The following is a 57,671-nucleotide window of genomic DNA, read 5'->3' as shown; positions in this document are numbered from 1 at the left end:
TACTTTGAAATATTTTAGTATTTAGAATGGTTTGGGTAACTTTGAAAGAGGTTGCTAATGAAAAATAGTTTGTAAGAAATGAAAGTATGAGAATGGAATCGTAAATTCTAGAAAGGGTACGTAGCGACGAATCTAGCAAAAGAACCAGAAGAAACAGGAAAAAGATATTGATTTTGGAACGATAGGCTTTTGGGGTTGTATGACTATTATTGCACTTGGATGGTTTTGGGGAAAGTAGTTAATAACTAGGGGATGAGAAGAACGATGGAGAAAGTGAATCTTTTAGAACTTACCAAAGATATTACAGAGCAGCACAAAAATTTTGTTGTCTCAAATATTAATAATCATTGTTTACGAATTGCTGTGTTTACGGGGGAATATGATTGGCACTTTCACTCGAATTCAGATGAGCTATTTATTGTGTTAGAGGGAGAGCTACTAATTGATTTTCAAGATAAGGATACCGTTATACTAAAACCGAACGATTCTATTTTAATTCCAGCAGGTACTGTTCACCGCACAAGGGCACTTAATCGCACTGTTAATCTTTGCTTCGAAAACTTAGATGCGGATACGGTTATTGTGGAGAATGTATGAGAAAGTTAGCTTTAACAGAATATCATAAGGTTCTTTCAGTTTTAGAAGAGAATAAACAGACAGCTACTTTTGCTTATGCAGTATGCACTCGAATAATAGATGGTGAAATTTTTGTAAATGAGAGATTAACAGCAGGATTGATTATGACTGCTAATGGTATTTACTATCTGTTTGGGGATACATATGATCAGGAATTTCAATGTACTTTGATTTCTTACATTGAAAATAATGTTTTAACAACAGAGAAACGATTCACATTATTTGTGTCCAGCATAGATTGGGAGACTATTATTGAAAATCATTTCAATGATTCTTTTCGGAAAATTCCTCGGAAAAAATTTCTATTTCAGAGGGATATCTTTGAAGATAGAAAAAGCGAATTAGATGATTCTACATACAAGGTTATGCGGATTGATAGAAACATAATCGGAAAAAGTACTGAGTTTACGGAGCAATATTTTAAAGAGTATTGGGGATTTACAGAAGCGTTTTTGAACCATGGTTTTGGATTTTGTATTCTGCAAGATCAAAAGGTAGTTGCTGAATGTGTTTCAATTTTTAGAAGTAATAGTTTTGCTGAAATTGATATTGCAACTCACCCAGACCATCAAGGAAAGGGACTAGCAAGATTAGTCGCAACTTATTTTATAGAACATTGCATACAAAATGGTATTACGCCGTGCTGGGATTGTAATATAGATAACATTCCTTCACAAAAATTAGCTAATAAACTAGGTTTTGATCATCCGGTGGAATACGTTTTATATGTACGTAAGAAGGTAGAGGGATAAACGATGAACGTCGAATTAACAAGATTCAAAGTGAAGCCAGGAAAAAGTCAACGCGTTGATGAATGGATGAAGCTTTTAAATGATCATATGAAAGAGGTACTTTTGACATTAGACGACGAGAAAATGTATGTCGAGACAATTTTCCGGGAAATAAGAGATGGAGAAGAATATTTGTATTGGTATTCTGTCCAAGGAGAAGGTGGGATAGCTGTCGAAGCTTCTCGCCATGAAATTGATAAAAAACATCTAGAATTTTGGTATGAATGTATTGATGAGGAAGCGCCTGCTATCGATATGAAAACGGAAGTCGTTATGATTCAAGATGTTGTCAAAGAGGCCATGAAATAATAGAATAGTATTCTTTGTATGTAATGGAAGAAGCGCATCAAAATAGGTGTGCTTTTTTATTTGCAGGAATTTTTTTGTAATTACTGTATACATTTCAAGCTCTCAAACGTTGAGTGTGTAGAAGGGAGAGCAAAATGAGCCATGATACGTTTGAATCATTATTAATAGAAAAATCCAAAGCTAAGAGTGGTGCGGTATTAAATGCTGTAATGGTTATAAATGTATTTGGTTTTGAAGGGGGTTATGCAAAAGCTCAAGAAAATATTAAAAATGATTTAACGAGGAACTCAACAGAGTTTCTGGATAAAATGAAGTATTTAGCAGAGAATAGTGAGGGTATACCAAACGATTATTTTAATCAATATTATAAAAAAATTAAAAATACACCACCAAAAGACCTACCAATCTACGGCGTAGTCGTTACAGGGAAGACAGAAGAATTACAACAGTTACAAGGAGCTTCTTATATAAAAGTAACTGTAAGAGGTGTAACAGTTGAGAAACAATAGTTAATACAGATTAATAGGAATAGTTAGAAAATTTATGTTATAATATGGGAAAAGGGGGCTTATATGAAGCAAATACATGGAGCAATCTACATTTATATAACACTGTTTTTCGTTGGAGCGTCTTATTATTTAGAGCATTCATACTCGCACCCAATTTTAACTTTTTTTAGCGGGACTTGTATGGCTATCTCGATTTTTGTACACCTTTTCTCGGTTTGGATTGTGAATTTTCAAGTGAATATTAGTGAGATGAAAGAAGGCACTTTTTGAGTGGCCTTCTTTTTAGTAGTATCTGTTTAGCTCTTTTAATAACATTTCAATTTGTTTCTCCGCTTCTTTACATATGGATAAGGCCCTTAATCTAAAGAATAAGCTTCGAAAGAATGATTTTACATTTCCATACAACGTTTCATAAGGTACGATAGATAGTTCTGTTTTTTGAGCTTGCATTTGATGTACTAAAGAATGTAAGGCTACAATGAGTTCTTTTTCATCTAAACCATTTTGCAGCATAGCGACGATAGGGTAGATAATTCGTTCATCTTCTTCGTACTTATAATACATTGTATGGACACTGACTTTTTCTAACAAGGTTTGTAGTATTTCTGGATAATGTTCAGCACTAAGCTTCGGGTTTTTAATGAGCTCATCGAATGTATCGGAAACATGGGCGATACTATGAGCCCAGCCTCGATCATTTACGTAACCGCGAAAATCATGCTCTTTTTTCATATATAAAATTAATTTGTCTTTTATCTCTAGTATGTCAGGTTGTGATAAGAAATTATGTTTTATATCGGAACTTAAAATTAAAGCGATTAATAATGTTGTAAACGCCCGAGTAAATACAGCGTCCTTATCGTCTGTAGCAATTTTGTAAAATAGATATTGTTCGCCTATGCTTTGGGACAATAATTGTTGTAATTGTGTGTTTGGGATATGGTCATTCTTAATGAGCTGGAAAAAGGTCGTGTAGATTAATTTATCCCGTAAGTAGCCATCGGGTGCGCCGATATGTTGGAGCATTTTTGAACTTAAATTATCAATATCTATAGTGGAATCTATGACGTAATGATTAGCTTTTATTTCTTCTAATTGTTTTTGAAGTTGTTGCATGCAATCTCTCCTTTATCATTCGGAAAATTCTGTATTTAAATATTATGATAGAAACAGAGAATATACAAGTAATACATACTTTGTATTAAGGATTTCAAAAAATATTAAAAATGGGATTAATTATTACAATTTCTAGAATGGGGGCATGGGATGAAGAGAAACACATTGATGTTGTGTATATATGTTTTACTTGTCGTTTCTTTCGTAATGTTACCAGCATGTACGCGTAATGAGCAAATTGAAAATGAACCAGCGAATGTACATCAACAAACAGAAAAAGGTGCTATGGAAGGATACGTTATGGTGAAAAATAAGACTGTATATTTCATCATGAATAAAAAATTCGAAACGATAGAAGAGTTACAGAGTTATATAGATCAACACCTACATATGGACATCCCAGCAGATACGATTCTAAATTTTAACGATGAAATTGCATATGGAAAGTTAAAATCAGGATATAAAATAAAAGTATGGTCTTCTCAGATACTTGAAAGTTATCCGGCAAAAATGATTGTTAATAAGTTTGAGATAGTAGAGAAAAATGAGATTTAAAAAAGGTAGCGCAGTCGCTACCTTCTTTCTTATTTCACAAACTGTAATTCTTTTGGGAATTTCGTTAAAATTTCTGATCCATCTTTTGTAATATAAATATCATCTTCAATACGAACGCCACCTACGTTTGGTACGTAAATACCTGGTTCAATTGTGAAGACCATACCTTCTTTTAATGATGATTCGTTGCCTTCTTTTACATCTGGATATTCGTGTACGCTAATTCCAAGCCCGTGACCAAGGCGATGCGGGAAGAATTCTCCGTAACCTGCATCTGCGATAACAGAGCGAGCAGCATTGTCGATTTCGCCAAGTGTAACACCTGGTTTGCATGATTCGACAGCTTGTAATTGGCCAGCTAATACAGTGTTGTAAATGCGTGTTTGTTCTTCTGAAATATCGCCAAATGCGACTGTACGTGTAATGTCAGAGCAATAACCGTCAATGATTACGCCTAAGTCAAACAGTACGAAGTCACCGCGCTTCATTTTGTTTGCTCCTGGAATACCGTGTGGCAAGGCAGAATTTGCGCCTGCTAATACCATTGTGTCAAAGGACATTTTATGTATGCCTTTTTTCTTTAATTCATGCTCGATGATTGCTAATACTTCTAATTCACTGCGATCTTCTTTAATTGCTTCTACACCAATTCCAACAGCGTAGTCTGCCATGTAAGCTGCTTGGCGTAAAATAGAAAGTTCTTTTTCGTCTTTAATTAAACGAAGTTCGCGTACTTTTTCTTCCGCAGATTTGAAAGAAGCTTTTGGGAATAATTTTGTTAATTCTTCATAGCGCTCTACATTTAAGTGTTCTTTTTCAATTGCTACTGCACTTGCATCGATACCGCGATCTTGAATTGCTTTTGCAATCATATCCCATGGTTTGTCTGTATCGGTGAATCCGATAATTTCGTGCGCCCAGCCAGCGTTTCTAGCTTGGCCTTCTTCCATTTTAGGACAGATTAAAATTGGTTCTTTTTCTTGGAATACAAATAGACCGAGTAGTCTTTCGTGTGGTTCGCAATGGAAGTTTGTCATATAGAAGACGTTTGGTGTAGAAGTTAAAAATGCAGCTTCCACGTTTTGTTCTTGTAGCCATTGCATTAAGTTTTCTAATCTAGTATTCATAGATTGGCACCTCCGAGATTTCAGTTACATGTATTACTTTACATCGGATGAAAGCGTTATGACAAGCAAATCGCTGTTTGAAAAGACAGGAAATTGTGAAATCATGTAGAATAAAAGGTGTGAATGTGAATAAGGGAGGAATGTAACAATGGAAGTATCTTATCACGGGCATTCAGTTGTAAAGATTGAAACGAATGGGAAGGTTATCTTAATTGATCCATTTTTAACAGGTAATCCGAAAACAGATTTAAAGGCTGAAGAAGTCAAGGTAGACGTAATTATTTTATCGCACGGTCATGGTGATCATGTTGACGATACAGTAGCGCTTGCGAAGAAAAATAATGCAGTTGTTGTGGCACCGTTTGAACTGGCAACATTTTTAGGATGGCAAGGTGTGAATACGCATCCGATGCATATCGGTGGATCACATGTATTTGATTTTGGAAAAGTAAAATTTACACAAGCATTCCATGGGTCTAGTTATATTGATGAAGAAAATCAGATGATTACATATACAGGAATGCCAGCTGGAATTTTATTTACGGCAGAAGAAAAAACAGTGTATCATGCGGGAGATACCGCTTTATTTTCTGATATGAAGTTAATCGGTTCTCTTAACGATATCGATTTAGCATTTTTACCAATTGGTGATAATTTTACAATGGGACCAGAGGATGCGGTGTTAGCTGCGGAATGGATTGGAGCAAAAACAGTTGTGCCAATGCACTATAATACGTTTCCAGTGATTGAACAAGATCCGCACATTTTTGTCCAAAAACTAACAAGTAGTATAGGTAAGGTATTAGAAGCTGGAGAAAGTATTACACTGTAAGATAAAAACCCTTCATTTGAAAAGACAAGTGAAGGTTTTTTTACGTGTGTAATACAGGCTTGAAAGTATGTGCATGTTTTGGTGTTTCTTTTGTCTTTGGCAATGTTTGTTCTGGTGCCTCATTTAATTCTATTGCAACCTTTTTTCCATCAACGAAAGCTAAAAATACAGCACCTACAACTTCTAGAAATTTTTTCATTTTCATTCGCTCCTTTGTTTGATTTCTTGTCTTTATTGTACATTTGAAATGATGGACAAACTATCGAATGAGATGACAATAGCATTACACTGTTGTAAGAATGTGACCGATGGAATGTAAGGGTCATTTTGTTATAAAGAAAATAGTACAGATATATAAAGAGACAGTGTAACAGTTTCGGAAATATAGTATACTAAAAATACAACACATGAAGAATTTAGGGAAAAGAAAGTATGGTGAAACCATTTGGCTACCAAACATAATCAAATTTTAGAACATATTAATAACCTGCCGGTAGGGCATAAAATCTCTGTGCGCCAAATTGCAAAAGATTTGGGTGTAAGTGAAGGAACAGCATATCGGGCGATTAAAGATGCAGAAAATAAAGGGTATGTTAGTACGATTGAACGTGTCGGAACGATTCGAATTGAACAAAAGAAAAAAGAAAACATTGAAAAACTAACATATGCAGAAGTAGTCAATATCGTTGATGGCCAAGTACTTGGGGGGAGAGAAGGGTTACATAAAACATTAAATAAATTCGTGATTGGGGCCATGAAATTAGAAGCGATGATGCGTTATACAGAGGCGGGGAACTTGCTGATTATCGGCAACCGTACGAATGCACACCAACTAGCTCTAGAGGCAGGCGCGGCAGTATTGATTACAGGTGGGTTCGATACAGAAGAGCATGTGAAAAAATTAGCAGATGAATTAAAGTTGCCGATTATTTCAAGTAGCTATGATACGTTCACTGTGGCAACGCTTATTAACCGTGCTATTTATGATCAGCTTATCAAAAAGGAAATTGTACTCGTTGAAGATATTTTAACGCCAATTGAAGAAACGTTATATTTAAAACCTAGTGATAGAGTAGCACAATGGCATGCGTATAATGAAGAAACGATGCATGGACGTTATCCAATTGTAGATGAAAATAAAAAGGTATTAGGGATTGTTACTTCAAAAGATATGATTGGCATTGCAAAAGAAACACCAATTGAAAAGGTTATGACAAAGCAGCCAATTACAGTGAATGGGAAAATGTCTGTTGCAGCGGCAGCGCGCATGATGGTATGGGAAGGGATTGAGCTTCTTCCTGTTGTCGATGAAAGCAACCATCTACAAGGGATTATTAGCCGTCAGGATGTACTACAGGCGCTGCAAATGATTCAACGTCAACCGCAAGTTGGGGAGACAATTGAGGATATCGTCACAAATCAATTTGTGACTCCGAAAGAAGCAAAGAACGAACACAGTTATCAATTTTCTGTGACGCCACAAATGACGAGTTCATTTGGAACATTATCATATGGTGTATTTACAACCGTCGTCACAGAAGCAACGAATCGTGCCATCCGCGCGCAGAAAAAAAGTGATTCGATTGTCGAGAATTTAACAATTTATTTTGTAAAGCCGGTTCAAATCGATAATGTTGTTTCTGTACATCCTAAGGTGTTAGAAATCGGTCGTAAATTTGGAAAGGTAGATGTGGAAGTGCGTCACGGAGGAGAAGTTGTTGGGAAAGCACTATTAATGGTGCAGTTGATTGATCGATAAGTATGGAAAAGAGCTGAATGGAGAACCCTTTTTTAGAGGGAGATTCATTCAGCTCTTTTGTATAAATATAATAATAATGAGATAGGGATAATCAATTTAATAGTAATTCCCTTCATTTGGTAATTGAATCGTGGTATAATTAAGTTATCAGATAATTTGTATATAAAAAGAAAAAAGGATGGTGTTCCATATGTCATCAGAGTTACTCTTTTTTGGCGGTGTTGCATTGTTTTATTTTCTTGTCATGATACCTATTCAGTATCTTTACATTGAAGGATTAAATGAACAAAGACAAAGAACGAGACGTTCACAACAAGAGTTGTATAAAAATATGTCTTTTGAAGAAGAGCAATTACATTTTCATGTGCAAGGAAATCCTTTTAACATCCCACCTGCACTTGTTGCATATATGATTTTAAAAATAAAGAATCGTAAAAAAGCATCAGCGTAAATGCTGATGCTTTTTTGTACGTGTCACATCATTTTGTATACTTCTGCTTCTTCGACTGCAAGAGGCGAGAAATGTTTATACTGACGAAATCCATTGAAAATACTTACGCTGCCAAATAAGATAAATAAAATGCCGACAACGATACGTGCGGTGGAGAGATCTAAGAAAAATTGGTTTGCACCAAATAACGCAACGAATACGCCAAGTGCCACCCCGGATTTTCCAGCAAGCCATCCTTTTTCCATTGGACGATTTGTACGAAAATATTTTGTTTTATAGAAAAGATACAACATAAACGAGATGATAATACAAAAGACTAATACTGGCATAATACAATCCCCCATCATTTTGTATGTAATGTTTCTCCACGCATTAAAGGTTAGTGAAGAAAATAAAAAAACGTTATCGGAACTTTCTTACTATTATTATAAAGCAATTGTCCACATGGATAAAATATTTTCAGTTATAATGGAGAATAAAGTGAGAAAATTGATTACAGGGGTAGAAATCAATAAAAAGGAGACTATACATATGCATGAGCAAATTTTAGCAGCGATTAAAGAGTTTGATACGATTATTATTCACCGCCATGTGCGTCCAGATCCAGATGCATTAGGTTCTCAGTGTGGCCTTGGAACAATTCTTCAAGAATCATTTCCAGAGAAAAAGATTTATATGGTCGGATACAATGAACCTTCATTATCTTATTTACGAGTAATGGATGAAATTGATGATGAGACTTATGAAAATGCGCTTGTTATCGTTTGTGATACAGCGAACCAAGAGCGCGTTTGTGATCAGCGTTATACGAAAGGGAAGATGCTCATTAAAATCGATCATCATCCAAATGAAGATCCATACGGAGACATTACCTGGGTGGATACGACAGCAAGTTCTACAAGTGAGCTCATCTATGAGTTTTATTCTTATGGAAAAGATAAAGGTTTAACAATTACAAAAGAAGCGGCGCGACTCATTTTAGCTGGGATTGTTGGAGATACAGGGCGCTTCTTATTCCCGAATACGTCTGCAAGAACACTTCGTTATGCAGGTGAGCTTGTAGAAATGGGCGTTGAGTTTCCGGCATTATATAATGAAATGTATAAAACGAAAGAAAAAATCGCTCGTTTAAATGGATTCATTTTACAAAACTTTACGATGACGGAAGAAGGAGCAGCTTATATTAAGCTGACAAAAGAAGTGCTAGAAGAGTTTGAGGTACTTCCTTCAGAGGCATCTGGTGTTGTTGGAGCGCTTGGTAATATTGATGGATTAAAAGCATGGGTTCTATTTTTAGAGGAGGAAGACGTTATTCGCGTTCGTCTTCGTTCAAAAGGGCCTGTAATTAATAAATTAGCGATGCAATATAATGGCGGGGGTCATCCGATGGCTTCTGGAGCGAAAGCATCTTCTTGGGAAGAAGCAGATCGTCTATTTGCAGATTTACGTGAGATTTGTAAGTAAATATAGCTGTATTAAAAAATAAGAAAAGTAGAGCTTAAGCTCTACTTTTTTCAGCATGTTGACAAATGTTGAGTTAAATTAAGCTCGATTTAAACAAAATAATCCTTTTATACATCATAAGTACAATGTGAAATGAGTAAAATAACGTATTGATTGGATATCACATGTACAGGCAAACAAAGAATAGTGTATTGCTTATGTAGATATGTAACCATTCATCTGAAAGAGTTATATTACGATACATTGGTGTGAACCAGGATGCGATAGGTAAAAAGATGACTAAATCTTAAATTTAGTCATCTTTTTGTATTTAGACAGATAGGCAGGAAGAATTCAAAAAATATCGAATGAGTATAGTTAATAGTGCTGTTTGCTTTAGGTATGAATATTAGTTAAAGATACGTTAATTACATTCCAGTCAGTAACAAAAAAGGCCATCAAATAACAGAGGGAGCAACAACTTATATGGAAAATATATTAAAGGTATCGTCAAAATCAAGTCCCAATTCAGTTGCCGGTGCAATTGCAGGGGTATTAAGAGCAAACGGTAATGTAGAAATTCAAGTGATTGGAGCTGGTGCTTTAAATCAAGCAATTAAAGCCATTGCCATTGCAAGAGGGTTTGTAGCTCCTAGTGGTATTGACTTAGTTCTCGTTCCAGCGTTTCATGATATTTCTATCGATAATCAAGAAAGAACAGCAATCAAATTAATTGTAGGTCCTAGAAAATTTAGATCTTAGCAGCTTGCCAAAATATGAAAAAGTAGCCCTTCATCTGAGCAAAAAGGGTCAGGAGAAGGGCTACTTTTCTTGTTTTATATTGATACTGATTTCAAGCACGGTATCAAAGGAAATGGTATCAACTTTAAAGTGGTATATTCGGTCATAATGCTTGTATATCTTATTCTCAATTGCTTTTTTTAGTAGCTCTTTATTTTGCGCAATGCTTTGTATGTTTTTGGTTAAGAGATGCTGCAAGTCATTATGAATGGAAGTTGTAATGTTTTCTAAAGTCAGGTTGTCTAAATCATATTTATCCCCATTTACAATTTTAATTTTAATTTCTTGAATTGTTAATAGCTGTTTGTTTTCTTTATTTAATTTGTCTTGATCTTCAAGAAGAACACGAAGCTTTTCTTCTTGTTTCCTAATGATTTGCTTTTGTTCCTCTATCTTACTGGTTTGTTCTTGTTGAAAAACCCCATATATGTACAAAAAAATAAACCAGCTTAAAACCCCTCCAACAGCGGCGCCACCTAAAAATAAATACCATCGTTTGGAAGTGGAAGCGTTTGGGACCCTCATACATGCTCCTGTGTAATCCATTTAATAATAATAAGGCCAGTTTGCATGCCACCTGTGGCAAAAAATATGAGTAAAATTTGTTTCACAATATCTTTCATATCTCCTTCAAAAAAACTTCTTTCAAAGCTATAAAATGTATCAAAAGTTCCACCAATTGCTGCAACAAGTGCCCAAATTCTTAAATTTTGTGCGAATTGATTAATTGAAGTAAGGGCGGGCTGTCCAATAAGAAATGCCCCAATGCCCCCAATTAAAGAACCACCAAGTATGACCCCAAAAGCAATAAAGTAACTAATGATAAGAAGAGAGAAAAAAGTGTATTGTCTTACATCCATCGTCATTCCCCTTTCACTTTCATGTATATGGACAAAGTATAAGAAGTATGTTTTGATTTCCGCTTTCTTCTTCACCTATAATGAAAGTAGTCAAATAGATAAAGAGAGGGTACAACAGTGAAGTTTGTGCATTTACAATGTCAAACCGTTTATAGTTTGTTAAAAAGTGCTTGTAAAATTGATGAACTTGTCGTTCGGGCGAAAGAGCTTGGATTTTCATCTCTCGCGATCACAGATGAAAATGTTATGTATGGAGTCATTCCGTTTTATAAGGCCTGTAAGAAAAATGGAATTCAGCCCATTATTGGATTAACAGCCTCTATTTTTAGTGAGGAAGAAGAGAAGGCATATCCGCTCGTATTACTGGCAGAAAATGAAATAGGTTATCAAAACTTATTGAAAATTTCTAGCACCATCATGACGAAGTCAAAGGAAGGCATTCCTAAAAAGTGGCTTGCTCATTATGCAAAAGGGTTGATTGCGATTTCTCCAGGAAAAGATGGGGAAATTGAACAGTTATTGTTACAAGGAAAAGATGAGTTTGCTGAAGAAGTAGCTAGGGCGTATCAAAATATGTTTGGCAGCTTTTATATGAGTTTGCAGCATCATGCCATTCAAGATGAGTTGTTTCTACAAGAAAAGCTACCGGAATTTATAAGTAGGTTGAATATACCACTCGTCGCAACCAATGATGTTCGTTATGTGAACCAAAGCGATGCGCTTGTGCACGAGTGCTTATTATCTGTTCAGAGCGGAACGAAGATGACTGATCCAGATAGACCAAGGCTCAAAACAGATCAATATTATTTAAAATCACTGGCTGAAATGGAAGCTTTATTTTCTCATGTGGAAGAGGCTCTTCATAATACAGCTTTAATTGCGGAGCGTTGCCGTGTAGAAATTCCATTTCATGTGAATCAATTACCGAAGTTTCCTGTGCCATCTAATGAGACGAGTGATGCTTATTTACGTGGCATTTGTGAAGATGGATTAAAAAAGCGCTACGGTGTGCCAAAAGAGATACATAATCAGCGCTTAAATCACGAACTCGATGTTATTTCTCGCATGGGATTTAGCGATTATTTCCTTATTGTTTGGGATTTTATGAAATACGCACATGAACATGATATTTTAACAGGACCAGGCCGTGGTTCAGCAGCAGGTTCGCTTGTTTCTTATGTGTTAGAAATTACAGATATCGATCCAATTGAGTACGACTTGCTGTTTGAACGATTTCTAAATCCAGAACGTGTTACGCTTCCAGATATTGATATTGATTTTCCGGACATTAGACGTGATGAGATGATTCGTTATGTAAAAGATAAATATGGTCAGCTTCGCGTTGCTCAAATTGTTACGTTCGGAACGCTAGCGGCAAAAGCAGCGATTCGGGATATCGCTCGCGTAATGGGACTTCCGCCGAGGGACATTGACATATTTTCAAAACTTATTCCATCAAGACTTGGGATAACGCTAAAAGAAGCGTATGAAGAATCCGGGTCTCTTCGTGAATTTATACAAGGCAATCTCTTGCATGAACGCGTTTTTGAAATTGCGAAGCGCGTCGAAGGATTACCACGTCATACGTCTATTCATGCGGCGGGAGTCATTATGAGTCAGGAGCCGTTAACGGGAAGCGTTGCGATTCAAGAAGGGCATAATGATGTATATGTAACGCAATATCCAGCAGAAGTGTTAGAAGAACTTGGTCTGTTAAAAATGGACTTCTTAGGTTTACGTAATTTAACGTTACTTGAGAATATTCTTTCGTTTATTGTGACCAAAACTGGTAAACAAATTGATATACGAAATTTACCTCTTCAAGATGAAAAGACATTCCAGTTACTCGGAAGAGGAGATACAACAGGTGTATTCCAGCTCGAGTCTGGGGGAATGCGGAATGTATTACGTAATTTAAAACCAAATGAGTTTGAAGATATTGTTGCAGTTAACTCTTTATATCGTCCAGGACCGATGGAGCAAATTCCAACCTTTATTGAATCGAAACATGAAAAGCGCCAAATTCAATATTTACACCCTGATTTGAAACCGATTTTAGAGAGCACATATGGTGTAATTGTCTACCAAGAGCAAATTATGCAAATCGCCTCGAAATTAGCCGGTTTTTCACTTGGGGAAGCTGACTTGCTCCGCCGTGCAGTAAGTAAGAAAAACCGTGAGATTTTAGATCAGGAACGAAAGCATTTTGTACAAGGGTGTTTACGAAATGGATACGATGAAACATCTGCAGAGCAAATATATGATTTAATTGTTAGATTTGCGAATTACGGTTTTAACCGAAGTCATGCGGTAGCGTATAGTATGATCGGATATCAACTGGCTTATTTAAAGGCAAATTACCCGTTAGAGTTTATGACAGCACTGTTATCAAGTGCGATTGGGAACGAAGATAAGATTGTGCAATATATACGCGAAACAAAGCGCAAAGGTTTTCGTGTTTTACCGCCGTCTCTTCATAGAAGTAGTTACAATTTCCAAATAGAAGGGAATGCAATTCGCTATAGTTTGCTTTCGATTCGAAATATCGGGATGGCTACAGTGAATGCGGTGATTGAGGAAAGAGAAAGAAATCCATTCCAAGATTTATTTGAATTTTGTCTTCGTATGCCAGCAAAGTTTGTTACAGAACGCAATTTAGAGGCGTTTGTTTGGGCTGGCTGTTTCGATGATTTTCAAGTTTCGCGAACAACTTTGTTTAACAGCATTAAGGGTGCTCTAGAGTATGCAAGCCTTGCGCGTGAATTAGGGGAAGAAAGTGTCCCAAAATCAGTATATGTACAAGGAGAAGAGCTATCATTTATTGAACAATTAAATAATGAGAAAGAAGCGCTTGGCTTTTATTTATCCAGTTATCCAACGGCGCAGTACGCAAAGCTTGTAAAAGAACTGGAAATTCCGTCGCTTGCGCAAGCGATGAGGCAAAAGCGAAAAGTACAGCGTGCCATTGTTTATATAACAGGTGTAAAAGTCATTCGGACGAAAAAATTGCAAAAAATGGCGTTCGTCACGTTTTGTGATCACAATGATGAAATGGAAGCGGTTGTTTTTCCGGAAACATATATTCATTTTTCTGAAAGGTTGCAAGAAGGTGAAATCGTTTTAGTTGAAGGGACGATTGAACAACGAAACCACAAATTGCAATGGATTGTGAATGGGGTGTATCCGTTAGAACAAATGGATATTTACAATGGAATGAGAGAGGCGTCTATTTATGTGAAATTGCCATCGCAGTATGAAAAAAAGTTGTTAAATCAGGTTACAAAAATATTGTTTCACTATTCAGGTTTTGCGAAAGTACTAATTTATTATGAAAAGGAACATAAAATGGTACAATTATCTCGTAGTTTGTCAATTCATCCAAGTGAGGAATGTTTAGGAACGCTTCGCGAAATAGTCGGTGAGGAAAATGTCGTAGTGAAAATATAATGGACAATTTCCCTCTAGTTCGATTATTATAGTAATAGTGTTCGTGGTCAGACCACTTGGAGAGAATGATATCAGCAAGAATAATTTGAGGAGAGTGGATAGTTTGTCAACACTTCGTGAAGAAGCACTTCACATGCATAAAGTGCATCAAGGAAAATTAGAAACTGTATCAAAAGTAAAAGTAGAAAATGCTAAAGATTTAAGTCTTGCATATTCTCCAGGGGTTGCAGAACCTTGTAAAGAAATTTATGACGATAAAAGTAAGGTATATGAATATACAATGAAGGGAAACATGGTAGCAGTTGTGACGGACGGAACAGCTGTGCTTGGTCTTGGTAACATTGGACCAGAAGCATCTCTTCCAGTAATGGAAGGTAAAGCGGTCTTATTCAAAAGCTTTGCTGGCGTAGATGCATTCCCAATTGCCTTAAATACAAACGATGTAGATAAAATTATTGAAACTGTAAAATTAATGGAGCCAACATTTGGCGGTGTAAACTTAGAGGATATTGCAGCGCCAAACTGCTTTATCATTGAAGAACGTTTGAAAAAAGAAACAAATATTCCTGTATTCCATGATGATCAACACGGAACAGCTATCGTAACAGTAGCAGGACTTGTAAACGCACTTAAGCTAGTTGGAAAGAAAATGTCTGACATTAAAGTTGTAGCAAATGGTGCAGGTGCAGCGGGTATTGCAATTATTAAACTTTTATATCGCTATGGTGTACGTGACATTATTATGTGTGACCGAAAAGGCGCAATTTATGAAGGTCGCTCTGTTGGTATGAACCCGGTGAAAGATGAAGTTGCAAAATATACGAATAAAAATCGTATAGAAGGTTCATTAGCAGATGTTGTACAAGGTGCGGATGTATTTATCGGTGTATCTGTAGAGGGTGCATTAACGGAAGAAATGGTTCGTACAATGAATGATGATGCAATTATTTTTGCGATGGCAAATCCGGTTCCAGAAATTATGCCAGAAATTGCGAAAGCAGCAGGCGCAGCTGTAGTTGGGACTGGGCGCTCTGACTTCCCGAACCAAGTAAATAATGTACTAGCGTTCCCTGGTATTTTCCGTGGTGCACTTGATGTACATGCTACGCAAATTAATGAAGAAATGAAAATGGCAGCTGTAGAGGCCATTGCAGAGCTTGTAGCGGCAGATGAGCTGAATTCAGACTATATCATTCCAGCGCCGTTTGACGCGCGTGTAGCGCCTCAGGTGGCGGCTTACGTTGCAAAAGCTGCGATGGAGACAGGAGTAGCTCGCCGTCAAGTAGATCCAAATGAAGTCGCTGAGAAAACAAAACAATTAGCGCTGATTGGTAAAGAGTAAGCGAGGAGTTTCTATTGACATCATCAAATACAAAAGTATATCTCGAAATTGTAAAGAAAATCCGTTCCATTATGGAAGAGGATGGTTTAGTAGCAGGTGATCGCTTACCATCTGAGCGTGAGCTGAGCGCACGTTTGAACGTTGGGCGTTCATCTGTACGTGAAGCATTGCGAGCATTAGAACTTGTAGGATTAATTGAAACGAGACGCGGCGAAGGGACGTTTATTCGAAACTTCTATGACAATGGTCTTGTCAAATTAATCGCACCATTTTTACTACAAGATGAGAAAACAATTCGTGATTTGTTACAGACGAAACGATTGCTTGAAAAAGATGTTCTTCGAATCGTATGTGAGTTATCGGAAGAAACGTTCTCTAGTGTGTTAGGTATGTTACAACAAGTTCTGAAAAAGGACGAGAGCTCAATTCAGGAGTTTCATCAAACGTTTTTCAAAACACTTATTGAACAGGTAGACAATTATTTACTATATCGAATTTGGAGAATTGTAAATGATTATGTTGCGACTCTTTCTTGTGAAAACTCGCTAGGATCTATAGAAATCTATAGAAAACTTTATGAAGCGCTATACGCGAAAAAAGAAGAGGAAGCGCTAAAAATTTATGATGAATTAATGGAAAACATACAGTTTCACTCGTAATGTATAAAATTTGTCGAAATGACCATGACACGTTATGACAAACAATCTATCGCGCAGCGGTTAAAGTTAAACGTAAAGAGAGAGGTTATTAGTGAGAGTTCAAAAAGGAGAATAAAGAGAGCAGAGCAGGTCGAGGCGCGGAAGCCAGGAGGATACGGAGTGTAGATGGAACTACATGAGTACCGGACTGGCGACGTAACGAAGAAATGTGAGAGCTATCTTTACCGGACTTTTTTGAACATCCTCTATTAGACAGATTGAGAAGATAAGGCTAACATCGCTCCTTGGTGTTAGCCCCGTTTTCTTCCTACCCTAACCTTAGCTCTCATCAAAGGGGGTCAAATTGTGCTAAGAGATTTATTCGTAAAAAAGAAAAAGTATGCTGCAATTCCTTCAGAACAAGTACGAAAAGATGTACCGGACGGTGTAATGACAAAATGTCCGAAATGTAAGAAAATCATGTATACAAAAGAGCTTCTTAAAAATTTAAAAGTATGTGTGAATTGTGGTTATCATCACCCTATGAATGCATGGGAACGCCTTAATAGTGTATTGGACGAAGGGACATTCCGTGAGTATGACAAAGAGATGGTTTCGTTAAATCCACTTGAGTTTCCAAACTATGAAGAAAAATTAGAGAGTGATCGCAAGAAAACAGAATTAAATGAAGCGGTTGTGACAGGTGAAGGAACAATTGATGAAATGCTTGTTGTCGTTGCAGTAATGGATTCTCGCTTTCGAATGGGCAGCATGGGCTCTGTTGTAGGTGAAAAAATTGCACGTGCAGTTGAAAAAGCATACGAATTACAAGTGCCATTTATTATCTTTACTGCATCGGGCGGTGCGCGCATGCAAGAAGGTATTTTAAGCTTGATGCAAATGGCAAAAACGAGCGTAGCTTTGAAAAAGCATAGCAATGCTGGAGGATTATTTATTTCTGTTATGACGCATCCAACGACAGGTGGTGTTTCAGCGAGTTTTGCTTCACTTGGTGATTATAATCTTGCAGAACCAGGTGCACTTATCGGCTTTGCTGGTAGACGTGTAATTGAACAAACGGTGCGTGAGAAACTGCCAGAAGATTTTCAAACGGCAGAGTTTTTACTAGATCATGGTCAATTGGATGCGGTTGTGCATCGTAATGATATGAAAGATTCGCTCCGTAAGATTTTAGAAGTTCATCAAGGAGGGGAAACGGCTGTATGGCAGAGCTAGAATTTGAAAAACCAGTTGTTGAGCTAAGAAATAAGATTCGTGAACTGAAAGACTATACGAAAAACAGCCAGATGGACTTCAGTGAGGAGATTCGTATCTTGGAACACAAGCTAGAAAATTTAGAGGAAGAAATATACGGCAATATGAAAGTATGGGACCGCGTTCAAATTGCTCGTCATGCAGAGAGGCCGACAACGCTCGATTATATTAAGCACTTATTTACTGATTTTTTCGAATGTCATGGAGATCGTCTATATGGCGATGATGCAGCGATTGTCAGCGGCATAGCGAAATATGATGGAATGCCTGTAACAGTAATTGGGCACCAGCGCGGGAAAGATACGAAAGAGAATATTCGTCGTAATTTTGGAATGCCTCATCCAGAAGGATATCGAAAGGCACTACGTTTAATGAAGCAAGCGGAGAAATTTAATCGTCCAATCATCTGTTTCATTGATACAAAAGGTGCTTACCCTGGTAAAGCAGCTGAAGAACGTGGCCAAAGTGAAGCCATTGCCCGTAATTTATTTGAAATGGCAGGGCTTACTGTACCTGTTATTTGTATTGTTATCGGTGAAGGTGGCAGTGGGGGTGCGTTAGGTCTTGGAGTAGGAGATTACATTTACATGCTAGAAAATTCCACTTATTCTGTTATTAGTCCAGAAGGAGCAGCGACAATTCTTTGGAAGGATGCTACAAAAGCAAAAGATGCTGCTGAAGCTCTAAAAATTACAGCAGCAGATTTAAAAGAATTAGGTGTAATTGACGAAATTATTCCAGAAGCGCGCGGCGGTGCCCATCGTAATATTTTAAAGCAATCAGAAAATATTGACCTGATGCTCAAAAAAACATTTGGGCAATTAAACGGTATTTCGAAAGATGAATTAATCGAAAAACGTTATGAAAAATATATGAAAATTGGGCAAGTTTCGTTTTCAAACGCTTCCATTTGGATAAAATAAGAAAAGCGTGCGTTCCATTTCGCGAATGCACGTTTTTATTGTGAAAAGACACATCTTCTCCATTGTATTTTTATATTTCTTCATGTTATTTTATTATAAGGCAAATAATCTTTTTGAGGTGAGTACAAATGAAACGTATTGGTGTATTAACAAGTGGTGGAGATTCACCTGGTATGAATGCTGCCATTCGTGCAGTTGTTCGTAAAGCGATTTTCCATGATATAGAAGTATATGGTATTTACCATGGATACGCTGGATTAATTTCTGGTCACATTGAAAAATTAGAACTTGGTTCTGTTGGCGATATTATCCACCGCGGTGGTACGAAATTATATACAGCAAGATGTCCTGAGTTTAAAGACCCAGAAGTACGACTGAAAGGTATCGAGCAATTAAAGAAATTTGGTATTGAAGGACTTGTTGTTATTGGTGGAGACGGTTCTTACCAAGGTGCTAAAAAATTAACAGAGCAAGGATTCCCTTGTGTCGGTGTACCGGGTACAATTGATAATGATATCCCTGGTACAGATTTCACAATCGGTTTCGATACAGCGTTAAACACTGTTATTGATGCGATCGATAAAATTCGTGATACAGCTACATCTCATGAACGTACATATGTTATCGAAGTAATGGGACGTCATGCTGGAGATATCGCATTATGGGCTGGTTTAGCTGATGGTGCAGAAACAATCTTAATTCCAGAAGAAGAGCATGATATGGAAGATGTGATTGCTCGTTTAAAACGCGGTAGTGAGCGTGGTAAAAAGCATAGTATTATCGTTGTAGCTGAAGGTGTTGGAAGTGCAATTGACATCGGTAAGCATATCGAAGAAGCAACAAACTTTGATACTCGTGTAACTGTATTAGGTCACGTACAACGTGGTGGATCACCAAGTGCACAAGACCGTGTATTAGCAAGTCGTCTTGGCGCAAGAGCAGTTGAACTGTTGATTGCGGGTAAAGGTGGACGTTGCGTTGGTATCCAAAACAATCAACTTGTTGATCATGACATTATCGAAGCGTTAGCTCAAAAGCATACAATTGATAAAGATATGTATCAATTATCTAAAGAATTATCCATCTAATCGGCGTAATGTCTGATATTTGGGAACGGTTTCATAATTTTCGGAGGTGCAATATGCGTAAAACAAAAATTGTATGTACTATAGGTCCTGCTAGTGAAAGTATTGAAAAATTAGAGCAATTAATCGAAGCGGGTATGAACGTTGCTCGTTTAAACTTCTCTCATGGTAGCCATGAAGAGCACGGAGCACGTATTAAAAACATTCGTGAAGCTTCAAAGAAAACTGGTAAAACAGTTGCAATCTTACTTGATACAAAAGGTCCAGAAATCCGTACGCATGACTTTGTAGACGGACAAGCTGAATTAGTAACAGGTGCAGAAGTTGTAATTTCTACAGAGCAAGTATTAGGAACTGCAGAGAAGTTCTCTGTATCTTATGCTGGTCTTTATGACGATGTAGACCCAGGTTCTCGCATTCTAATCGATGACGGTCTTATCGAACTAGAAGTAATCGAGAAAGCTGACGGAAACATCCGTACAAAAGTATTAAACAGCGGAACTGTAAAAAATAAAAAAGGTGTTAACGTACCAAACGTAAGCATTAAGCTTCCTGGTATCACTGAAAAAGACGTAAAAGATATCGTCTTCGGTATCGAGCAAAAAGTTGATTTCATCGCAGCATCTTTCGTACGTAAAGCAGCTGACGTATTAGAAATCCGTGAATTATTAGAAGAGCACAATGCTCAGTTTATCCAAATCGTACCAAAAATCGAGAACCAAGAGGGTATCGATAACATCGATTCAATCTTAGAAGTTTCTGACGGTCTAATGGTAGCTCGTGGTGATATGGGTGTGGAAATTCCACCAGAAGAAGTGCCATTAGTACAAAAACGTCTAATCAAAAAATGTAACGTGTTAGGCAAACCGGTTATTACTGCAACGCAAATGTTAGATTCTATGCAACGTAACCCACGTCCAACTCGTGCGGAAGCAAGTGATGTAGCGAACGCAATCTTCGATGGTACAGATGCAATCATGCTTTCTGGTGAAACTGCAGCGGGTCAATATCCAGTAGAAGCAGTAACAATGATGGCAAATATTGCGACACGCGTTGAAAAATCATTACAATATGAAGATATGTTCAAAAAACGTATTAAAGAGTTCACTCCAACAATTACAGATGCGATTAGCCAATCTGTTGCGCACACAGCACTTGCTCTTGATGTAGCTGCAATCGTAGCTCCGACAGAAAGTGGATATACTGCAAAAATGATCTCTAAATATCGTCCGAAATCTCCAATCGTAGCTGTAACATCTGACGAGCAAGTAGGCCGTCGTCTTGCGCTTGTTTGGGGTGTACAAGCATTTATGGCTGGAAAACGTGCGGTATCTACTGATGAAATGTTAGATACTGCAATTCAAACAGGTATGGATGCGGGTCTAATCGGACTTGGAGATACTGTTGTAATTACTGCTGGTGTTCCAGTTGCTGAAACTGGTACAACAAACTTAATGAAAATTCATGTTGTTGGCGAAGAAATCGCTAAAGGACAAGGGATTGGTCGCAAAGCTGCAAAAGGTAAAGTAGTTGTAGCGAAAACAGCTGAGGAAGCAGTAGCGAACGTAACAGAAGGAGATATCCTAGTTACAACAAGCACTGATAAAGATATGATTCCTGCAATTGAAAAAGCTGCAGCTCTAGTTGTAGAAGAGGGTGGCTTAACAAGCCATGCGGCTGTTGTAGGTGTATCAATCGGTATTCCGGTTATCGTTGGTGTAAATGGTGTAACAGCAACTTTAAAAAATGGCCAAGAAGTAACAGTTGATGCAGCGCGCGGAATTGTTTATAATGGACATGCGGAAGTGCTATAAGAAGTAATGTGAAGAGAAGGATGGGAGTCCTTCTCTTTTTTTTACATCCAGAATATTGAAGATATATGAGGTTTGCTAGTGATAGAGGTTCTATTATTAGCCTCTAAGAGGCTCTTAGAGGTGTTTTTATGCCTGATAAGGCTTTTGGTTATTGTTTTATATAAAAGGGCAGTAAAGCGTTGTTTTGAGAGGATAAGGACGTATGAGGAAATATGAAGGAGTTAGATCGATTCTAGGGTTGTTAGCCCGAGGTGAAGGAGTGGGAGAATGAAGTGGATGTTGTTTCTTTTTATTTTGATTCCGGCAGTTGAAATAACTGTGCTGATTGGTTCTAGTCATTTAATTGGTCTTTGGTCAACATTTGCTATGATTGTGTTTACTGGCGTGCTTGGCGCTTATTTAGCGAAAAAACAAGGATTTAAGGTGTTGAGAGAAATTCAATCGAGATTGAATAATGGTGAGATGCCAGCTGATGCAGTACTAGATGGAATCTTTGTTTTTGTAGGTGGGGTGCTTTTAATACTTCCTGGGTATGTAACAGATGTGATAGGGTTTGTTTTCATCTTCCCGATGACAAGAAAGTTGTTTAAGCCTTTTATAATGAAATGGTTAGAATGGAAATTGAGAAGAAATACAACCGTTATAGTACAAAAATAACACTTAGAACATGAAGCGTTCTAAGTGTTATTTTTTGTCGAATTATAAAATGTATATTTATTCATTTGTAGAAAAAGGAAGAAAAGGGAATAATAAAAATGTAGAAAATAGAATAAAAATGTAAAAACAACCTTGGGAGTGTCATTTTACGCAAAAAACAAGGGAATTATCCATTTATTATGGGTAATTCCCTTGTTTTATTTTTAAAAGAAAATTTGAATGTAAGACTTGGATGAGAGTGAAAAATATTATTGTAATGGTGGGCCTTTAATAAACTTCCATAAATCATGAAATACATGGGCTTTGTGCAATGTGTTTAATAGCACCAATGTGACTGGACCAATGATTAATCCTAAAAAACCATATAGCTTAAACCCAACGAATAATGCGATAAGTGTTGGTAATGGATCGAGTCCAATATTGGATGATAACACTTTTGGTTCCATGATTTGCCTTTGAACAATGACAACAATATATAAAATGAGTAGACCAATTGCGAATGCTGTATCCCCTGTGAAAAATACATATATCACCCAAGGGACAAAAACTGCTCCCGTTCCTAAATAAGGAAGTAAGTCTACAATTCCTGTAATGATTGCGATTGTGATAGCATACGGTACGCGCAAAATTAATAGTCCGATTAGTACGATGACAGTTGTCATAGATACAAGTGTGAGCTGTGCTTTTACAAATCCGAATAATGCTTTTCGTAAATCGACAAAAATAGTTTTTCCGTATCCGTGTACGCGGTTTGGAAGCAATCGTTTTACTTTGTAAGCAAGTGTATGCCAATCAAAACTAATAAAGAAAGTCGCTAATAAGATGAAGACAAGAACTGTTAAGGTTGTTGGAAGTGCACTGATGAAGTTTGTTAATCCACTTATAATAGCGGTCAACAATTCTTTCATCTGCTTTGTTGCTTCCGTTCCTAGGTTTTGGAAGTTTTGTGTAATTGTATATTGCTGTGATTCGCCGAGATGATTAAATTTAGAAATTAAATCATCATATAAAGGCATAATATTATTGAGTGCAAATTGCTGTGCATACTGTACGATAGCCGGAAACTTCTCTGTGACAATTTGTAGTAAGTAAGTTGTGGCGGAAATTGCTTCTGTCACAAGGTATGTAACGAGTCCGACGATGGCACCGAACACAAGAATTAAGCTGACAAGTACCGCTAAGGCACGAGGAAATTGAAGTTTTTGGTTGAGAAAATTTACGACTGGATTGATCAAATAAGCAAAAGCTAATGCGATGATAAAAGGGTATATAAGGCCTGAAACATATAAAAGCGCATAAAACCCAATTGTTGTTGCTAAAATGACAAATATAAGTCGCAATACGATATACAGCGAGTTTCGATTCAAAGGTGCTTACCTCCCATTCCAAATTGTATTTATGTTATAGTGGAATGATGGATTTATCCTGCTATTTGCGAGCGGTATGAATCACCTCAAAGTGTGAAGCGATCTGCTCGTAAAATCTTGATGGCGATTGCTAATCAGCAGTAAAAATTTTCTTTGTACTGATTGACGAGAGCCTCACTTTATCTATTTTTTATTTTACCTGTTTCTTATAAGAAAAGAAAGGAGAGTGATTTTCTTTCTTAGTAAATATAAACGTCTCATTTAAAGCGTTGAAGGTCTGTATGTATCATCTGTATTAATTGATGAATCCTTCCATCTATAGCGTGTATAACGATATGTTTAACAGTAATTTATTTTGTAAACAGGTTCATTATTTTCAGAAAGGAAGTGTAGTCATGATTAGTCAATCAACGTTATTTTTATTCATACTACTCATTATTGGACTTATTGCTAAAAATCAATCGCTTACTGTAGCAGTTGGTGTTTTATTTTTATTAAAGTGGACGTTTTTAGGAGATAAAATCCTTCCGTATCTACAAACAAAAGGAATTAACCTAGGTGTAACGGTCATTACGATTGCAGTTCTTGTTCCAATCGCTACGGGTGAAATCGGATTTAAGCAGCTTGGTGAAGCGACTAAATCTTATTATGCATGGATTGCTTTAGCTTCAGGGATAGCAGTTGCTTTGCTAGCGAAGGGTGGTTTGCAATTATTAACAAACGATCCTCATATTACAACTGCGCTTGTATTTGGGACAATTATCGCAGTTGCATTATTTAATGGAGTTGCTGTAGGACCGTTAATTGGTGCTGGAATTGCCTATGCTGTGATGAACATTATACAGATGTTTAAGTGAAAAATTTTATAGTAATATAAATTTTTTGAATTCTTTCCATTCACAAAAGTCAGATAATTGTATATAATAGGGTTAGAAACTTTTAAAAGGTTACATAACAGCGAAGACTTACACCTGATAAAATAAAAATAACATAAAACAATTTTTTACTGATATTGTTTTATGTTGTTTTTATCATAAACTCTTCGAAACTAGTTTTCCTCACCATCTGTTGTTCTGAGCGTGAGGATTCGGGGAGGAACTCACGCTCATGCTTTATAAGAATCAATGGAACTACCACAACAAATTTGCATGATCGTGCATTTTGCTTGCCTAAAGAGTGAACGGGCGTTCATAATTTAGAAGGGAAGCAATCAGATACAAGGGAGCAAGGTTGGGAGAATTTACAGGAAAAGGAGAGAATGTCATGACTGTTATTCGAGGTTTAGAAGGGGTAGTAGCAACAACATCATCTGTGAGCTCAATTATTGATGATACATTAACTTATGTTGGGTATAATATTGATGATTTAGCGGAAAATGCTACGTTTGAAGAAGTGGTATACTTATTATGGCACCGCAAGCTTCCTAACGAACAGGAGCTAACGGAGTTAAAAGAAATGTTATCTGAAAATTCTAAAGTTCCTGATGAGATTTTAACATATTTAAAACAAGTAGATTTAAAGATTGCACATCCGATGTCTGTTTTACGAACTGCGATTTCCATGTTATCATTATACGATGAGAGCGCTGAATTAATGGATGAAAAGTCCAATTATTTGAAAGCGGTTAAATTACAGGCTCAAGTAGGGACTCTTGTTGCAGCGTATGCAAGAATTCGTAAAGGTTTAGAAGTTGTTGAGCCACGAAAAGATTTATCATTAGCTGCAAACTTTATCTATATGTTAAATAATCGTGAACCAAATGAAGTGGAAATTGAAGCTTTCGATAAAGCGCTTGTGCTTCATGCGGATCATGAATTAAATGCTTCTACATTTACAGCGCGTGTCTGCGTTGCAACACTTTCAGATGTATATTCTGGTATTACAGCAGCGATTGGTGCTTTAAAAGGACCTCTTCATGGCGGTGCAAATGAAAATGTAATGAAGATGTTAAAAGAAATTGGCGAAGAAGAAAATGTAGAATCCTATATTCATAACGCACTTCAAAATAAAGTGAAGATTATGGGATTTGGTCATCGCGTATATGAGCATGGTGATCCTCGTGCGAAACATTTACGTGAAATGTCTAAGAAATTATGCGTGCTTTTAGGGGAAGAAAAATGGTATAATATGTCTATCAAAATCGAAGACATTGTCACAAAAGAAAAAGGTCTTCCACCAAATGTCGATTTCTATTCTGCTTCTGTTTACCATTGTTTAGGAATTGATCATGATTTATTTACACCAATCTTTGCGATTAGCCGTATGTCAGGATGGTTAGCTCATATTCTAGAACAATATGAAAATAACCGTTTAATCCGTCCGCGTGCTGATTATAATGGACCAACGCATCAACGTTATGTACCACTGGCACAACGATAAGCTAAAAACACTATTTAGATAGTGTAAATACGCTTTCAAAAGTCAGATTTTTTGGGAAAGATGTAATGATTGGAATATTTTAATTTGACTAACGGTTTGAACTGAGGGTCTTATTCCCTCAGTTTCATACATATGAAATTTCAAACATGGGGGTTATCACAGTGACGACAGGAGAAAAAATAACTGTAACGAATGGTGTTATGAATGTACCAAACAATCCTATTATTCCTTTTATTGAGGGAGATGGAATTGGACCAGATATTTGGGCAGCAGCATCTCGTGTATTAGAAGCAGCTGTTGAAAAAGCTTATGACGGTGAGAAGAAAATCGTTTGGAAAGAAGTGCTTGCAGGGGAAAAAGCATTCAACCAAACAGGCGAATGGTTACCAGAAGAGACGTTAAATATGATTCGTGAATATTTAATCGCAATTAAAGGCCCGCTTACAACTCCTGTTGGTGGCGGTATTCGTTCTCTAAACGTAGCGCTTCGTCAAGAATTAGACTTATACGTATGTTTACGTCCAGTTCGTTATTTTGAAGGTGTTCCTTCACCAGTAAAACGTCCGGAAGATACTGATATGGTGATTTTCCGTGAAAATACAGAAGACATTTATGCTGGTATTGAATATGCACAAGGATCTCCAGAAGCGCAAAAAGTGCTTGAGTTCTTGAAAGAAACAATGGGTGTAAATAAAATTCGCTTCCCAGAAACATCAGGAATTGGTATTAAACCAATTTCCGAAGAAGGGACAAAGCGTCTTGTTCGTGCTGCAATTCAATATGCAATTAACGAAAAACGCTCTTCTGTTACATTAGTTCATAAAGGAAACATTATGAAATTTACAGAAGGTGCTTTCAAAAATTGGGGTTATGAAGTTGCGGAACAAGAATTCGGCGATAAAGTATTTACTTGGTCTGAATATGACCGCATTGTTGAAAAAGATGGTAAAGATGCAGCAAATAAAGCGATGACAGAGGCTGAAGCAGCTGGTAAAATCATTGTGAAAGATTCTATTGCAGATATCTTCTTACAACAAATTTTAACACGTCCACGTGAGTTCGATGTTGTTGCAACAATGAACTTAAATGGCGACTATATTTCTGATGCACTTGCAGCACAAGTAGGCGGCATTGGTATTGCACCTGGTGCAAACATTAACTATGTTACTGGACATGCTATTTTTGAAGCTACACATGGTACAGCTCCAAAATATGCAGGTTTAGATAAAGTAAATCCATCTTCTGTTCTTCTTTCAGGAGTATTATTATTAGAACATTTAGGATGGAATGAAGCTGCGAAATTAGTAACTGCTTCAGTAGAAAAAACAATTGCCTCAAAAGTGGTAACATATGACTTCGCACGCCTTATGGATGGTGCAACTGAAGTGAAATGTTCTGAATTTGCTGATGCCCTTATTAACAATATGGATTTAGCAGTAATCAAAAACGCATAATTTAAAGTGGGGGAGAAATTATGACAATCAAACGCAAAAAAGTTTCAGTCATCGGTGCAGGATTTACAGGAGCAACAACAGCATTCTTATTAGCTCAAAAAGAACTTGCAGATGTTGTATTAGTGGACATTCCACAACTGGAAAATCCAACAAAAGGGAAAGCGTTAGATATGTTAGAAGCAAGCCCTGTACAAGGTTTTGATGCTAACATTATCGGCACATCTGATTACGCAGATACTGCTGATTCTGACGTTGTTGTTATTACAGCAGGAATCGCACGTAAACCAGGAATGAGCCGTGATGATTTAGTAGCGACAAACTCTAAAATTATGAAAAGTATTACACAAGATATCGCAAAACACTCACCAAACGCAATTATTCTTGTATTAACAAATCCAGTTGATGCAATGACATATTCTGTATTTAAAGAAGCTGGATTCCCGAAAGAACGCGTTATCGGTCAATCTGGTGTATTAGATACAGCTCGTTTCCGTACATTCATCGCACAAGAATTAAATCTTTCTGTAAAAGACATTACAGGATTCGTTCTTGGTGGCCATGGTGATGATATGGTACCTCTTGTACGTTACTCTTATGCAGGTGGTATTCCGTTAGAAACATTAATTCCTGCAGAGCGCTTAGAAGCGATTGTAGAACGTACACGTAAAGGTGGCGGTGAGATTGTAAGCTTACTAGGAAACGGTAGTGCATACTATGCACCAGCTGCTTCTTTAGTTGAAATGACGGAAGCAATCTTAAAAGATCAACGCCGCGTATTACCAGCTATCGCATACCTTGAAGGTGAATATGGCTATAGCGACCTTTACTTAGGTGTACCAGTAATTCTAGGTGGTAATGGAATTGAAAAAATTATTGAATTAGAACTTCGTGAGGAAGAAAAAGAAGCGTTAGATCGTTCAGTAGAATCTGTACGTAACGTTATGAAAGTTCTTGTTTAATACAAAATATATATTTAGAAAAAGATTCGGGGACTCCGAATCTTTTTCTACTATTTAGTGAATTATTTTTTTAAAATAATATGAAAACGCTATCATTTGTTATATCCTACAACGGAAACATAGACTAATAGTATACATTGCCCTCATTACAGTAATACTCCGGATAATATATCGCTTTTGGTAGGATAATAAAGTGAAACTTTTCTCGGTAGGAGGTTTTATCCCTGCTGAGAATTAGCCTTAACCAATCGGGCTTTTACGGACAGTTATCTCTAACTTTCTTCTTTGAATTTTTCTTGATTTTTAGGTGGAGGTTACTGGCCGCAACTAGCGGGATAAAATAAAATTTGGAGGGGGATTGTAACATGTTAAAGAAAAAAGTTCAAATTGGTCGTCGAATGGATGAGATTACAGTAGGAGAAAAGTTATCTATCACTGAAAAAATTGAGGATAAAGATCTATTATTGTATTTAGGCTTAACAAATGATTCAAATCCATTATATATCCAGCATGATTACGCATCCCAAACTCCGTATGAAAAACCCATTGTACCAAGTATTATGTTAACGGGTATGATTACAACAGCGGTTACGAAATATTTGCCAGGTCCAGGCAGTCATGTTGTTAGGAAGGACCTTACTTTTGTGAAGCCTGTGAATCATTATGAAACTTTGCAAATTCATTTTGAAGTTGTAGCAGTTTCTCCGGAGGAACATACGATTGATATGCGTGTATTCGCTTATGATGAAAAAGAAGAAGTGGTTGTGAAAGGTGTATTAACGGTCACGCCGCCTTACAAATCAGCTTCTATTTTAGAAAAAGCGTTAGATAATTTTTAAGAAAAAGTGTTAAGTCTTACATGTTAAAAGAAGAGCACCAACATATGATTAATACATAATATGTTAGTGCTCTTTATTATTGATATGAAAATAAATTAATTAAAAAATCCAATTGTGAATCCTTCTTTGAAATCCGAACAGCCTTTTGTTAGCGTATCCCAGTTCGATAAGCCAAGAGTAAAACTAACTAAAAATAATAAGGATAAACCAAATAGCATCCATTTTTTACGATTCACGATGAAATCCCCCTCATTGTTGATAACATAATATTTCTTAATAATTATATATTAATTGACGCATATTCTGGTTATGTACGTCAATGAGGGGGAGAAAGAAGAAGTTCTTTATCCACGTGGCCAAAGAATAATAAAAACACCAACAAGGCAAACAATTGCACCAGTCCAGTCAAAAATATCTGGTGTTTTTTTATCGACCATCCACCCCCATAGTAAACTCATCACAATAAAAACACCGCCATAAGCTGCGTATACACGGCCAAAACTAGAAAATACTTGGAATGTGGCGATAACGCCGTATAAGCATAAAATAATGCCTCCAATTAGGCCGATCCAGGGTGAACTGCCTTCTCTTAGCCATTTCCAGATGAGATATCCACCACCAATTTCAGCTAGTCCAGCAAGAATGAAAATAACAGCTGCTTTAAACATGAATATGTACCATCGCTTTCTATTAGATATATTTTCCTGTATAACTATAGCACAATCAAACTTAGTGAAGGACAATTCTATTGAGAGGGGAATTGTTTTCTAGTATGATGGGAATAGTGGGGAAATACTAGGATGAAGAAGGTTTCAAGTCTATAACTTGGAGGAAGAGAATGAGCAATCGAATTTTAGTTGTTGATGATGAGGAGTTTATTTTAACTTTAATTGAATTTAATTTGCAGCAAGCAGGATTTGAGGTCATAACAGCGATGGACGGTGAAGTAGCGCTTCAAAAGGCGACAACGGAACGTCCGGATCTGATTATATTAGATTTAATGCTTCCAAAAATGGATGGTATGGAAGTGTGTAAAGAATTGCGTTTGCAGCGTATTATGACACCTATTTTAATGCTAACAGCGAAAGATGATGAGTTCGATAAAGTGTTAGGGCTTGAGCTTGGGGCTGATGATTATATGACAAAGCCATTTAGCCCAAGGGAAGTTGTTGCGCGTGTGAAGGCGATTTTACGTCGTACGAAATTGCAAGATGAACAAGTTCCAGAAGTGCAGGATGAAAATAGTATCAATATTGTTGATTTAAAAATTTTACCTGAATTTTATGAGGCGTATTTCCAAGGGGAAAAGCTAGAACTAACGCCAAAAGAATTTGAGTTACTTGTATATTTAGCAAGGAATAAAGGGCGTGTATTAACACGTGATCAGTTATTAAGTGCGGTATGGAATTATGATTTTGCGGGTGATACAAGAATCGTCGATGTTCATATTAGTCACTTGCGAGATAAAATTGAAAAGAATACGAAAAAACCAGCGTACATTAAAACAATTCGTGGATTAGGTTATAAATTAGAGGAGCCAAAGGGGGATGAATAAATTTCGCTCGAGGCTTCTCTTTACATTTGTTTCTCTTATTATTCTTATTTTAGTTGGACTAGGGGTACTCTTGGAAACGGTGTTTGAGAATTACTATATCGATCATGCGAAAGAGAGAACAGTAAAAGAGACAAGGTATGTTGCTTCATTGGTAGAGGCGGAAGGTGTTGATCATGTTCTAAAATCGCCAAACATATTTGAGAAATTAGAAGAGCAAGTTCCTGTTTCGGTTACATTTGCTGATGAAGCGAAGAAAGTCAAATATAGTAAAGGTAAGCAATCTGTATTTAATCAAGCAACAATTGAGGAACTTTCTTCTGAAACAGCAAAACAAAAAAATAGAGTGATTACGAAGGAAACAAATGATAAGAATGTATTTCACCATGCAGTATTTGTTCAAGATGCAGATGGTAAGCAAGGATATATTCTTATAAAAAGCACTATAGCTCCTTTGAAAGATGTTCACCAAAAAACGTGGGGATTATTAATTATAGGATTTGTAATTGCCTGTCTTGTCGTTGTCTTTCTTGGTGTAAAAATTACAGGTCAATATATTCGTCCGATAGAGTCAGTTACGAAAGTAGCGATTGAATTGGCGAAGGGCAACTATAAGGCACGTGCCTATGAAAATCATTCAGATGAAACAGGGATGTTAAGCAAGGCGATCAATATTTTAGCGCGTAACTTGCAAGAAATGACGTTAGAGCAAGAAATGCAACAAGATCGTTTACATACACTGATTGAAAACATGGGAAGCGGTATGATTTTAATTGATAGCCGTGGTTATATAAGTCTTGTAAACCGTTCGTATAAAGAAATCTTTCATGTAACGGATGAAGAGTATTTGGATCGCTTATATTATGAAGCGTTTCTTCATGCAGAAATCATTGAACTTGTGGAAGAGATTTTTATGACAGAAGTAAAAGTGCGGAAGCAAATGCTACTGCCGCTTGGAATTGAAAGAAAGCATTTTGAAGTATATGGCGCACCTATTATTGGGACGAATCATGAGTGGAAAGGGATTGTTCTCGTATTCCACGATATAACAGAACTAAAGAAACTAGAGCAAATGCGAAAAGACTTTTTAGCAAATGTTTCACATGAACTAAAAACGCCAATTACTTCTATTAAAGGTTTTTCTGAAACATTGCTTGATGGTGCGATGGAAAATCAGCAGTTTTGCGAGCATTTCTTGCATATTATTTTAAAGGAAAGCGAGCGTATGCAAGGCTTAATCGAAGATTTATTAGATTTATCAAAGATTGAACAACAAGGCTTTAAGTTAAATATGGGTACTGTTGATATGAAGGAATTGCTTGGAGAAATCAAAATGGTACTGGAGAATAAATCACAAGATAAAGAAATCTCCTTACAAGTTGATGTACTGAGACATGTGTCCGTGATAGGAGATCCGAGTCGATTAAAACAAATTTTTATCAATCTAGTTAATAATGCAATTGTATATACACCAGCTGGCGGTACAGTTTCTGTAAAGTTGTTAGAGGATGAACATAACGCTTATATAAAAGTATCTGATACAGGAATTGGGATTAGTAAAGAAGAAATTCCGCGTATTTTTGAACGTTTTTATCGCGTAGATAAAGCAAGAAGCCGAAATACAGGTGGGACAGGCCTAGGGTTATCGATTGTAAAGCACTTAGTAGAAGCGCATCAAGGGACGATCACTGTGGATAGTACAGTAGGAGAAGGTACTACATTTACAGTTGCTTTACCGAAATCGGATTTGGAGAAGTAATGATAATGTGAAACCCTTGGGAGGGATATATTTACATTATATTAACAATAGCTTCATTAAATATTAATAAAGTCCTGTTAATATAATACATGAAAACCCCTTCATCCAAGGAGTAGTTTTGGACGAGAATAGTGCTCTATTCTCGTCACTTCCCTTTTTTGTGAAACTATAATATCTTTGTTTTTGAAATATCTCTTATAACTTATGTCAAAGTATTATATCGATACAATAAGGATGTTTTAATTCATGAGATATTGTGACAGCATCTCCATTTATACATAAAATATATGTAGTAGGAAGAACCGTTATTTTTCTTCTCTCTCTTAGTCGTGTTAATATAGAGAGAAGGAAGAGACGGTTTTTTCTATATAAAAACTCGTTTTAAATTTGTATGGGGAGGTTTCTAATTTGGAAAAAAAGGTCGTATTAGTCGATGGAAATAATATCGCGTATCGTGCTTTCTTTGCACTGCCGCTTTTAAATAACGACAAAGGTATACATACGAACGCAATTTATGGTTTTACGATGATGTTAATGAGAATATTAGAAGAAGAAAAACCAACGCATATGCTTGTTGCGTTTGATGCGGGGAAAACGACATTTCGTCACAAAACATTTAGCGAATATAAAGGAGGGCGTCAAAAAACGCCACCTGAGCTATCAGAGCAATTCCCGTTTATTCGTGAACTGTTAGATGCGTTTCACGTACCGCGCTACGAGCTAGAGAACTATGAAGCAGATGACATTATGGGAACACTCGCGAAAGAAGCGAGTGAACAAGGTGCTTATGTAAAAGTTATTTCTGGAGATAAAGATTTACTGCAGCTTGTTTCTGACAACACACTTGTATGTATTCCGCGTAAAGGGATTACAGAAGTAGATGAATATACGAAAGAAGCTCTATTTGAAAAATATAGTTTATCACCAAAGCAAATTATCGATATGAAAGGTCTAATGGGAGATCAATCAGATAATATCCCGGGTGTGCCAGGAGTTGGTGAGAAGACGGCTATTAAATTGTTAACGCAATTTGAAACAGTAGAAGCAGTATATGAGAACTTAGACCAAGTGAGCGGAAAGAAATTAAAAGAAAAGCTGGAAGCGAATAAAGAGCAAGCGCTAATGAGTAAAGAGCTTGCAACAATTATTACAGATGCACCGGTTACAGTGCATGTAGATGATATCGAATATAAAGGATATGAAGCAAGTGATGTCATTCCGATGTTCGAGAATTTAGGATTTACTTCGCTATTAAATAAGCTTGGCGTTACTCCTGAAGAAACAGCGCCAGTTGAATTAGATGATATTTCATTTGAGATTGCAGAAGAAGTAACAGAAGAAATGCTAAAGCAAGATAGTGCAATTATTGTGGAAGTACAAGAAGATAATTACCACAAAGCCGACATTCAAGGGTTTGGTATTCAAAATGAAAATGGTTGCTATTTTATTGGGGCAGATGTTGCACTCAAATCTGAAGCTTTTACGAAGTGGCTTGCAGATGATGAAATGAGAAAGTATACGTTTGATGCGAAACGTGCAATTGTTGCACTTAAGTGGAAAGGTGTAGAGATTAGAGGAATTGACTTTGACTTACTAATTGCCGCTTATTTACTTGATCCAGCTGATACAGATAAAGATTTCCGTGCTGTAGCGAAAATGAAAGAAACGCACGCTGTTAAATCTGATGAAGAAGTATATGGAAAAGGTGCAAAACGTGCGGTTCCTGAGCAAGATGTAGTTGCGGAGCACGTAGCTCGAAAAGTACATGTATTATACGATGTGCAAAAAACATTTGTAGAAGAACTAGAAAAAAATGAACAGTATGAACTGTTTACTGAGCTCGAAATGCCGCTTGCTCGCGTCTTAGCTGAGATGGAAGTAAAAGGTGTTAAAGTTGATACAGAGCGCTTACGTAATATGGGAGACGAGCTTGCTAGTAGACTCGCGGAAATGGAACAAGAAATTTATGAGCTCGCTGGAACAGAGTTTAATATTAATTCTCCAAAACAGCTTGGTGTGGTTCTATTTGAGAATTTAAACTTACCGGTTATTAAAAAGACGAAAACAGGATATTCTACGTCAGCTGATGTGCTAGACAAGTTAATGAATCATCATGACATCATTCCTAAAATTTTACATTATCGTCAATTAGGAAAATTAAATTCAACATATATTGAAGGATTGTTAAAAGTCGTTCATGAAGATTCATCTAAAATTCATACACGCTTTAATCAAGTATTAACGCAAACAGGGCGATTAAGTTCTACAGATCCAAACTTACAAAACATCCCGATCCGTTTAGAAGAAGGAAGAAAGATTCGCCAAGCGTTCATTCCTTCAAAAGAAGGATGGGTTATATATGCAGCCGATTATTCACAAATTGAGCTGCGGGTACTAGCGCATATTGCAAAAGATAAAGGGTTGGTCGAAGCGTTCCAGCATGATATGGACATTCATACGAAAACAGCAATGGATGTGTTTGGCGTCTCGAAAGATGAAGTAACGTCGAATATGAGACGTCAAGCAAAAGCAGTTAACTTCGGAATTGTGTATGGTATTAGTGATTATGGGCTTTCACAAAACTTAGGAATTACACGAAAAGCAGCAGGGGAATTTATTGAAAAGTATTTTGCAAGCTTCCCTGGTGTAAAAGAATATATGGATGAGATTGTACAAGAAGCGAAGCAAAAAGGGTATGTTTCTACATTATTAAATCGTCGCCGTTATATTCCGGAAATTACGAGTCGTAATTTTAATTTGCGTAGCTTTGCGGAGCGTACTGCGATGAATACACCAATTCAAGGTAGCGCAGCGGATATTATTAAAAAAGCGATGATTATTATGGCAGATCGCTTAGAAGAAGAAGGCTTACAAGCGCGTCTTCTTCTGCAAGTACACGATGAATTGATCTTTGAAGTGCCAAAAGAAGAAGTCGAAAAACTAGAGAAGCTTGTACCTGAAGTAATGGAACATGCAATTGAACTTGCTGTTCCGCTAAAAGTTGATTATTCTTCTGGTCCAACTTGGTATGACGCAAAATAAGGAAGTGATTGAATGCCTGAACTACCAGAGGTTGAAAATGTTAGAAGGACACTTGAAAACCTTGTAACGGGAAAAACAATTAAAGATGTCATCGTAACATATCCCAAATTAGTAAAGCGACCAGATGACGCGGAGCTCTTTAAAGAAATGTTACGAGGCGAAACGATTGAACGGATTGAGAGAAGAGGCAAGTTTTTACTTCTATATGTAACACAGTATGTTATTGTTTCACATTTACGTATGGAAGGGAAATACTTGCTTCATGAGGAAGGCGATCCAATCGATAAACATACACATGTGCGTTTCCAGTTTACAGATGGTACGGAGCTGCATTATAAAGATGTAAGAAAGTTTGGTACGATGCATCTCTTTAAAAAGGGTGAAGAGTTTGAACAAATGCCACTTACTGATTTAGGACCTGAGCCGTTTGATGCTGAACTGACACCAATGTATTTACAAGAAAGATTGCAAAAGACAAACCGCAAAATAAAAGTTGTGTTGCTAGATCAACGTCTTTTAGTCGGGCTTGGTAATATATATGTAGATGAAGTTTTATTCCGTTCCGGGATTCACCCGGAACGAGAAGCTTCGTCCCTAACGAAAGCTGAAATAGAAAAGATTCATGCGGCAACCGTCGCAACATTAACGGAGGCTGTTGAGCGCGGCGGAAGTACGATTAGAACGTATATCAATTCGCAAGGGCAAATTGGCTCATTCCAAGAGCTTCTAAATGTATATGGAAGAAAAGGGGAACCATGCGTTACTTGTGGGAACGTGATTGAAAAGATAGTTGTTGGTGGAAGAGGAACACACTATTGTCCTATGTGCCAGCCAAAGGGCTAAGAAAGATATTTTTCTAATAACATCGGATAGGCATTTATCATATACATACAGCAAAGCTATGTATAGGGAAGGAGCTTACCGATGTATCAATATTTCTCTCTTATTTTATTAGCTTTTACATTAAGTTTGGATAGCTGTAGTGTAGGGCTTACTTATGGTCTGCGGAGCGTGCGGATTCCGTTAAAATCGATACTCATCATTGGAATGTGTTCAGCGGCTGTTATGCTTGTGTCGATGGGGATTGGACATATGGTTGCCAAAGTGTTTTCACCAATGATTGCAACGCGTATTGGCGGAATCGTTTTAGTAGCTATTGGAGCGTGGGTATTGTATCAATTTTTTCGGAGTGAGAAAAAAGACGAACCACAGCAAGAAGAGAAAGTTTGGAAGTTAGAAATTGCTTCACTTGGATTAGTTATTCAAATTTTACGGAAACCGACTGTTGCTGATTTTGATAAATCAGGCACAATTTCTGGTGGAGAAGCATTGCTTTTAGGTATCGCTCTTTCTGTAGACTCGTTTGGAGCAGGAATTGGTGCATCCTTACTGGGATATACACCCGCCATGATGGCAGTGTTAGTTGCCGTTATGAGTTCTCTGTTTTTATTTATCGGAATGAGGCTAGGAACGGTTTTATCGAATATGCGATGGTTACAAAAATTTACGTTCCTACCTGGTATTTTACTCATTATTATTGGGATTTGGAAGATGTAAGTAGGAGCGTGAAACATAAGTTTCACGCTTCTATTCATGAGGAGGAATTTTGATGACAATTGTTATTGGTTTAACAGGAGGTATTGCAAGCGGAAAAAGTACAGTTTCACAAATGTTTCGTGATCTGCACATACCTGTAATCGATGCGGATATTATTGCTAGAGAAGTTGTAGAACAAGGTAAAGAAGCATATAAAGAAATTGTAGAGGTATTCGGTGAAGAAATATTACAAGCAGATGGCGAACTTGATCGTCCGAAGCTTGGGAGTATTGTATTCCATAATGAAGAAAAACGATTGCGGTTAAACAAAATCGTTCATCCAGCTGTCCGCAAGGAAATGAATGTTCAGAAGGATATGTACATAAAGGAAGGTGTGCAAGCGGTTGTGTTAGATATTCCGCTTTTATTTGAGAGTAAACTAACAACACTTGTTGATCAAATTTTAGTTGTAGCTGTAGCGCCTAGTACGCAGTTAGAACGTTTAATGAAGCGGAATGGCTTTATAGAAAAAGAAGCAAAAGCACGCATTGATTCACAAATGTCTTTAGCAGAGAAAGTAACATTAGCTGATAAAGTCATTTATAATGATGGCACAATTGCTGAGACGAAAGCTCAATTACAGATCATTTTAAAAGAGTGGAACATCATTAACTAAAAAATTGTGAAATTAATGAAAATGTTTAGTGACATATCTTCTTTTTGTGTTATACTATTATTGGGATTGGAGATAAATAGTATAACGCATTCAAGGGGGATAACATATTATGATTCGTGTGGCAATTAATGGATTTGGACGTATTGGGAGAATGGTATTTCGTCAAGCAATAAAAGAAAGCGCATTCGAAATTGTAGCAATCAACGCAAGCTATCCATCAGAAACATTAGCACATTTAATCAAGTATGATACAGTTCATGGCAAGTTTGACGGAACAGTGGAAGCATTTGAAGATCATTTATTAGTAGATGGGAAAATGATTCGCCTTTTAAACAACCGCGATCCAAAAGAATTGCCTTGGAAAGAATTAGGTGTTGAAGTTGTAATCGAAGCAACTGGTAAATTTAATGCAAAAGAAAAAGCAATTCTTCATGTAGAAGCTGGGGCGAAAAAAGTTATTTTAACAGCACCTGGTAAAAATGAAGATGTAACAGTTGTAGTTGGTGTAAACGAAGAACAATTAGATATTACAAAACATACTGTTATTTCAAATGCATCTTGTACAACAAACTGTTTAGCGCCTGTTGTTAAGGTGTTAGATGAGCAGTTCGGAATTGAAAACGGTTTAATGACAACCGTTCATGCTTATACAAATGACCAAAAAAATATTGATAACCCACATAAAGATTTACGAAGAGCACGTGCTTGTGGACAGTCTATTATTCCTACAACAACAGGTGCTGCGAAAGCATTAGCAAAGGTTCTTCCACATTTAAATGGAAAACTTCACGGAATGGCACTTCGCGTTCCGACACCAAACGTGTCTCTTGTTGACTTAGTAGTAGATGTAAAACGTGATGTAACAGTTGAGGACATTAATGAAGCATTCAAAAATGTTGCAAACGGTGCAATGAAAGGAATCATAGAGTTCAGTGAAGAGCCTCTAGTTTCTATTGACTTTAATACAAATACGCATTCAGCTATCATTGATGGCTTATCTACAATGGTAATGGGTGAACGTAAAGTGAAAGTACTTGCTTGGTATGATAACGAGTGGGGTTACTCTCGCCGCGTTGTAGATCTTGTGAAATTAGTTGTTACTGAATTAGCAAAACAAGAAAGTGTACAACACATTTAATGATAAAAAAAGAGGCAAGCGATTGCTTGTCTTCTTTTTTTATGTTTTTTTCTGAAAAGGAAAAAATATATGAGTATATTTTTATAAATGATACATATGAGAAACCATTGTGATTACTGCATTTGTGAATCAATTATTTTTTTTCGGGAAAAGTAAAGAGGAGAATATGACAAAAAATCGAAAAAACTGTTGTTGCAAAATGAAAATAAACAAAGTATACTAACACTCGTAAACTTAAGAGCTGAGGTACGTAGTCACTACTTAAAGGGTTAGGACCTCTCTGGACTAACTTTCCCCCGTGGTAGTGGAGCAAGCCAAATTGCAAATTAGTTTTCAATTCGAACAGTTAGATTAAATTTACAAGGGGGAACTGTAGAATGGATACTATGGACACGATGGGTCGTCACGTAATCGCTGAACTTTGGGATTGCGATTTCGACAAGCTTAATGACATGCCGTTTATTGAACAATTATTTGTGGATGCAGCACTAAGAGCTGGTGCTGAAGTACGTGAGGTTGCTTTTCATAAATTTGCACCGCAGGGTGTAAGTGGAGTTGTAATCATTTCGGAATCACACTTAACAATTCATAGCTTTCCAGAACACGGCTATGCAAGTATTGATGTTTATACTTGCGGGGATCGTATTGATCCAAATGTTGCTGCAGAATATATTGCAGAAGGTTTAAATGCGAAAACGCGAGAGAGCATCGAGCTTCCTCGAGGCACAGGTAGCTTCGAAATTAAGCATAGAGAAACAAAAGCTCTTTAAAAAAGAACATAATTGATTTAAAATGTAAAGAGGTGTATAATGCACCTCTTTTTAGTTTATATAAATTTGAAACTGTAAAATGGATAGATTGTTTTTGACGAATGGTCGCTTACTGTAAAGTGAACTTTTTAAAAGTAGAGTATCACTGAACGCGAATAGCGGGATAAGGTAGTGAGTAAATACAAATAGGTTATATAATATTGTATATATATTTTCACGTGTAGGTGAAGTAAAAAAATGAAGATTAAATTGCAAGGGAGTGAATGAGTTGCGTTGTCCAGCCTGTTTTCATAATGGTACAAGAGTATTGGATTCACGTCCGGTAGATGAGGGACGCTCCATTCGAAGAAGAAGAGAGTGTGAAAGTTGTTTAAATCGATTTACGACATTTGAACGAGTAGAAGAGCCACCTCTTATTGTTGTAAAAAAAGAGGGAACACGAGAAGAGTTTAATAAAGAAAAGATTTTGCGTGGATTAATTAAAGCGTGTGAAAAAAGACCTGTATCTTTAAAACAATTAGAAGAAGTAACACAAAATGTAGAACGTGAACTTCGAAATTTAGGAATATCAGAAGTGAAAAGTGATATGATTGGTGAAATCGTAATGGAAGCACTTCGAGATATTGATGATGTTGCTTATGTACGATTTGCTTCTGTGTACCGTCAATTTAAAGATTTAAATGTATTCATTGAAGAATTAAAAGATATACTGCAAAAAGAACGAGAATAAAGTGAAACTTTGAGCCTGCAAATAGTGGGGAAAAAGAGCTAGAAGCGCAAGCTATTAGCTCTTTTTCGCTAAGGAGTTATATACGTAGAATGGATGAAAGAAAGGAATTGCAAGAATGGAAAAACAGTCATGGATGGAGCTATTGCCAATTGATCGTTATAAAGTAAGCGTAAAAGGGTTGCTGCATAGTTACGATCGGAAGGTATTAACGATGTTATATCAACCATTAGTAGGTAGCAAGGCTTTTAGCTTATACATGACGCTGTGGGGAGAGCTAGAGCAGGATCGTGTATTTGGAAAAGAGAATACACATCACTCTCTTATGGTGACAATGCAAATGCAGCTTCCTGAAGTATATGAAGAACGGGTGAAATTAGAAGCGATTGGGCTTTTAAACGTATATATAAAAAAAGAAAAAGATATTCGAATGTTTATATACGAATTGCAGCCACCACTAACTCCAAAACAATTTTTTGATGATATTGTTTTAAGTATTTTCTTGTACAACAGATTAAGCCGGGCGAAATATAATCAAGTCAAACAATACTTCTTAGAAGAAGAGTTCGACTTTACTTCGTATGAAAATGTTACACATTCTTTTAATGATGTGTTTGGTTCATTTAACCCAGGACAATTTGAACATGCGCAAGAGGAACTTCGTATTCCGAAGACAACAGTGATGCCCGGAAATGAAAAGGGGACTGCTCCTAAGGTTTGGAATGACTTCTTCGACTTTTCTTTATTTGTAGAAGGGTTATCGACGCTTGTCCCAAGAAAGGCAATCACGGATCAAGTACGTGAATGTGTCATTACGCTAGCCTACGTGTATGGTGTCGATGTGCTATCGATGCAAAATATCGTTCTTGGTACAATGACAGAACTACAAACGATTGATATGGAAAGGCTTCGCAAAGGAGCTCGTGATTGGTATCAATTTGAAAACGGCCAAGCACTTCCGGTGTTAAGTGAACGGGTGCAGCCTCATTCTGCACGTACGATGAAAGAGAAAGAGCCATCTACGCAAGAAGAAATGCTGATCAAACAACTTGAGGAAATTTCACCGAAACAATTATTAAAAGAAATCTCGGGCGGAGCAGAACCGACAAAAGCAGATTTGCAAATTGTAGAAGAAGTGATGTTGAGTCAGAAACTAGCGCCAGGTGTTGTCAACGTACTTATTTATTACGTTATGCTTCGTTCTGATATGAAATTGGCTAAAACGTATGTCGAGAAAATTGCAGGACATTGGGCGCGGAAAAAGGTTGGTACCGTATCAGAAGCTATGGCTTTAGCGAAAGAAGAGAATCGTCAATATCAAGAGTGGGCTGAGACGAAGAAGAAAGGCCGTACATCGAGGAAAACAGTGCGGAAAGAAATGGTGCCGGACTGGCTCAAAGAAGAAACGAAAGAAGAAACGAAAGAAGAAACGAAAGAATCAGCAAAAAATGATGTGAGTGTGGTAGAAAATCCGAGCAAGCTAGAAGAAGAACGAAAGAGATTGGAAGAAGAGTTAAAAAAATATAAGCGTGATTAATAGAGGAGAATGAACGCTCTTTGAGGTGAAAGAATGGAGCATATTCAAAATTCATTTGCAAAGTTGATGCAAAATGAGAATTTTAAAAATAGATATGAAGTGTTAAAAGCGGAAGTTATGGCACATCCGCGTGTGAAAGAGTTTATCGAAGAACATAAAGGCGAAGTAACGACTTCCATGATAGAACGAAGTCTTGTGAAGCTGTATGAATACATTGGACAAAGCGTTGGATGCGCAGATTGTCCGAACTTAGAATCATGTAAAAATATGATTCAAGGATATGAGCCGAAACTGATTATTCAAGGTAAGATGATTGATATTCAATATGATCGCTGCGTAAGAAAAGTGGCTTATGATGAAAGAAAGAAACAAGAGAAGCTTATTCAAAGTGTATATATGCCCAAGGATATATTGCAGGCATCTATGTCTTCTCTTGATTTATCCGATAGAAATCGCTTTGAAGCAATCCGTGCTGCGAATGAATTTTTAAGTGAGTACGAGCCAGGTAAAAAAGTACAAGCATTGTACTTCCATGGACCGTTTGGTGTTGGAAAAACATTCGTTTTAGGAGCAATTGCAAATGAATTAGCGCAGCGGAAAGTCAGTTCAATGATTGTGTACTTACCGGAATTTTTGCGTGAAATTAAAAGTTCACTTCAAAATAATACGATTAGCGAGAAGATTGATGCAGTAAAGTATGTACCAGTTTTAATGCTAGACGATATTGGAGCAGAAGCGATGTCGAGCTTTGTCCGTGATGATGTCCTCGGTGCAATTTTACAATTCCGTATGCTTGAAAACTTACCGACGTTCTTTACATCGAATTTTGATTTTAAACAGCTAGAACATCATTTAACGTATACACAGCGCGGAGAAGAAGAGGAAATGAAAGCGGCCCGTATTATGGAGCGTATTAAATATTTGGCGAAGCCAGTTCCGATTGGTGGGAAGAATCGTCGCCATACGTAAAGACGTAGATATTAAATAAAGTTTGAGAAGAATCCTGTATTGAAAATGCAGGATTTTTCTTTTTTATTGTTTAAAGGGACAGATTAGTTGAATGAATACATTGGTATTCTTACATATGCACAAGGTATTGGAAAACAGGAGATAGCAAAAATGAAGCATTTTTTAGTTAGGTTATTTTTAATTATTTACTTTGTTTTAGTTTGATTTTTACAAACTTATATTCGAACATTGTATCCCGCCTTCAATAACTTAATAGTTAAATTATACAATTAAATAGTATCGTTACTCTGAAAATTCATACGAGCTTGTATCATTTTTTTTCTACTCCCTTAATATATATAAAATTAGCAAGAATTATAGAGTGAAGCTTTCATCAGTATGGAAAATTTATTTCTACTTAGAGTTGGCTTTCACGAACTGGACTCTTATGGGCGCTTAATTTGTAAGGTGAGAGAATGTAGCCTTTGAGAGCGGGATAAAAGGGGGGACAAGAGTGATTGAAATCTGCTTCGAAGAAAAAGATGATGCTGCGTACGTATATCAACAACTGATAAAGAGAACGGAAAAGCTATATAAAGAAACGAGTGTTTACTTATATGAACAAAAGGTAACAATTCATATTCCGATATGCGAATCGAATTATATTGAGAAAATTTTAATACCAGTACTCCTTTATTTTATTGTTAATATAAAACAAAATGAATGGCTTCGTGCCATTTTAAAAGAAAAATTTTTTTATGAAGAACAAGAAGAATGCCATCAAATTTTACATATGGCACACGCGATTTTAAATGGAAAAAGAAAGGGGATTTCCCGGGATTTAACACGTGATCAAATCGAGGCTTATATTATGTCTTCTTTAAAAGGGTGGCTTTGTGACCCGCTTTCTTTTTCTTTTTCATCTTATATTCGTTTTCGTCTGCGCACATATAGTGAAATGATAGACCGACTTGCGGAAGTAGCGATTGATGAATATAAAATGGAGCAAGAATATCAAATGTTTGTAGAAATGCTACGGCAACAAGTGAGTAGCCGAAAATCACGTTTATCTTGCCTACATCTTGTATTTGATGAAAGTTTTATTTTTTATAATGAAAAAGGAATACGTTTAAAACAAGAAAAATTGGTTCAATATATAGATGAGGAGTTACTAACTAAGCAGGGGGTATACATTGACACGAAGGTAATTGCACCGCTTCTTTCTATTTCGCCGAAAATGATTTATTTGTATACGAAAGAGCAAGATCACAATATGATTGTTACCCTTCAAAATGTATTTCAAGAACGAGTTCAATTATGTGCACCGCATGAATTTGAACACAACGTTAAAAATTTAAAAAATAAAGGGAACGCCCTTGATTTTCTAAGTTTTTGAGCATATAATTACCTACATAAATGAAATATATTGAAATGTCATGATGAGGACATGAGTAATTTACTACGATTTTCAGAGAGGGAAGCCTTAGGGTGTGAGCTTCCTAGTACGGGTTCATTACTTACCACCTCTAAACTTTAGCAGTGAACGTTTTTACTAGTAATTGCTAACGGTCAACACCGTTATGTTGTACTTGAGCAATTAACAATTTGGTTAATTGGAACAAGGGTGGAACCACGAATTCAACACTCGTCCCTTTTTACGGGATGAGTGTTTTTTATTTTGAGAAAAAGAGGAGTGACCAGTGATGGCAGATGTAGTTAAAATTACTTTCCCTGATGGAGCTGTGAAGGAGTTTCCAAAAGGAACAACAACTGAAGAAATCGCAGCTTCTATTAGCCCAGGCTTAAAGAAAAAAGCTGTGGCTGGAAAATTAAATGATGAGATGATTGATCTTCGTACACCAATTGAAGAAGATGGTGCAGTTTCAATCATTACATTAGATTCTGAAGATGGCTTATACATTTTACGCCACTCAACAGCTCATCTTTTAGCACAAGCGTTAAAACGTTTATATAAAGATGTAAAACTTGGTATTGGTCCAGTAATCGAAAATGGGTTCTACTACGATATCGACATGGAAGAAGCAATTACAGCTGAAGACTTCCCAAAAATCGAAAAAGAGATGCAAAAGATTGTGAACGAGAACTTAGAAATCGTTCGTCATGAAGTACCACGTGCGGAAGCACTTCGCCGTTATGAAGAAATCGGCGATGAGCTAAAATTAGAATTGATTAACGATCTTCCAGAAGATGCAGTTATTTCAATTTATGAACAAGGTGAATTCTATGACCTTTGCCGCGGGGTTCACCTTCCATCTACAGGGAAAATTAAAGTGTTTAAATTGCTAAGCGTTGCAGGTGCTTACTGGCGCGGCGATAGCAACAATAAAATGCTACAACGTATTTACGGTACTGCATTCGTGAAAAAAGCAGAATTAGATGAGCACTTGCGTATGCTTGAAGAAGCGAAAGAGCGTGATCACCGTAAATTAGGTAAAGAGTTAAAACTATTTACAAATAGCCAAAAAGTAGGTCAAGGTTTACCACTTTGGTTACCAAAAGGTGCAACAATCCGTCGTATTATCGAGCGTTACATTGTTGATAAAGAAGCAAGCTTAGGATATGACCACGTATATACTCCAGTACTAGGAAGCCGAGAGCTTTATGAAACTTCTGGTCACTGGAATCACTACCAAGATGGCATGTTCCCAGCAATGGAAATGGACAATGAGCAATTAGTACTTCGTCCAATGAACTGCCCTCACCATATGATGGTGTATAAAAACGATATTCATAGCTATCGTGAATTACCAATTCGTATTGCGGAGCTTGGAACAATGCACCGTTATGAAATGTCTGGTGCACTATCTGGATTACAACGTGTACGCGGAATGACTTTAAATGATGCGCACATTTTCGTTCGCCCAGACCAAATTAAAGAAGAGTTAAAACGCGTTGTAAACTTAACTTTAGAAGTATACAAAGACTTCGGTTTAGAAGATTATTCATTCCGCTTATCTTACCGTGATCCAGAAGATACTGAAAAGTATTTTGATGACGATCAAATGTGGGAAAAAGCACAATCAATGTTAAAAGAAGCGATGGATGAAATGGGTCTTGAGTACTATGAAGCTGAAGGTGAAGCAGCATTCTACGGTCCGAAACTTGACGTTCAAGTTCGTACTGCACTTGGAAAAGACGAAACACTTTCAACTGTACAATTAGACTTCTTACTTCCAGAACGCTTTGAATTAACTTATGTTGGTGAAGATGGTAAACCTCATCGTCCAGTTGTAATTCACCGCGGTGTTGTATCAACTATGGAACGTTTTGTTGCCTTCTTAATCGAAGAGTACAAAGGTGCATTCCCAACATGGCTAGCGCCAGTTCAAGTACAAGTGATTCCAGTTTCTCCGCAAGTACATTTAGACTATGCGAAGAAAGTACAGGAAGACTTACAGCGTGCTGGTATCCGTGTTGAAGTGGATACTCGTGAAGAGAAAATCGGTTACAAAATCCGTGAAGCACAAATGCAAAAAATTCCGTACATGCTTGTAGTAGGTGACAATGAAGTTGCTGAAAATGGCGTAAACGTACGTAAATACGGCGAACAAAAATCAGAAACAATCGCATTAGATGCGTTTGTTGATATGATTAAAGTTGAAGGAAAACGCTAAGAAAGAGTCGCGGCATGCCGCGGCTTCTTTATATTTTACGAGTTGAAGAAACTAGAAATAATACCCAAACAAGACTTATCATAAAAAAGTATTGCATGTATTCGTGTTGTTTGTTACAATATTTCTTGTTGTTAGTAAAACGCGTCTTCTTGACAGACGTTATGTCCTATGATAAAATCATCAAGGATAATAGAATATTGTTTTGTAGAACAAGTAGAAGCACCCGCTTCTCACCTGATTGACGCAGATGCAGTTAGCAGGTAAATGTCTTTCTTACTTAAGATCGTACAAGTGTGGGTGTCGTATGCCCACACTTTTTTTGTTCGGGTTCTATGACTGCAAACATATTCTAAGAAAACCTTGGAGGTGGCTTACTATTAGCAAGGATATGATGATTAACGAGCAAATTCGTGCACGTGAAGTACGTTTAGTTGGTGCGAATGGTGATCAACTTGGCATCAAGTCTCGTAATGACGCTTTAGACTTAGCTGCAAATCTTAATCTTGATTTAGTATTGGTTGCTCCAAATGCGAAACCGCCAGTATGCCGCATTATGGACTACGGTAAATTCCGCTTTGAGCAACAAAAGAAAGAAAAAGAACAGCGTAAAAATCAAAAAGTAATCAGCATGAAAGAAGTTCGTTTAAGTCCAACAATTGATGAACACGACTTTAACACAAAACTTCGTAATGCTATCAAGTTTTTAGAGAAAGGCGACAAGGTTAAAGCGTCAATTCGCTTTAAAGGACGTGCCATTACTCATAAAGAAATCGGTCAACGTGTCTTAGATCGCTTCTCAGAAGCTTGTGCTGAAGTTAGTACAATTGAGTCTAAGCCTAAAATGGAAGGACGTAGTATGTTCTTAGTTTTAGCACCGAAAAACGATAAGTAATAGATAGAGGAGGAAATACCTATGCCTAAACAAAAAACTCATCGCGGCGCTGCAAAGCGTTTCAAAAAAACTGGATCTGGTAAACTTAAGCGTGACCACGCTTATACTAGCCATTTATTCGCTAACAAATCTACAAAAGCTAAACGTAAACTACGTAAAGCTGGTCTAGTAAGCGCTGGTGACTACAAACGTATTCGTCAAATGCTTGACAACTTAAAATAAGTTCGGTTGATATATAGAACACACTAGGAGGTAATATTATGCCAAGAGTAAAAGGTGGTACAGTTACTCGTAAACGTCGTAAAAAAATGATTAAACTAGCGAAAGGTTACTACGGTTCTAAAAATACTTTATTCAAAGTTGCTAACCAACAAGTAATGAAGTCTTTATTATATGCGTTCCGTGACCGTCGTCAAAAGAAACGTGACTTCCGTAAATTATGGATCACTCGTATTAACGCAGCTGCTCGCATGAATGGTCTTTCTTACAGCCGTTTAATGCACGGTTTAAAACTTGCTGGTATCGAAGTTAACCGCAAGATGCTTGCTGACTTAGCTGTTCATGACGAAAAAGCTTTCGCTGAATTAGCAACAGTTGCAAAAAGCAACTTAAAATAATTGTTTAAAAACCTTAGAAGATTTTCTTCTGAGGTTTTTTTTATTAATTGGAATTTTTTTAATTTGTTCGTTTTTTTCGTCTGACTTAAGTATTCAAAGAAACCAAGACGATTTCCCCAAGGATCGGTAAAAATCCCCCATTTAACAGGAACTTCTTTTCTTGAATATATTTCAAAGTTCTCGACATTTCATTCCTTTTTTAGCCTATCTCGTTCAGCTTTAATATCTATAACTCCTAAACGAATCGGTCCACTACCTTCATTTGGCAAACCTTCTGCTACTTGTAACCAACCTCCAGGGATAAGTTCCCATTCTGTGAATCCTTCGTGTGGTATGAAATCGGGTTCCTTGTTGAGTAATGTTTGATACCACTTTTGTCCTTCTTTGATATCTGTAACACGAACTTGAACAATTATTTCATAAATCAACATATTTCCTCCTTTAATAAAATCCCTTTTTTTTAACAATTTTTTGTTGGTGATATAAATTCCTTTTTTAACTAAATCTCAGTTGGTTGAACGTCATTCGATATCATGTATTCTCATTATTTTCCTATAATACAGAAGAGTTTTTTGTTTGATTCAAACATCAACAGAGTTATTGAGTGGATCCTATTTTTAAGTGGGGGATGGCAAGTGCTTATTCTAAATTAGGTAATTCAGCTATACAATTTATTGCAGGAAATAAATTGTATGTAGAGAAATAGAACTGAGCCTGGAAGAAGATAAGAGGGGGAACGACATGGCAAAGCTAATTTATCATATTGCAGTTACGGCGGATAACTTTATTGCAGATTTAGATGGTGATGCTACTGATTCAATCTTTTTATACGAAGGTGAACATGTCTTAGACTTTATTACTGATGTTCAGCAATATGACGCAGTATTGATGGGGAGGAGAACGTACGAGTTTGGATTTCAATTTGGTGCTAAACCTGGTGAGCCAGGTTATTTTAAAGAGTTAAAGCACTATATTTGTTCAAATACTATGCAATTTGAATCGAGTGATAAAGTAGAACTTGTGAGAGGAGATGCAGTAGAGTTTATCAAGAACTTAAAAGTGAAAGAAGTTGGTAATCTGTGGCTCTGTGGGGGCGGAGAACTGGCTGGCTCGTTAGTTCAGCAAAAACTAATTGACCAAGTAGTATTGAAAATAAATCCAGTTATAATTGGTGAAGGTATACCTTTATTTGGTAGCGTGAAACCACGTTTAAGTTTGGAATTAGTTGATTCGACACAGTATGTAAATGGCGTCATTAAATCAACTTACAATATCATGTATTCTTAGAAATCATCTACATTGCAAGGGAGGCTGTCGTTATATACAGGCTCCTTTTTTATTTTCTAGCTAGGTGACGTCCGTTTCGTGGAGAAGATGAAAACATGGTAAAAGAATTTCACCTTATAGTAATTACAATCATTCAATAATTTGTGAGATGTTTCACAAATTATTGTCATAATTCAACCGCTTCTCTTTTCTTCTATTATATTAAGATGAACTTGTAAGAACTTTTTGTACCTATAACGAGGAGGAATTTACATGAAAGCAGCAGTTGTAAATGAGTTCAAAGCGAAGTTAGAAGTGAAAGAAGTTCCAAAACCGAAAGCTGGACTTGGTGAAGTCCTTGTACATATTGAAGCATGTGGTGTTTGTCATACGGATTTACATGCGGCACACGGTGACTGGCCAGTAAAACCGAAACTTCCATTAATTCCAGGGCATGAAGGTGTTGGAGTTGTAGAAGAAGTTGGAGAAGGTGTCACACATTTAAAAGTCGGTGACCGCGTTGGAGTACCATGGCTATATTCAGCATGTGGACATTGTGAATATTGTTTATCCGGTCGTGAAACGCTTTGCTTAGATCAACATAATGCTGGTTATTCTGTAGATGGTGGTTATGCAGAGTATTGTGTTGCAGCAGCGAACTATGTAGTAAAAGTACCGGATAATTTGAATTTTATTGATGCAGCACCGCTATTTTGTGCAGGTGTTACAACATATAAAGCATTGAAAGTTTCAGAAGCAAAACCAGGTGATTGGGTAGCTGTTTTTGGGATTGGTGGCCTTGGACATTTAGCTGTTCAATATGCAAAAGCAATGGGATTACACGTAGTAGCAGTTGATACTGTAGATGAAAAATTAGAGCTTGCAAAAGAACTTGGTGCAGATTTAGCTGTGAATCCGCTTAAAGAAAATGCAGTAGCGTGGATATTTGAGAAAGTGAAGGGTGTACATGCTTCCATTTGTACAGCTGTATCGAAACCAGCATTTGATCAAGCGTATCGCTCTGTTAGACGAGGTGGGGCATGTGTAGCGGTAGGATTACCTCCGGAAATGATGGAAGTACCAATCTTTGATACAGTGCTAAATGGTGTGAAAATTATTGGTTCTATCGTTGGGACAAGAAAAGACTTACAAGAAACCCTGCAATTTGCCGCAGAAGGAAAAGTGAAAGCAATTATTGAAACACGTCATCTTCATGAGATTAATGACATCTTCACTGAAATGGAAGAAGGAAAAATTAATGGGCGTGTTGTTATCGATATGAAAAAAGAATCTTAATATAGTATGCAAAAAGCTAGGGGAAAATCCTCTAGCTTTTTCGATATAATATCCTATGAATTATCTTGAAAATTTTAAAATAAATGGTAGATTTAAGGATGTTCTTGTACTAATATGTAAATGAAAACCTTTTCAAAACCGAGTGAGGGAGGAATTCATTTGAAAGCAGCTGTTGTAAACAAATTTAAGGAGAAGTTAGAGGTAAAGGATGTTCCGAGGCCAAAGGCAGGAGCAAATGAGGTGCTTGTACATATTCAAGCATGTGGCGTTTGTCATACAGATTTACATGCGGCGCATGGAGACTGGCCAGTAAAACCGAAACTACCACTAATTCCAGGACACGAAGGTGTTGGGGTGGTAGAAGAAGTAGGTGAAGGTGTTACTCATCTTAAAATCGGTGACCGAGTCGGAATCCCTTGGTTATATTCAGCATGTGGACATTGTGAGTACTGTTTATCTGGCCGTGAAACACTTTGCTTAGATCAAAATAATGCTGGTTACTCAGTTGATGGTGGTTATGCAGAATATTGTATAGCGGCAGCTGATTATGTTGTAAAAGTACCAGAAAATTTAAGTTTTGTAGAAGCTGCCCCATTATTTTGCGCGGGTGTAACAACTTATAAAGCATTAAAAGTATCAGAAGCAAAGCCAGGACAATGGGTAGCTGTTTTTGGAATTGGCGGCTTAGGTCACTTAGCAATGCAGTATGCAAAAGCAATGGGATTACATGTAGTAGCAGTTGACACAGTTGATGAAAAACTTGAACTCGCAAAAGAACTCGGTGCAGATTTAGTTGTAAATCCATTAAAAGAGGATGCTCCGCTTTGGATTCATGAAAAGGTAAATGGTGTACATGCTTCTATTTGTACGGCCGTATCAAAACCAGCATTTGATCAAGCTTATCGTGCAGTTCGCCGCGGTGGCTCCTGTGTGGCAGTTGGTTTACCTCCAGAAATGATGGAAGTGCCGATTTTTGATACAGTATTAAATGCGGTGAAAATTGTTGGTTCCATTGTTGGCACGCGTAAAGACTTGCAAGAAGCATTGCAATTTGGTGCAGAAGGAAAAGTAAAAGCAATTATAGAAACGCGTCAATTAGATGAAATAAATGATATTTTTACAGAAATGGAAGAAGGAAAGATTAATGGTCGTGTTGTTCTAGATATGACAAAATAAGTATAAAAGCTATAACAATATAAAAGAATATACAGTAAAAAGTCGGAGGAGATTCCTCTGGCTTTTTTACTGTCATTTAAAGGTATCTTTCCTAGTAGAAACGACACTGCTATAATGGAAAGATGATATGGAAGTTTCATCATATGTGGATGATGACTGAAACGTATTGATGATTTAAGGACAAGCTATTTCATAAGGGTTTAGGAAGTTAATTAGATAATAACGGGTAGGATTTTTAAAGCTTACAATAAATATGAGATGAAACAACATTGTTTTTGTGCGATGTTGGAGGAGGAATAGAATGGATTTACTACAACTATTTAAATTACAAAAAGAATTAGATGACCGTATTGTAAAAGAACATGACTTACAACCAAAAAAATTATTAAAAGAAAAAATGTTAGCACTACTTGTTGAAATTGGCGAACTTGCAAATGAAACACGTTGTTTTAAATATTGGAGCAAAAAGCCGGCAGCTGAGCGTGAAGTTATACTTGAAGAATATGTAGATGGTTTACATTTCATTTTATCAATTGGAATTGATTTAGGTATTGATAAGAACTTCTTATTTTATAAATGTGCTCAAACGAATAAAACACAAGTTGAAATTTTCTTAGACACATATGCGAAAGTGATGCGTTTTACTGATCAGCCGTCCATTACAAATTATATTGAACTATTCACAAGTTACCTTCGCCTTGGACAAGCTCTTGATTTCGGGCAAGAAGAAATTGAAAAAGCGTATTTAGATAAAAATGAAGTGAACCATCAGCGTCAAACACAAGGGTATTAAGTTGATTTTTGGATATTTCAATTTACTTTTGTATAATGAAGTGAATGAAGAAAAAGGAGGTATTGATAATGACAAAGGTAGATGCGACATTGACAATGCTAAAAGAATTAACAGATGCACGTGGGATTGCAGGTAATGAACGCGAACCACGTGAAGTAATGAAAAAATATATCGAACCGTTTGCAGATGAACTTTCTACAGATAATTTAGGGAGTTTAGTTGCGAAAAAAGTAGGGGAAGAAAACGGTCCGAAAATCATGGTAGCTGGTCATTTAGATGAAGTTGGTTTCATGATCACACAAATCGATGACAAAGGTTTCCTTCGCTTTCAAACGGTTGGTGGCTGGTGGTCACAAGTTATGCTTGCACAGCGTGTAACAATTGTAACGCGTAAAGGTGATGTAACAGGTGTAATCGGTTCAAAACCACCGCACATTTTACCAGCAGAAGCTCGTAAAAAGCCGGTTGAAATTAAGGACATGTTTATTGACATTGGTGCTTCTAGCAAAGAAGAAGCAATGGAATGGGGCGTGCGACCAGGGGATCAAGTTGTACCGTACTTTGAATTCCAAGTGATGAAAAATGAAAAAATGTTACTTGCAAAAGCATGGGATAACCGTATTGGCTGTGCAATTGCAATTGACGTGTTAAAACAATTAAAAGATGAAAAGCATCCAAACGTTGTATACGGCGTTGGAACTGTACAAGAAGAGGTAGGTCTTCGCGGTGCGAAAACATCTGCACATTATATTAAGCCAGATATTGCGTTTGCTGTAGATGTTGGTATTGCTGGTGATACACCAGGAGTAACAGAAAAAGAAGCGCAAAGTAAAATGGGAGACGGACCACAAATCATTTTATATGATGCATCTGTAATTGGACATACAGGTCTTCGTGATTTTGTTGTTGATGTGGCAGATGAATTGCAAATTCCATACCAATATGATTCTGTAGCTGGTGGTGGAACGGATGCAGGTGCTATTCATATTTCTGTAAACGGTATTCCGTCCATGGCGATTACGATTGCAACTCGTTATATTCACTCCCATGCGGCAATGTTACACCGTGATGACTATGAGAATGCAGTGAAGTTAATTGTAGAAGTGATTAAGCGTCTTGATAAAGAGGCTGTACATAATATTACATTTAACTAATAAAAAAGCGAAGAAATGTCTTCGCTTTTTTATATTTCAAAAGGTTTTTCTAATCCAGCGGCAGCGTGAGCCCCTAAAATAATTAACCTTGTTAGTTGCATTGCCATAAAGTGCGGCGAGTAAATCATCCCTTTTTTTAGCCACGATATAATCATTCCAAGATGAGCTCCTGTTACATAACTAATAAGGATATCGCGTGGAATCATGAGTTCTTCATCATTTGGTTGTGAAATGGATAAGCTTAACGTTAAATGTGTTTGAATTGTTTTCATCATTTTATAAAAAAAGTTTCCTGCTGCTTTGTCGCCAAGCATGACGTTATAGAAGGTAGCATTTTCAGCGATGTGCTCAAATAGGGCTAGAAAAGTTGGATGTGGGGAGTTAAATGTAAGCTGAAAATCTTCTTTATTATTCCTTTTGGGCCTAATTATTTCGGTGAGCTTTACTAACATTTCCTCGATACTTTTATCTAATAAGTCATATTTGTCATGATAATGGCTATAAAAGGTAGCACGGTTCACTGGGGCACACTCAGCGATATGCTGCACTGTGACATTTTCAAAACCTTTTTCGCCTACTAAAGCGACAAAAGCATCCTGTATCAATTGTCTCGTTCGTTTTACACGCGGATCGTTTGTATTTTTAATAGACATTTTATTTCTCCTTGCTTAATTTTTATTACTTAAACAACAAATATATAGTGTAATGTTGGATAACCAACATATATGACCAAATTGTCGGTTGTAGATTCAAAATAATTATTTATAATTATAAACGATATTACTTTAGAAAACAGCACCGGTAGTATGCAGGCAAAGAATTGTTTGCATAGCAAAAGGTGTGCTTTTTTTGTTTAATGGTTAATATAATTAACAATTAATCAATATAAACAAAAGAAGTGGAAATAGTTTAGTAAAAAAATTATATGCGATATAAGGAGAGGAAAGCAATGAATCAATTTCGAAGAATGCTTATCATTAATGTTATTACATTGATTGTATTAGTTGGTGGTGGCTTTGCTGGTTATTATTATTACAACCAAGCTGAAAATTACTTAAAAACAGATAATGCGAAAATCGATGGGAAAGTGATCCCAATCGCATCACCAGTAGCAGGGAAATTAACTGAATGGAATGCAGAAGTAGGCAAGAGCTACAATGAAAATGATAAATTAGGTTCTGTTTCTGTAGCAAGTCAAAATGGTGAGCAAACGATGGATGTAACAATTCCACATAATGCGACTGTTGTTCAATCAAATGCTACAACAAATTCTTTCGTAGCGGCAGGTAGTCCAATTGCGTATGCATACGATATGAGTGATTTATGGGTAACAGCAAATATTGAAGAAACAGATATTGATGATGTGCAAAAAGGTCAAGAAGTTGATGTGTATGTAGACGCTTATCCTGATACAACATTAACAGGAAAAGTAGAACAAGTTGGGTTAACAACTGCAAATACATTTTCTATGCTTCCATCAAGCAACGCAACAGCAAACTATACGAAAGTAACACAAGTTGTGCCGGTTAAAGTTTCTTTAGATCATAGCAAATCAGTAAATATTGTTCCTGGAATGAATGTGACAGTTCGGATTCATAAGTAAGGGGGGGAAGATAAAATGTCCTCAGGTTTAATTGTAGGATATGCATTATTTTGTATTATCGTCTTCTTCCTTGTAAATCGTCTTTTAAGAAAGAAAAAAACGAACGCGGGAGAAGAACAAGTCCCAGCCGTAAGTAAGATAGAAACAAAGCAACTAGAGCAAGAACCTTCCAATGTAGTCGAATTAGAAGCATCAAAACAAGAAACACAAAAGCAAGAAAGACGGAAACCGCAAATGCCAGTAGAGAATGTCAATGTAAAAGCCGTTGTAGCAGTATTAATTCTCGGTATGTTCGTTTCCATTTTAAACCAAACAATCATTAATGTTGCATTGCCTCCATTAATGAATGAGTTCAATGTATCAACTTCAACAGCGCAATGGCTAATCACAGGATTTATGCTTGTGAACGGGATTTTAGTGCCAATTAGTGCCTTCTTAGTTTCACGGTTTACGTATCGTAAATTGTTTGTAGCAGCTATGCTCTTCTTTACAGTCGGCTCTATTATTTGTGCGTTATCTGGAAACTTCACAATGATGATGACAGGGCGCGTCATTCAAGCAGTTGGCGCAGGAATTTTAATGCCGGTTGGTATGAACATTTTCATGACTCTGTTCCCACCGCATAAGCGCGGAGCTGCAATGGGATTACTTGGGGTGGCGATGATTTTAGCGCCAGCTATCGGACCAACTGTAACAGGTTGGGTTATTGAAAATTACAACTGGAACTTAATGTTCTACGCGATGTTCGCTATCGGTTTAATCATCACATTATTATCTTTAAAATTCTTTACACTAACTCAGCCAGTTTCGAAAACAAAGTTAGATATGTTTGGCGTTATTAGTTCAAGTATTGGGCTTGGTAGCCTACTATATGGATTTAGTGAAGCTGGAAACAACAGCTGGAGCAGTGCCGAAGTTGTGATTTCACTTATCATCGGTGTGATTGGTATAGCATTATTCATTTGGAGAGAGATGACGACGGATAACAAAATGCTTGATTTACATGTATTTAAATATCCAACGTTTACTTTTACATTATTAATTAATGCGATTGTAACAATGGCATTATTCGGAGGTATGTTATTACTTCCTGTATACCTTCAAAATATTCGTGGCTTTACGCCAATTGAATCAGGTCTCCTGCTTCTTCCAGGATCATTAATTATGGGGATTATGGGACCGATTGCAGGAAAGTTATTTGATAAGTATGGTATTCGTCCATTAGCAATAGTTGGATTAGCGATTACGACATATGCGACGTATGAATTTACAAAGCTATCAATGGATACACCATATAGCGTAATTATGACGGATTACATCGTTCGTTCAATTGGAATGTCATTCATTATGATGCCAATTATGACAGCTGGTATGAACGCATTGCCAATGAAATTAATTTCTCACGGCACAGCAACGCAAAATACGTCAAGACAAGTAGCGGGTTCAATTGGTACAGCGATTTTAATTACAATTATGACGCAGCAAACAACCAATCACGTCGCAGATTACGGAAATATGTTAACAACGACAAATCCCATTTTAGTTGATAAAGTACACGGAATGGGACAAAGTTTAGCAGCTGCCGCAGGATCAGCACAAGCTGGTGATGCGATGAGCTCACAGCTATTATTCGGACAAATTTCAAAGCTATCTGCAATCAACGGTATTAATGATGCGTTCTTAATTGCAACTATATTAGCAGGTATTGCTTGGGTGTTATCATTCTTCTTACAATCAGGTAATAAATCAAATAGAAAAGCAGGGAATTAATTTCTCTGCTTTTTTTGTGCTTGTATATTTTAAGTGGACTGTATCGGCATGGACATTATGTGATAGAAAGTCACCCCAAGGATACCGACAGAAACCATGATAATCCCCATAATAAGGATACCCTTAATTTTGTTACGTATCCCGCTTATACTAGCTAATACCCCAGCTACAGGGAAGATGCTCCAGTACATAGTAGTTGGGATAGGGATAAGTCTCTCCATATCGATTCCCATTCCCCAGAGAACAAAAGGCGTAGTTACAAGTGAGAAACAAACAAGTCCTGCTGCAACAACAAGTAGCTTGCGATGCTTAGCTCCTGCGACCATTAAAAAGATGCCCCCAATAATTCCAGATAATACTAGAACTGGCATAAATAAAATCCAAAGTAAGATTCCCACTGCTTCCATAGAATATAA

Annotated in this window: 57 protein-coding genes, 3 pseudogenes and 2 other annotated features; of the genes and pseudogenes, 48 read left to right on the top strand and 12 right to left on the bottom strand. The window is 36.9% G+C overall.

Annotated elements, in window-relative coordinates; all coding sequences use genetic code 11:
• Positions 1-264 precede the first annotated feature (264 nt).
• From J4P91_RS14765 to J4P91_RS14745, 5 genes and pseudogenes are all read left to right on the top strand, one after another.
• The gene (locus J4P91_RS14765; RefSeq protein ID WP_017153906.1) at positions 265-597 is read left to right on the top strand and encodes a cupin domain-containing protein; all 333 of its coding nucleotides are present in this window, start codon (positions 265-267) and stop codon (positions 595-597) included.
• Positions 594-1,388 carry a GNAT family N-acetyltransferase gene (locus tag J4P91_RS14760; RefSeq protein WP_207994731.1) on the top strand — a complete coding sequence of 265 codons (795 nt, stop codon included), beginning with the start codon at positions 594-596 and terminating at the stop codon, positions 1,386-1,388. Before J4P91_RS14765 ends, J4P91_RS14760 begins: the two co-directional genes overlap by 4 nt.
• Before the next feature lie 3 nt (positions 1,389-1,391).
• On the top strand, positions 1,392-1,736 hold the full coding sequence (locus tag J4P91_RS14755) for a DUF6176 family protein (protein WP_207994730.1): 345 nt from the start codon (positions 1,392-1,394) through the stop codon (positions 1,734-1,736).
• A 182-nt stretch (positions 1,737-1,918) separates the two neighbouring features.
• Positions 1,919-2,245: pseudogene (locus J4P91_RS14750) on the top strand (anti sigma factor C-terminal domain-containing protein); the annotation flags it as partial.
• Positions 2,246-2,308: 63 nt separating this feature from the next.
• A complete protein-coding gene (locus J4P91_RS14745) occupies positions 2,309-2,515 on the top strand; it encodes a hypothetical protein (RefSeq protein ID WP_017153910.1) in 207 nt (68 codons plus the stop codon).
• A 12-nt stretch (positions 2,516-2,527) separates the two neighbouring features.
• Here J4P91_RS14745 and J4P91_RS14740 read toward each other — a convergent pair whose 3' ends face one another.
• A complete protein-coding gene (locus J4P91_RS14740) occupies positions 2,528-3,361 on the bottom strand; it encodes a DUF2785 domain-containing protein (RefSeq protein ID WP_207994729.1) in 834 nt (277 codons plus the stop codon).
• Between the two features lie 150 nt (positions 3,362-3,511).
• Here J4P91_RS14740 and J4P91_RS14735 point away from each other — a divergent pair, with 150 nt between their 5' ends.
• The gene (locus J4P91_RS14735) at positions 3,512-3,916 is read left to right on the top strand and encodes a DUF3221 domain-containing protein (RefSeq protein WP_207994728.1); all 405 of its coding nucleotides are present in this window, start codon (positions 3,512-3,514) and stop codon (positions 3,914-3,916) included.
• A gap of 29 nt (positions 3,917-3,945) precedes the next feature.
• Here the strand turns inward: J4P91_RS14735 and pepQ are convergent, their stop codons facing one another.
• Complete coding sequence (gene pepQ / locus J4P91_RS14730; RefSeq protein ID WP_207994727.1) at positions 3,946-5,043, bottom strand: Xaa-Pro dipeptidase; 1,098 nt, start codon at positions 5,041-5,043, stop codon at positions 3,946-3,948.
• 148 nt (positions 5,044-5,191) lie between these two features.
• On the opposite strand from pepQ, the gene J4P91_RS14725 reads away from it, so the two are divergent.
• A complete protein-coding gene (locus tag J4P91_RS14725; protein ID WP_207994726.1) occupies positions 5,192-5,875 on the top strand; it encodes a metal-dependent hydrolase in 684 nt (227 codons plus the stop codon).
• 40 nt (positions 5,876-5,915) lie between these two features.
• Here J4P91_RS14725 and J4P91_RS14720 read toward each other — a convergent pair whose 3' ends face one another.
• Complete coding sequence (locus J4P91_RS14720) at positions 5,916-6,074, bottom strand: hypothetical protein (RefSeq protein ID WP_207994725.1); 159 nt, start codon at positions 6,072-6,074, stop codon at positions 5,916-5,918.
• A 246-nt stretch (positions 6,075-6,320) separates the two neighbouring features.
• Here J4P91_RS14720 and J4P91_RS14715 point away from each other — a divergent pair, with 246 nt between their 5' ends.
• Positions 6,321-7,634 (top strand): DRTGG domain-containing protein, encoded by a 1,314-nt coding sequence (locus tag J4P91_RS14715; RefSeq protein ID WP_017153916.1) that lies wholly within the window; start codon positions 6,321-6,323, stop codon positions 7,632-7,634.
• A 190-nt stretch (positions 7,635-7,824) separates the two neighbouring features.
• Positions 7,825-8,085 carry a DUF3949 domain-containing protein gene (locus tag J4P91_RS14710; protein WP_207994724.1) on the top strand — a complete coding sequence of 87 codons (261 nt, stop codon included), beginning with the start codon at positions 7,825-7,827 and terminating at the stop codon, positions 8,083-8,085.
• A gap of 23 nt (positions 8,086-8,108) precedes the next feature.
• Here J4P91_RS14710 and J4P91_RS14705 read toward each other — a convergent pair whose 3' ends face one another.
• A complete protein-coding gene (locus J4P91_RS14705; RefSeq protein WP_207994723.1) occupies positions 8,109-8,414 on the bottom strand; it encodes a YtpI family protein in 306 nt (101 codons plus the stop codon).
• A gap of 202 nt (positions 8,415-8,616) precedes the next feature.
• Here J4P91_RS14705 and J4P91_RS14700 point away from each other — a divergent pair, with 202 nt between their 5' ends.
• From J4P91_RS14700 to J4P91_RS14690, 3 genes and pseudogenes are all read left to right on the top strand, one after another.
• On the top strand, positions 8,617-9,549 hold the full coding sequence (locus tag J4P91_RS14700; protein ID WP_207994722.1) for a DHH family phosphoesterase: 933 nt from the start codon (positions 8,617-8,619) through the stop codon (positions 9,547-9,549).
• 155 nt (positions 9,550-9,704) lie between these two features.
• Positions 9,705-9,839, top strand: a pseudogene (locus J4P91_RS14695) (site-specific integrase); the annotation flags it as partial.
• A gap of 175 nt (positions 9,840-10,014) precedes the next feature.
• Entirely contained in the window at positions 10,015-10,290 is a 276-nt protein-coding gene (locus J4P91_RS14690) for a stage V sporulation protein S (RefSeq protein ID WP_017153920.1), read from the top strand.
• Positions 10,291-10,350: 60 nt separating this feature from the next.
• On the opposite strand, the gene ytrI is transcribed toward J4P91_RS14690, so the two are convergent.
• Together ytrI and ytrH are read right to left on the bottom strand one after the other, a co-directional pair.
• The gene (gene ytrI, locus J4P91_RS14685) at positions 10,351-10,854 is read right to left on the bottom strand and encodes a sporulation membrane protein YtrI (RefSeq protein ID WP_017153921.1); all 504 of its coding nucleotides are present in this window, start codon (positions 10,852-10,854) and stop codon (positions 10,351-10,353) included.
• The gene (gene ytrH, locus J4P91_RS14680; protein ID WP_017153922.1) at positions 10,851-11,189 is read right to left on the bottom strand and encodes a sporulation membrane protein YtrH; all 339 of its coding nucleotides are present in this window, start codon (positions 11,187-11,189) and stop codon (positions 10,851-10,853) included. Before ytrH ends, ytrI begins: the two co-directional genes overlap by 4 nt.
• Positions 11,190-11,306: 117 nt before the next feature.
• Here ytrH and dnaE point away from each other — a divergent pair, with 117 nt between their 5' ends.
• From dnaE to J4P91_RS14640, 8 genes are all read left to right on the top strand, one after another.
• Complete coding sequence (gene dnaE, locus J4P91_RS14675; protein WP_207994721.1) at positions 11,307-14,636, top strand: DNA polymerase III subunit alpha; 3,330 nt, start codon at positions 11,307-11,309, stop codon at positions 14,634-14,636.
• A 133-nt stretch (positions 14,637-14,769) separates the two neighbouring features.
• Entirely contained in the window at positions 14,770-15,978 is a 1,209-nt protein-coding gene (gene ystJ, locus J4P91_RS14670; RefSeq protein ID WP_207994787.1) for an NADP-dependent malic enzyme, read from the top strand.
• Positions 15,979-15,992: 14 nt separating this feature from the next.
• Positions 15,993-16,637 carry a FadR/GntR family transcriptional regulator gene (locus J4P91_RS14665; protein WP_207994720.1) on the top strand — a complete coding sequence of 215 codons (645 nt, stop codon included), beginning with the start codon at positions 15,993-15,995 and terminating at the stop codon, positions 16,635-16,637.
• 345 nt (positions 16,638-16,982) lie between these two features.
• Entirely contained in the window at positions 16,983-17,852 is an 870-nt protein-coding gene (gene accD, locus J4P91_RS14660; protein ID WP_017153926.1) for an acetyl-CoA carboxylase, carboxyltransferase subunit beta, read from the top strand.
• Positions 17,840-18,814, top strand: a complete 975-nt coding sequence (accA, locus tag J4P91_RS14655) for an acetyl-CoA carboxylase carboxyl transferase subunit alpha (protein ID WP_207994719.1) — start codon at positions 17,840-17,842, stop codon at positions 18,812-18,814. Before accD ends, accA begins: the two co-directional genes overlap by 13 nt.
• Positions 18,815-18,942: 128 nt before the next feature.
• On the top strand, positions 18,943-19,902 hold the full coding sequence (gene pfkA / locus J4P91_RS14650) for a 6-phosphofructokinase (protein ID WP_017153928.1): 960 nt from the start codon (positions 18,943-18,945) through the stop codon (positions 19,900-19,902).
• Between the two features lie 53 nt (positions 19,903-19,955).
• Positions 19,956-21,713: a pyruvate kinase gene (gene pyk, locus J4P91_RS14645; RefSeq protein WP_207994718.1), complete on the top strand. Its 1,758-nt coding sequence runs from the start codon at positions 19,956-19,958 to the stop codon at positions 21,711-21,713.
• Positions 21,714-21,980: 267 nt separating this feature from the next.
• A complete protein-coding gene (locus tag J4P91_RS14640) occupies positions 21,981-22,370 on the top strand; it encodes an FxsA family protein (RefSeq protein WP_207994717.1) in 390 nt (129 codons plus the stop codon).
• Between the two features lie 248 nt (positions 22,371-22,618).
• On the opposite strand, the gene ytvI is transcribed toward J4P91_RS14640, so the two are convergent.
• A complete protein-coding gene (ytvI, locus tag J4P91_RS14635) occupies positions 22,619-23,737 on the bottom strand; it encodes a sporulation integral membrane protein YtvI (protein WP_207994716.1) in 1,119 nt (372 codons plus the stop codon).
• A 395-nt stretch (positions 23,738-24,132) separates the two neighbouring features.
• Here ytvI and J4P91_RS14630 point away from each other — a divergent pair, with 395 nt between their 5' ends.
• From J4P91_RS14630 to J4P91_RS14610, 5 genes are all read left to right on the top strand, one after another.
• Positions 24,133-24,594, top strand: coding sequence for a DUF441 domain-containing protein (locus J4P91_RS14630; protein ID WP_207994715.1), 462 nt, complete (start codon positions 24,133-24,135; stop codon positions 24,592-24,594).
• A gap of 373 nt (positions 24,595-24,967) precedes the next feature.
• Positions 24,968-26,116: a citrate synthase gene (gene citZ / locus J4P91_RS14625; RefSeq protein WP_207994714.1), complete on the top strand. Its 1,149-nt coding sequence runs from the start codon at positions 24,968-24,970 to the stop codon at positions 26,114-26,116.
• 161 nt (positions 26,117-26,277) lie between these two features.
• On the top strand, positions 26,278-27,570 hold the full coding sequence (gene icd, locus J4P91_RS14620) for an NADP-dependent isocitrate dehydrogenase (RefSeq protein ID WP_207994713.1): 1,293 nt from the start codon (positions 26,278-26,280) through the stop codon (positions 27,568-27,570).
• Between the two features lie 20 nt (positions 27,571-27,590).
• Positions 27,591-28,529 carry a malate dehydrogenase gene (gene mdh / locus J4P91_RS14615; RefSeq protein ID WP_207994712.1) on the top strand — a complete coding sequence of 313 codons (939 nt, stop codon included), beginning with the start codon at positions 27,591-27,593 and terminating at the stop codon, positions 28,527-28,529.
• Positions 28,530-28,894: 365 nt separating this feature from the next.
• Positions 28,895-29,368, top strand: coding sequence for a MaoC/PaaZ C-terminal domain-containing protein (locus tag J4P91_RS14610; protein ID WP_207994711.1), 474 nt, complete (start codon positions 28,895-28,897; stop codon positions 29,366-29,368).
• 95 nt (positions 29,369-29,463) lie between these two features.
• On the opposite strand, the gene J4P91_RS14605 is transcribed toward J4P91_RS14610, so the two are convergent.
• Together J4P91_RS14605 and J4P91_RS14600 are read right to left on the bottom strand one after the other, a co-directional pair.
• On the bottom strand, positions 29,464-29,604 hold the full coding sequence (locus tag J4P91_RS14605; RefSeq protein ID WP_207994790.1) for a hypothetical protein: 141 nt from the start codon (positions 29,602-29,604) through the stop codon (positions 29,464-29,466).
• Between the two features lie 108 nt (positions 29,605-29,712).
• Positions 29,713-30,036 carry a YnfA family protein gene (locus tag J4P91_RS14600; RefSeq protein ID WP_207994710.1) on the bottom strand — a complete coding sequence of 108 codons (324 nt, stop codon included), beginning with the start codon at positions 30,034-30,036 and terminating at the stop codon, positions 29,713-29,715.
• A 170-nt stretch (positions 30,037-30,206) separates the two neighbouring features.
• On the opposite strand from J4P91_RS14600, the gene J4P91_RS14595 reads away from it, so the two are divergent.
• The 16 genes from J4P91_RS14595 to rplT all read left to right on the top strand — a co-directional run bounded on the left by J4P91_RS14595 (position 30,207) and on the right by rplT (position 48,197).
• Positions 30,207-30,923, top strand: a complete 717-nt coding sequence (locus J4P91_RS14595; protein ID WP_017153939.1) for a response regulator transcription factor — start codon at positions 30,207-30,209, stop codon at positions 30,921-30,923.
• The gene (gene pnpS, locus J4P91_RS14590; RefSeq protein ID WP_207994709.1) at positions 30,916-32,679 is read left to right on the top strand and encodes a two-component system histidine kinase PnpS; all 1,764 of its coding nucleotides are present in this window, start codon (positions 30,916-30,918) and stop codon (positions 32,677-32,679) included. The genes J4P91_RS14595 and pnpS overlap by 8 nt, the downstream gene beginning before the upstream one ends.
• Before the next feature lie 408 nt (positions 32,680-33,087).
• A complete protein-coding gene (gene polA / locus J4P91_RS14585) occupies positions 33,088-35,721 on the top strand; it encodes a DNA polymerase I (RefSeq protein WP_207994708.1) in 2,634 nt (877 codons plus the stop codon).
• A gap of 12 nt (positions 35,722-35,733) precedes the next feature.
• Positions 35,734-36,564, top strand: coding sequence for a DNA-formamidopyrimidine glycosylase (mutM, locus tag J4P91_RS14580; protein ID WP_207994707.1), 831 nt, complete (start codon positions 35,734-35,736; stop codon positions 36,562-36,564).
• A gap of 81 nt (positions 36,565-36,645) precedes the next feature.
• Positions 36,646-37,278, top strand: coding sequence for a sporulation membrane protein YtaF (gene ytaF, locus J4P91_RS14575; protein ID WP_207994706.1), 633 nt, complete (start codon positions 36,646-36,648; stop codon positions 37,276-37,278).
• A 52-nt stretch (positions 37,279-37,330) separates the two neighbouring features.
• Complete coding sequence (gene coaE, locus J4P91_RS14570) at positions 37,331-37,933, top strand: dephospho-CoA kinase (protein WP_207994705.1); 603 nt, start codon at positions 37,331-37,333, stop codon at positions 37,931-37,933.
• Between the two features lie 109 nt (positions 37,934-38,042).
• Positions 38,043-39,071 (top strand): glyceraldehyde-3-phosphate dehydrogenase, encoded by a 1,029-nt coding sequence (locus J4P91_RS14565; protein ID WP_207994704.1) that lies wholly within the window; start codon positions 38,043-38,045, stop codon positions 39,069-39,071.
• A 386-nt stretch (positions 39,072-39,457) separates the two neighbouring features.
• Positions 39,458-39,841 carry an adenosylmethionine decarboxylase gene (gene speD / locus J4P91_RS14560; RefSeq protein WP_006096185.1) on the top strand — a complete coding sequence of 128 codons (384 nt, stop codon included), beginning with the start codon at positions 39,458-39,460 and terminating at the stop codon, positions 39,839-39,841.
• A gap of 268 nt (positions 39,842-40,109) precedes the next feature.
• Positions 40,110-40,571, top strand: a complete 462-nt coding sequence (gene nrdR / locus J4P91_RS14555; protein WP_016116577.1) for a transcriptional regulator NrdR — start codon at positions 40,110-40,112, stop codon at positions 40,569-40,571.
• Between the two features lie 115 nt (positions 40,572-40,686).
• The gene (locus J4P91_RS14550) at positions 40,687-42,105 is read left to right on the top strand and encodes a replication initiation and membrane attachment family protein (RefSeq protein ID WP_207994703.1); all 1,419 of its coding nucleotides are present in this window, start codon (positions 40,687-40,689) and stop codon (positions 42,103-42,105) included.
• A 33-nt stretch (positions 42,106-42,138) separates the two neighbouring features.
• Positions 42,139-43,074, top strand: a complete 936-nt coding sequence (gene dnaI, locus J4P91_RS14545; RefSeq protein WP_017153948.1) for a primosomal protein DnaI — start codon at positions 42,139-42,141, stop codon at positions 43,072-43,074.
• 493 nt (positions 43,075-43,567) lie between these two features.
• Entirely contained in the window at positions 43,568-44,449 is an 882-nt protein-coding gene (ytxC, locus tag J4P91_RS14540; RefSeq protein WP_207994702.1) for a putative sporulation protein YtxC, read from the top strand.
• A 31-nt stretch (positions 44,450-44,480) separates the two neighbouring features.
• Positions 44,481-44,709: a binding site (T-box leader), on the top strand.
• 47 nt (positions 44,710-44,756) lie between these two features.
• Positions 44,757-46,688 (top strand): threonine--tRNA ligase, encoded by a 1,932-nt coding sequence (gene thrS, locus J4P91_RS14535; protein WP_207994701.1) that lies wholly within the window; start codon positions 44,757-44,759, stop codon positions 46,686-46,688.
• 205 nt (positions 46,689-46,893) lie between these two features.
• Positions 46,894-47,014: a sequence feature (ribosomal protein L20 leader region), on the top strand.
• Positions 47,015-47,076: 62 nt separating this feature from the next.
• Positions 47,077-47,580, top strand: coding sequence for a translation initiation factor IF-3 (gene infC / locus J4P91_RS14530; protein ID WP_000973214.1), 504 nt, complete (start codon positions 47,077-47,079; stop codon positions 47,578-47,580).
• A 21-nt stretch (positions 47,581-47,601) separates the two neighbouring features.
• Positions 47,602-47,802: a 50S ribosomal protein L35 gene (rpmI, locus tag J4P91_RS14525; RefSeq protein ID WP_012095718.1), complete on the top strand. Its 201-nt coding sequence runs from the start codon at positions 47,602-47,604 to the stop codon at positions 47,800-47,802.
• A gap of 38 nt (positions 47,803-47,840) precedes the next feature.
• Complete coding sequence (gene rplT, locus J4P91_RS14520; RefSeq protein WP_017153952.1) at positions 47,841-48,197, top strand: 50S ribosomal protein L20; 357 nt, start codon at positions 47,841-47,843, stop codon at positions 48,195-48,197.
• On the opposite strand, the pseudogene J4P91_RS14515 reads toward rplT, so the two are convergent.
• A pseudogene (locus tag J4P91_RS14515) lies at positions 48,140-48,625 on the bottom strand (VOC family protein). The gene rplT and the pseudogene J4P91_RS14515 sit on opposite strands and share 58 nt — an antisense overlap.
• Positions 48,626-48,938: 313 nt before the next feature.
• On the opposite strand from J4P91_RS14515, the gene J4P91_RS14510 reads away from it, so the two are divergent.
• The 5 genes from J4P91_RS14510 (at position 48,939) to J4P91_RS14490 (ending at position 53,882) form a co-directional block, all read left to right on the top strand.
• Positions 48,939-49,484: a dihydrofolate reductase family protein gene (locus J4P91_RS14510; protein WP_207994700.1), complete on the top strand. Its 546-nt coding sequence runs from the start codon at positions 48,939-48,941 to the stop codon at positions 49,482-49,484.
• 252 nt (positions 49,485-49,736) lie between these two features.
• Complete coding sequence (gene adhP, locus J4P91_RS14505; RefSeq protein ID WP_207994699.1) at positions 49,737-50,759, top strand: alcohol dehydrogenase AdhP; 1,023 nt, start codon at positions 49,737-49,739, stop codon at positions 50,757-50,759.
• 159 nt (positions 50,760-50,918) lie between these two features.
• Entirely contained in the window at positions 50,919-51,935 is a 1,017-nt protein-coding gene (adhP, locus tag J4P91_RS14500) for an alcohol dehydrogenase AdhP (RefSeq protein ID WP_017153956.1), read from the top strand.
• 301 nt (positions 51,936-52,236) lie between these two features.
• Entirely contained in the window at positions 52,237-52,728 is a 492-nt protein-coding gene (locus tag J4P91_RS14495) for a dUTP diphosphatase (RefSeq protein WP_017153957.1), read from the top strand.
• 68 nt (positions 52,729-52,796) lie between these two features.
• On the top strand, positions 52,797-53,882 hold the full coding sequence (locus J4P91_RS14490) for a M42 family metallopeptidase (RefSeq protein WP_207994698.1): 1,086 nt from the start codon (positions 52,797-52,799) through the stop codon (positions 53,880-53,882).
• Positions 53,883-53,911: 29 nt separating this feature from the next.
• On the opposite strand, the gene J4P91_RS14485 is transcribed toward J4P91_RS14490, so the two are convergent.
• A complete protein-coding gene (locus J4P91_RS14485; protein ID WP_017153959.1) occupies positions 53,912-54,535 on the bottom strand; it encodes a TetR/AcrR family transcriptional regulator in 624 nt (207 codons plus the stop codon).
• A gap of 296 nt (positions 54,536-54,831) precedes the next feature.
• On the opposite strand from J4P91_RS14485, the gene J4P91_RS14480 reads away from it, so the two are divergent.
• Together J4P91_RS14480 and J4P91_RS14475 are read left to right on the top strand one after the other, a co-directional pair.
• Positions 54,832-55,485 (top strand): HlyD family secretion protein, encoded by a 654-nt coding sequence (locus J4P91_RS14480; RefSeq protein ID WP_207994697.1) that lies wholly within the window; start codon positions 54,832-54,834, stop codon positions 55,483-55,485.
• A 15-nt stretch (positions 55,486-55,500) separates the two neighbouring features.
• Positions 55,501-57,255: a DHA2 family efflux MFS transporter permease subunit gene (locus tag J4P91_RS14475; RefSeq protein WP_207994696.1), complete on the top strand. Its 1,755-nt coding sequence runs from the start codon at positions 55,501-55,503 to the stop codon at positions 57,253-57,255.
• A 29-nt stretch (positions 57,256-57,284) separates the two neighbouring features.
• Here J4P91_RS14475 and J4P91_RS14470 read toward each other — a convergent pair whose 3' ends face one another.
• Positions 57,285-57,662, bottom strand: coding sequence for a hypothetical protein (locus J4P91_RS14470; protein WP_017153962.1), 378 nt, complete (start codon positions 57,660-57,662; stop codon positions 57,285-57,287).
• Positions 57,663-57,671 lie beyond the last annotated feature (9 nt).

Source organism: Bacillus sp. XF8 (assembly GCF_017498755.1).
In the GTDB taxonomy this organism is placed as follows: domain Bacteria; phylum Bacillota; class Bacilli; order Bacillales; family Bacillaceae_G; genus Bacillus_A; species Bacillus_A bingmayongensis.
Note: the sequence above shows the minus strand (reverse complement) of the source record. Positions and strands in the feature narration are given on the sequence as shown.

Coding starts and splice junctions, on each gene's coding strand:
- J4P91_RS14765 (WP_017153906.1), top strand. CDS start 265: ATGGAGAAAGTGAATCTTTTAGAACTTACCAAAGATATTACAGAGCAG.
- J4P91_RS14760 (WP_207994731.1), top strand. CDS start 594: ATGAGAAAGTTAGCTTTAACAGAATATCATAAGGTTCTTTCAGTTTTA.
- J4P91_RS14755 (WP_207994730.1), top strand. CDS start 1,392: ATGAACGTCGAATTAACAAGATTCAAAGTGAAGCCAGGAAAAAGTCAA.
- J4P91_RS14745 (WP_017153910.1), top strand. CDS start 2,309: ATGAAGCAAATACATGGAGCAATCTACATTTATATAACACTGTTTTTC.
- J4P91_RS14740 (WP_207994729.1), bottom strand. CDS start 3,361: ATGCAACAACTTCAAAAACAATTAGAAGAAATAAAAGCTAATCATTAC.
- J4P91_RS14735 (WP_207994728.1), top strand. CDS start 3,512: ATGAAGAGAAACACATTGATGTTGTGTATATATGTTTTACTTGTCGTT.
- pepQ (WP_207994727.1), bottom strand. CDS start 5,043: ATGAATACTAGATTAGAAAACTTAATGCAATGGCTACAAGAACAAAAC.
- J4P91_RS14725 (WP_207994726.1), top strand. CDS start 5,192: ATGGAAGTATCTTATCACGGGCATTCAGTTGTAAAGATTGAAACGAAT.
- J4P91_RS14720 (WP_207994725.1), bottom strand. CDS start 6,074: ATGAAAAAATTTCTAGAAGTTGTAGGTGCTGTATTTTTAGCTTTCGTT.
- J4P91_RS14710 (WP_207994724.1), top strand. CDS start 7,825: ATGTCATCAGAGTTACTCTTTTTTGGCGGTGTTGCATTGTTTTATTTT.
- J4P91_RS14705 (WP_207994723.1), bottom strand. CDS start 8,414: ATGCCAGTATTAGTCTTTTGTATTATCATCTCGTTTATGTTGTATCTT.
- J4P91_RS14700 (WP_207994722.1), top strand. CDS start 8,617: ATGCATGAGCAAATTTTAGCAGCGATTAAAGAGTTTGATACGATTATT.
- J4P91_RS14690 (WP_017153920.1), top strand. CDS start 10,015: ATGGAAAATATATTAAAGGTATCGTCAAAATCAAGTCCCAATTCAGTT.
- ytrI (WP_017153921.1), bottom strand. CDS start 10,854: ATGAGGGTCCCAAACGCTTCCACTTCCAAACGATGGTATTTATTTTTA.
- ytrH (WP_017153922.1), bottom strand. CDS start 11,189: ATGGATGTAAGACAATACACTTTTTTCTCTCTTCTTATCATTAGTTAC.
- ystJ (WP_207994787.1), top strand. CDS start 14,770: ATGCATAAAGTGCATCAAGGAAAATTAGAAACTGTATCAAAAGTAAAA.
- accA (WP_207994719.1), top strand. CDS start 17,840: ATGGCAGAGCTAGAATTTGAAAAACCAGTTGTTGAGCTAAGAAATAAG.
- pfkA (WP_017153928.1), top strand. CDS start 18,943: ATGAAACGTATTGGTGTATTAACAAGTGGTGGAGATTCACCTGGTATG.
- pyk (WP_207994718.1), top strand. CDS start 19,956: ATGCGTAAAACAAAAATTGTATGTACTATAGGTCCTGCTAGTGAAAGT.
- J4P91_RS14640 (WP_207994717.1), top strand. CDS start 21,981: ATGAAGTGGATGTTGTTTCTTTTTATTTTGATTCCGGCAGTTGAAATA.
- J4P91_RS14630 (WP_207994715.1), top strand. CDS start 24,133: ATGATTAGTCAATCAACGTTATTTTTATTCATACTACTCATTATTGGA.
- mdh (WP_207994712.1), top strand. CDS start 27,591: ATGACAATCAAACGCAAAAAAGTTTCAGTCATCGGTGCAGGATTTACA.
- J4P91_RS14610 (WP_207994711.1), top strand. CDS start 28,895: ATGTTAAAGAAAAAAGTTCAAATTGGTCGTCGAATGGATGAGATTACA.
- J4P91_RS14600 (WP_207994710.1), bottom strand. CDS start 30,036: ATGTTTAAAGCAGCTGTTATTTTCATTCTTGCTGGACTAGCTGAAATT.
- J4P91_RS14595 (WP_017153939.1), top strand. CDS start 30,207: ATGAGCAATCGAATTTTAGTTGTTGATGATGAGGAGTTTATTTTAACT.
- pnpS (WP_207994709.1), top strand. CDS start 30,916: ATGAATAAATTTCGCTCGAGGCTTCTCTTTACATTTGTTTCTCTTATT.
- mutM (WP_207994707.1), top strand. CDS start 35,734: ATGCCTGAACTACCAGAGGTTGAAAATGTTAGAAGGACACTTGAAAAC.
- ytaF (WP_207994706.1), top strand. CDS start 36,646: ATGTATCAATATTTCTCTCTTATTTTATTAGCTTTTACATTAAGTTTG.
- coaE (WP_207994705.1), top strand. CDS start 37,331: ATGACAATTGTTATTGGTTTAACAGGAGGTATTGCAAGCGGAAAAAGT.
- J4P91_RS14565 (WP_207994704.1), top strand. CDS start 38,043: ATGATTCGTGTGGCAATTAATGGATTTGGACGTATTGGGAGAATGGTA.
- speD (WP_006096185.1), top strand. CDS start 39,458: ATGGACACGATGGGTCGTCACGTAATCGCTGAACTTTGGGATTGCGAT.
- J4P91_RS14550 (WP_207994703.1), top strand. CDS start 40,687: ATGGAAAAACAGTCATGGATGGAGCTATTGCCAATTGATCGTTATAAA.
- dnaI (WP_017153948.1), top strand. CDS start 42,139: ATGGAGCATATTCAAAATTCATTTGCAAAGTTGATGCAAAATGAGAAT.
- thrS (WP_207994701.1), top strand. CDS start 44,757: ATGGCAGATGTAGTTAAAATTACTTTCCCTGATGGAGCTGTGAAGGAG.
- infC (WP_000973214.1), top strand. CDS start 47,077: ATGATGATTAACGAGCAAATTCGTGCACGTGAAGTACGTTTAGTTGGT.
- rpmI (WP_012095718.1), top strand. CDS start 47,602: ATGCCTAAACAAAAAACTCATCGCGGCGCTGCAAAGCGTTTCAAAAAA.
- rplT (WP_017153952.1), top strand. CDS start 47,841: ATGCCAAGAGTAAAAGGTGGTACAGTTACTCGTAAACGTCGTAAAAAA.
- J4P91_RS14510 (WP_207994700.1), top strand. CDS start 48,939: ATGGCAAAGCTAATTTATCATATTGCAGTTACGGCGGATAACTTTATT.
- adhP (WP_207994699.1), top strand. CDS start 49,737: ATGAAAGCAGCAGTTGTAAATGAGTTCAAAGCGAAGTTAGAAGTGAAA.
- J4P91_RS14495 (WP_017153957.1), top strand. CDS start 52,237: ATGGATTTACTACAACTATTTAAATTACAAAAAGAATTAGATGACCGT.
- J4P91_RS14490 (WP_207994698.1), top strand. CDS start 52,797: ATGACAAAGGTAGATGCGACATTGACAATGCTAAAAGAATTAACAGAT.
- J4P91_RS14485 (WP_017153959.1), bottom strand. CDS start 54,535: ATGTCTATTAAAAATACAAACGATCCGCGTGTAAAACGAACGAGACAA.
- J4P91_RS14480 (WP_207994697.1), top strand. CDS start 54,832: ATGAATCAATTTCGAAGAATGCTTATCATTAATGTTATTACATTGATT.
- J4P91_RS14475 (WP_207994696.1), top strand. CDS start 55,501: ATGTCCTCAGGTTTAATTGTAGGATATGCATTATTTTGTATTATCGTC.
- J4P91_RS14470 (WP_017153962.1), bottom strand. CDS start 57,662: ATGGAAGCAGTGGGAATCTTACTTTGGATTTTATTTATGCCAGTTCTA.